At 56.1% G+C, this 57,671-nt stretch carries 57 protein-coding genes (1 of these 57 cut by a window edge); 19 read left to right on the top strand and 38 right to left on the bottom strand.

The window, feature by feature from the left end:
* Window positions 1–66: 66 nt before the first annotated feature.
* The 8 genes from cynS to CFI10_RS04710 all read right to left on the bottom strand — a co-directional run bounded on the left by cynS (window position 67) and on the right by CFI10_RS04710 (window position 8,522).
* Window positions 67–516: a cyanase gene (gene cynS, locus CFI10_RS04745; RefSeq protein WP_091828030.1), complete on the bottom strand. Its 450-nt coding sequence runs from the start codon at window positions 514–516 to the stop codon at window positions 67–69.
* Between the two features lie 33 nt (window positions 517–549).
* Window positions 550–1,905, bottom strand: coding sequence for an FAD-dependent oxidoreductase (locus tag CFI10_RS04740; RefSeq protein ID WP_206840057.1), 1,356 nt, complete (start codon window positions 1,903–1,905; stop codon window positions 550–552).
* The gene (locus tag CFI10_RS04735) at window positions 1,902–3,041 is read right to left on the bottom strand and encodes an acyl-CoA dehydrogenase family protein (RefSeq protein ID WP_206840055.1); all 1,140 of its coding nucleotides are present in this window, start codon (window positions 3,039–3,041) and stop codon (window positions 1,902–1,904) included. Before CFI10_RS04735 ends, CFI10_RS04740 begins: the two co-directional genes overlap by 4 nt.
* 28 nt (window positions 3,042–3,069) lie before the next feature.
* Window positions 3,070–3,624, bottom strand: a complete 555-nt coding sequence (locus CFI10_RS04730) for an OsmC family protein (RefSeq protein WP_206840053.1) — start codon at window positions 3,622–3,624, stop codon at window positions 3,070–3,072.
* Window positions 3,625–3,842: 218 nt separating this feature from the next.
* The gene (locus CFI10_RS04725; protein ID WP_242530112.1) at window positions 3,843–5,501 is read right to left on the bottom strand and encodes a sigma-54-dependent Fis family transcriptional regulator; all 1,659 of its coding nucleotides are present in this window, start codon (window positions 5,499–5,501) and stop codon (window positions 3,843–3,845) included.
* Window positions 5,502–5,588: 87 nt separating this feature from the next.
* Complete coding sequence (locus CFI10_RS04720; protein WP_206840051.1) at window positions 5,589–6,419, bottom strand: ABC transporter permease; 831 nt, start codon at window positions 6,417–6,419, stop codon at window positions 5,589–5,591.
* Window positions 6,416–7,678: an ABC transporter substrate-binding protein gene (locus CFI10_RS04715; protein ID WP_206840049.1), complete on the bottom strand. Its 1,263-nt coding sequence runs from the start codon at window positions 7,676–7,678 to the stop codon at window positions 6,416–6,418. Before CFI10_RS04715 ends, CFI10_RS04720 begins: the two co-directional genes overlap by 4 nt.
* A 34-nt stretch (window positions 7,679–7,712) precedes the next feature.
* Window positions 7,713–8,522, bottom strand: a complete 810-nt coding sequence (locus CFI10_RS04710; RefSeq protein WP_206840047.1) for an ABC transporter ATP-binding protein — start codon at window positions 8,520–8,522, stop codon at window positions 7,713–7,715.
* A 263-nt stretch (window positions 8,523–8,785) separates the two neighbouring features.
* On the opposite strand from CFI10_RS04710, the gene CFI10_RS04705 reads away from it, so the two are divergent.
* On the top strand, window positions 8,786–9,373 hold the full coding sequence (locus CFI10_RS04705) for a nucleoside deaminase (protein ID WP_206840045.1): 588 nt from the start codon (window positions 8,786–8,788) through the stop codon (window positions 9,371–9,373).
* Between the two features lie 79 nt (window positions 9,374–9,452).
* Here CFI10_RS04705 and CFI10_RS04700 read toward each other — a convergent pair whose 3' ends face one another.
* Window positions 9,453–10,103 carry a peroxiredoxin gene (locus CFI10_RS04700; protein ID WP_206840036.1) on the bottom strand — a complete coding sequence of 217 codons (651 nt, stop codon included), beginning with the start codon at window positions 10,101–10,103 and terminating at the stop codon, window positions 9,453–9,455.
* Between the two features lie 176 nt (window positions 10,104–10,279).
* The gene (locus tag CFI10_RS04695; protein WP_277987745.1) at window positions 10,280–10,912 is read right to left on the bottom strand and encodes a TetR/AcrR family transcriptional regulator; all 633 of its coding nucleotides are present in this window, start codon (window positions 10,910–10,912) and stop codon (window positions 10,280–10,282) included.
* 130 nt (window positions 10,913–11,042) lie between these two features.
* Between CFI10_RS04695 and CFI10_RS04690 the strand changes: the two genes are divergently transcribed.
* Entirely contained in the window at window positions 11,043–12,641 is a 1,599-nt protein-coding gene (locus CFI10_RS04690; protein WP_206840026.1) for a 4-hydroxyphenylacetate 3-hydroxylase family protein, read from the top strand.
* 148 nt (window positions 12,642–12,789) lie between these two features.
* Here the strand turns inward: CFI10_RS04690 and CFI10_RS04685 are convergent, their stop codons facing one another.
* The 12 genes from CFI10_RS04685 to CFI10_RS04630 all read right to left on the bottom strand — a co-directional run bounded on the left by CFI10_RS04685 (window position 12,790) and on the right by CFI10_RS04630 (window position 23,283).
* Window positions 12,790–13,707 carry a flavin reductase gene (locus CFI10_RS04685; protein ID WP_206840017.1) on the bottom strand — a complete coding sequence of 306 codons (918 nt, stop codon included), beginning with the start codon at window positions 13,705–13,707 and terminating at the stop codon, window positions 12,790–12,792.
* Between the two features lie 13 nt (window positions 13,708–13,720).
* Window positions 13,721–14,644: a catechol 2,3-dioxygenase gene (locus tag CFI10_RS04680; protein ID WP_206840015.1), complete on the bottom strand. Its 924-nt coding sequence runs from the start codon at window positions 14,642–14,644 to the stop codon at window positions 13,721–13,723.
* 45 nt (window positions 14,645–14,689) lie between these two features.
* Entirely contained in the window at window positions 14,690–16,006 is a 1,317-nt protein-coding gene (locus CFI10_RS04675; protein WP_206840013.1) for a TRAP transporter large permease, read from the bottom strand.
* Complete coding sequence (locus tag CFI10_RS04670) at window positions 16,007–16,528, bottom strand: TRAP transporter small permease (protein WP_206840011.1); 522 nt, start codon at window positions 16,526–16,528, stop codon at window positions 16,007–16,009.
* 11 nt (window positions 16,529–16,539) lie between these two features.
* Window positions 16,540–17,562 carry a TRAP transporter substrate-binding protein gene (locus CFI10_RS04665; RefSeq protein WP_242530111.1) on the bottom strand — a complete coding sequence of 341 codons (1,023 nt, stop codon included), beginning with the start codon at window positions 17,560–17,562 and terminating at the stop codon, window positions 16,540–16,542.
* Window positions 17,563–17,650: 88 nt separating this feature from the next.
* On the bottom strand, window positions 17,651–18,616 hold the full coding sequence (locus tag CFI10_RS04660) for a PDR/VanB family oxidoreductase (RefSeq protein ID WP_206840009.1): 966 nt from the start codon (window positions 18,614–18,616) through the stop codon (window positions 17,651–17,653).
* A gap of 10 nt (window positions 18,617–18,626) precedes the next feature.
* Window positions 18,627–19,382, bottom strand: a complete 756-nt coding sequence (locus tag CFI10_RS04655; RefSeq protein WP_206840007.1) for an SDR family NAD(P)-dependent oxidoreductase — start codon at window positions 19,380–19,382, stop codon at window positions 18,627–18,629.
* 11 nt (window positions 19,383–19,393) lie between these two features.
* Complete coding sequence (locus tag CFI10_RS04650) at window positions 19,394–19,876, bottom strand: aromatic-ring-hydroxylating dioxygenase subunit beta (protein WP_206841924.1); 483 nt, start codon at window positions 19,874–19,876, stop codon at window positions 19,394–19,396.
* A gap of 3 nt (window positions 19,877–19,879) precedes the next feature.
* The gene (locus CFI10_RS04645) at window positions 19,880–21,169 is read right to left on the bottom strand and encodes an aromatic ring-hydroxylating oxygenase subunit alpha (RefSeq protein WP_206840005.1); all 1,290 of its coding nucleotides are present in this window, start codon (window positions 21,167–21,169) and stop codon (window positions 19,880–19,882) included.
* Window positions 21,170–21,217: 48 nt separating this feature from the next.
* Complete coding sequence (locus tag CFI10_RS04640) at window positions 21,218–21,736, bottom strand: nuclear transport factor 2 family protein (RefSeq protein ID WP_206840003.1); 519 nt, start codon at window positions 21,734–21,736, stop codon at window positions 21,218–21,220.
* A 10-nt stretch (window positions 21,737–21,746) separates the two neighbouring features.
* Window positions 21,747–22,109: an IacB protein gene (locus tag CFI10_RS04635; protein ID WP_206840001.1), complete on the bottom strand. Its 363-nt coding sequence runs from the start codon at window positions 22,107–22,109 to the stop codon at window positions 21,747–21,749.
* A gap of 25 nt (window positions 22,110–22,134) precedes the next feature.
* On the bottom strand, window positions 22,135–23,283 hold the full coding sequence (locus tag CFI10_RS04630) for an acyl-CoA dehydrogenase family protein (protein ID WP_206839999.1): 1,149 nt from the start codon (window positions 23,281–23,283) through the stop codon (window positions 22,135–22,137).
* A gap of 674 nt (window positions 23,284–23,957) precedes the next feature.
* Here CFI10_RS04630 and CFI10_RS04625 point away from each other — a divergent pair.
* Window positions 23,958–24,437: a MarR family winged helix-turn-helix transcriptional regulator gene (locus CFI10_RS04625; RefSeq protein WP_091828150.1), complete on the top strand. Its 480-nt coding sequence runs from the start codon at window positions 23,958–23,960 to the stop codon at window positions 24,435–24,437.
* Between the two features lie 3 nt (window positions 24,438–24,440).
* On the opposite strand, the gene CFI10_RS19155 is transcribed toward CFI10_RS04625, so the two are convergent.
* From CFI10_RS19155 to mhpD, 7 genes are all read right to left on the bottom strand, one after another.
* Window positions 24,441–27,320, bottom strand: coding sequence for an HD domain-containing phosphohydrolase (locus CFI10_RS19155; protein WP_242530110.1), 2,880 nt, complete (start codon window positions 27,318–27,320; stop codon window positions 24,441–24,443).
* 65 nt (window positions 27,321–27,385) lie between these two features.
* On the bottom strand, window positions 27,386–28,414 hold the full coding sequence (locus tag CFI10_RS04615; RefSeq protein WP_206839990.1) for an AI-2E family transporter: 1,029 nt from the start codon (window positions 28,412–28,414) through the stop codon (window positions 27,386–27,388).
* A gap of 36 nt (window positions 28,415–28,450) precedes the next feature.
* Window positions 28,451–28,849 (bottom strand): acyl-CoA thioesterase, encoded by a 399-nt coding sequence (locus CFI10_RS04610; protein WP_206839981.1) that lies wholly within the window; start codon window positions 28,847–28,849, stop codon window positions 28,451–28,453.
* Window positions 28,850–28,988: 139 nt separating this feature from the next.
* Entirely contained in the window at window positions 28,989–30,023 is a 1,035-nt protein-coding gene (locus CFI10_RS04605; RefSeq protein WP_206839978.1) for a TRAP transporter substrate-binding protein, read from the bottom strand.
* Window positions 30,024–30,069: 46 nt separating this feature from the next.
* Window positions 30,070–31,092 (bottom strand): 4-hydroxy-2-oxovalerate aldolase, encoded by a 1,023-nt coding sequence (dmpG, locus tag CFI10_RS04600; RefSeq protein ID WP_206839976.1) that lies wholly within the window; start codon window positions 31,090–31,092, stop codon window positions 30,070–30,072.
* Window positions 31,093–31,105: 13 nt separating this feature from the next.
* Entirely contained in the window at window positions 31,106–32,041 is a 936-nt protein-coding gene (locus CFI10_RS04595) for an acetaldehyde dehydrogenase (acetylating) (RefSeq protein WP_091828144.1), read from the bottom strand.
* A 29-nt stretch (window positions 32,042–32,070) separates the two neighbouring features.
* Entirely contained in the window at window positions 32,071–32,862 is a 792-nt protein-coding gene (gene mhpD, locus CFI10_RS04590) for a 2-keto-4-pentenoate hydratase (RefSeq protein ID WP_206839967.1), read from the bottom strand.
* Window positions 32,863–33,266: 404 nt separating this feature from the next.
* Here mhpD and CFI10_RS04585 point away from each other — a divergent pair, with 404 nt between their 5' ends.
* From CFI10_RS04585 to CFI10_RS04565, 5 genes are all read left to right on the top strand, one after another.
* Window positions 33,267–34,076, top strand: coding sequence for a DNA-binding transcriptional regulator (locus tag CFI10_RS04585; RefSeq protein WP_206839965.1), 810 nt, complete (start codon window positions 33,267–33,269; stop codon window positions 34,074–34,076).
* A gap of 267 nt (window positions 34,077–34,343) precedes the next feature.
* Window positions 34,344–35,282: a 3-carboxyethylcatechol 2,3-dioxygenase gene (locus CFI10_RS04580; RefSeq protein WP_206839963.1), complete on the top strand. Its 939-nt coding sequence runs from the start codon at window positions 34,344–34,346 to the stop codon at window positions 35,280–35,282.
* A gap of 46 nt (window positions 35,283–35,328) precedes the next feature.
* Window positions 35,329–36,525, top strand: coding sequence for an acyl-CoA dehydrogenase family protein (locus tag CFI10_RS04575; protein ID WP_206839961.1), 1,197 nt, complete (start codon window positions 35,329–35,331; stop codon window positions 36,523–36,525).
* 57 nt (window positions 36,526–36,582) lie between these two features.
* Window positions 36,583–37,134: a flavin reductase family protein gene (locus CFI10_RS04570; protein WP_091828138.1), complete on the top strand. Its 552-nt coding sequence runs from the start codon at window positions 36,583–36,585 to the stop codon at window positions 37,132–37,134.
* 69 nt (window positions 37,135–37,203) lie between these two features.
* On the top strand, window positions 37,204–38,064 hold the full coding sequence (locus CFI10_RS04565) for an alpha/beta fold hydrolase (RefSeq protein WP_206839958.1): 861 nt from the start codon (window positions 37,204–37,206) through the stop codon (window positions 38,062–38,064).
* A 35-nt stretch (window positions 38,065–38,099) separates the two neighbouring features.
* On the opposite strand, the gene CFI10_RS04560 is transcribed toward CFI10_RS04565, so the two are convergent.
* The 9 genes from CFI10_RS04560 to CFI10_RS04520 all read right to left on the bottom strand — a co-directional run bounded on the left by CFI10_RS04560 (window position 38,100) and on the right by CFI10_RS04520 (window position 47,139).
* A complete protein-coding gene (locus CFI10_RS04560; protein ID WP_206839957.1) occupies window positions 38,100–39,854 on the bottom strand; it encodes a SulP family inorganic anion transporter in 1,755 nt (584 codons plus the stop codon).
* 111 nt (window positions 39,855–39,965) lie between these two features.
* The gene (locus CFI10_RS04555) at window positions 39,966–40,460 is read right to left on the bottom strand and encodes a universal stress protein (protein ID WP_206839954.1); all 495 of its coding nucleotides are present in this window, start codon (window positions 40,458–40,460) and stop codon (window positions 39,966–39,968) included.
* Between the two features lie 48 nt (window positions 40,461–40,508).
* Window positions 40,509–41,837, bottom strand: a complete 1,329-nt coding sequence (locus CFI10_RS04550; protein WP_206839952.1) for a TRAP transporter large permease — start codon at window positions 41,835–41,837, stop codon at window positions 40,509–40,511.
* Window positions 41,838–41,860: 23 nt separating this feature from the next.
* The gene (locus tag CFI10_RS04545) at window positions 41,861–42,376 is read right to left on the bottom strand and encodes a TRAP transporter small permease (RefSeq protein WP_206839951.1); all 516 of its coding nucleotides are present in this window, start codon (window positions 42,374–42,376) and stop codon (window positions 41,861–41,863) included.
* 3 nt (window positions 42,377–42,379) lie between these two features.
* Entirely contained in the window at window positions 42,380–43,423 is a 1,044-nt protein-coding gene (locus tag CFI10_RS04540) for a TRAP transporter substrate-binding protein (RefSeq protein WP_206839948.1), read from the bottom strand.
* Window positions 43,424–43,712: 289 nt separating this feature from the next.
* The gene (locus tag CFI10_RS04535; RefSeq protein ID WP_206839946.1) at window positions 43,713–45,041 is read right to left on the bottom strand and encodes a TRAP transporter large permease; all 1,329 of its coding nucleotides are present in this window, start codon (window positions 45,039–45,041) and stop codon (window positions 43,713–43,715) included.
* 23 nt (window positions 45,042–45,064) lie between these two features.
* Window positions 45,065–45,580 carry a TRAP transporter small permease gene (locus tag CFI10_RS04530; protein ID WP_091827983.1) on the bottom strand — a complete coding sequence of 172 codons (516 nt, stop codon included), beginning with the start codon at window positions 45,578–45,580 and terminating at the stop codon, window positions 45,065–45,067.
* Window positions 45,581–45,583: 3 nt separating this feature from the next.
* Window positions 45,584–46,624, bottom strand: coding sequence for a TRAP transporter substrate-binding protein (locus tag CFI10_RS04525; RefSeq protein WP_091827984.1), 1,041 nt, complete (start codon window positions 46,622–46,624; stop codon window positions 45,584–45,586).
* A gap of 125 nt (window positions 46,625–46,749) precedes the next feature.
* Window positions 46,750–47,139, bottom strand: coding sequence for a 5-carboxymethyl-2-hydroxymuconate Delta-isomerase (locus CFI10_RS04520; RefSeq protein ID WP_091827985.1), 390 nt, complete (start codon window positions 47,137–47,139; stop codon window positions 46,750–46,752).
* Between the two features lie 377 nt (window positions 47,140–47,516).
* Here CFI10_RS04520 and hpaH point away from each other — a divergent pair, with 377 nt between their 5' ends.
* The 11 genes from hpaH to CFI10_RS04465 all read left to right on the top strand — a co-directional run.
* Entirely contained in the window at window positions 47,517–48,320 is an 804-nt protein-coding gene (hpaH, locus tag CFI10_RS04515) for a 2-oxo-hept-4-ene-1,7-dioate hydratase (RefSeq protein WP_206839944.1), read from the top strand.
* A gap of 25 nt (window positions 48,321–48,345) precedes the next feature.
* On the top strand, window positions 48,346–49,152 hold the full coding sequence (hpaI, locus tag CFI10_RS04510) for a 4-hydroxy-2-oxoheptanedioate aldolase (RefSeq protein ID WP_206839942.1): 807 nt from the start codon (window positions 48,346–48,348) through the stop codon (window positions 49,150–49,152).
* Between the two features lie 29 nt (window positions 49,153–49,181).
* Entirely contained in the window at window positions 49,182–49,850 is a 669-nt protein-coding gene (locus CFI10_RS04505) for a fumarylacetoacetate hydrolase family protein (RefSeq protein ID WP_206839940.1), read from the top strand.
* A gap of 3 nt (window positions 49,851–49,853) precedes the next feature.
* A complete protein-coding gene (locus tag CFI10_RS04500; RefSeq protein ID WP_206839931.1) occupies window positions 49,854–50,636 on the top strand; it encodes a fumarylacetoacetate hydrolase family protein in 783 nt (260 codons plus the stop codon).
* A gap of 18 nt (window positions 50,637–50,654) precedes the next feature.
* The gene (hpaE, locus tag CFI10_RS04495; protein WP_206839922.1) at window positions 50,655–52,190 is read left to right on the top strand and encodes a 5-carboxymethyl-2-hydroxymuconate semialdehyde dehydrogenase; all 1,536 of its coding nucleotides are present in this window, start codon (window positions 50,655–50,657) and stop codon (window positions 52,188–52,190) included.
* A gap of 84 nt (window positions 52,191–52,274) precedes the next feature.
* Window positions 52,275–53,180, top strand: coding sequence for a 4-hydroxyphenylacetate catabolism regulatory protein HpaA (hpaA, locus tag CFI10_RS04490; RefSeq protein WP_206839920.1), 906 nt, complete (start codon window positions 52,275–52,277; stop codon window positions 53,178–53,180).
* Between the two features lie 42 nt (window positions 53,181–53,222).
* Window positions 53,223–54,548, top strand: coding sequence for a hypothetical protein (locus CFI10_RS04485; protein ID WP_206839917.1), 1,326 nt, complete (start codon window positions 53,223–53,225; stop codon window positions 54,546–54,548).
* A 41-nt stretch (window positions 54,549–54,589) separates the two neighbouring features.
* Window positions 54,590–55,012: a homoprotocatechuate degradation operon regulator HpaR gene (gene hpaR, locus CFI10_RS04480; RefSeq protein WP_206839915.1), complete on the top strand. Its 423-nt coding sequence runs from the start codon at window positions 54,590–54,592 to the stop codon at window positions 55,010–55,012.
* Window positions 55,013–55,208: 196 nt separating this feature from the next.
* Window positions 55,209–56,057, top strand: coding sequence for a 3,4-dihydroxyphenylacetate 2,3-dioxygenase (gene hpaD, locus CFI10_RS04475; protein WP_206839913.1), 849 nt, complete (start codon window positions 55,209–55,211; stop codon window positions 56,055–56,057).
* Between the two features lie 95 nt (window positions 56,058–56,152).
* On the top strand, window positions 56,153–57,583 hold the full coding sequence (locus CFI10_RS04470) for an aldehyde dehydrogenase family protein (RefSeq protein ID WP_206839911.1): 1,431 nt from the start codon (window positions 56,153–56,155) through the stop codon (window positions 57,581–57,583).
* A 57-nt stretch (window positions 57,584–57,640) separates the two neighbouring features.
* On the top strand, window positions 57,641–57,671 hold the 5' end (the start) of the coding sequence (locus CFI10_RS04465) for a multidrug effflux MFS transporter (protein ID WP_206839909.1). The gene runs 1,157 nt beyond the window's last position; only the first 31 of its 1,188 coding nucleotides appear in the window; the start codon lies at window positions 57,641–57,643; its stop codon lies beyond the right edge, outside the window.

The following is a 57,671-nucleotide window of genomic DNA, read 5'->3' as shown; positions in this document are numbered from 1 at the left end:
CCGACCCCGAGCGCGTATAACGAAGGGGCGTCACGTAGTGTGACGCCCCTTCGTATTAACGGTTGGTCAATATGACTTGTACGGCAGGAACTTGCCGGACAGCACCACGTTGACGCGGTCTCCGTTGGGGTTTTCTTCACGCTGGATATCCATGGAGAAATCGATGGCGCTCATGATGCCGTCACCGAACTCCTCATGGATCAGCTCCTTGATGGTGCTGCCGTAGACACTGACCACTTCATACCAACGATAGATCAGCGGATCGGTGGGCACAGCACTGGGCAGTGATCCCTTGTAGGGCACAACCTGCAGCCAGGCAATGGCCTCATCCGACAGACCAAATATTTCGCCAACCGTTTCAGCCTGCTGCTTGTTGAACGTCATCTGGCCCAGACAGCCTGCAGTCGTCCACTCCTTCGACAGTCCGATGGCATCAGCCACCTGTTTCCACTGAATGCCCTTGCTCACCTTGGCGGCGAGGATCATCTGAGTTACTTCTTCACGGGTACTGATCATGATGTTCACCTTTGTATGACGATAACATTGTGTTCAGGCCGCTCGACTGTGCCGAGGCTGACCAATATTCAGTGTGGCGACGACTTCCTCTCCCATGCGCTGCTGCATGATCATGCTGTCGTCACTTTTGTGGCTGATCTCCCAGTGCCCATCGGGCTGCGGTACGCCGTGCAATACCAGAGGCAGGGCTCGGGTCTTGAGCCGAATTACGGGCATCTTGTGCTGATAGGACGAGGGCTCCCGCCCAAGTACCGCGGCTGCCACTGCGCGCGCCTGGTGCTGAATCGGCTCAATGAAGCGGCAGGGTTGACCATCCAGGCTGATGCAGTCGCCCAATGCATAGATGAACGCATCACTGCTGCGCATGTTTTCATCCACCACAATCCCTGCGTTGAACGCCAATCCAGCCTGACGCGCAAGGCGGCTGTCGGTTTTCAGGCCCGTCGCGGCAATTACGTGATCGACTTCCAGCGTTTCTCCACTCTCAAGTCGGATCTGCTTGCGGCCGTTTTCAGCACTGACACCCGCAACCTGAACCGAGGGCCGATAGATCACGCCCTGTGCCGAAAGGCTGTGTTGCAATGCCTCACCCGCCTCGGACGGAATCAGACCGCTCAGCGGCAGAGACTGACGGTCCAGCAACGTGACCCGATGCCCGGCACGGGTGAGGTCTTCGGCCAGTTCACAGCCCACCATTCCGGCTCCAACGATGGCAACCTGCTGCGGTCCGCTGGCAAGCTGCTGCTGCAGTCCACTCCATCCTGCCAGGTCGTTGATACGCCAGCAGAGAGAAGCCGGCAGCTCATCAGGCAAGGCGGGCTTGGCACCTTGCGCCAGTACCAGATGGGTATAGGTCAGAGTGCCACGTGTGGTACGCAGCTCCCGCCGCGCCGCACTGATGCCAACGACAAAAGTCTCGCTGAGCAAACGCACGCCCAAACGGTGGGCTGCATCCGCTGCGGTTTCCTTGATCAGCGCTTCGGTTTGCAGGCCACGGCTGAGCGCCACTGAAAGCTCCGGCTTGTGATAGCGATTGGCGCTGCAGGCACTGACCATAGTGATCGGCGTCTCCCCATCCAGACTGCGAATCGCTTCAACAACGGACCAGCCTGCAATACCGCCACCGACAACCACAATCCCGGGGCGATCGCTGCTGACTGCACCAACCGGCGCAGCAGCCGTTATCACCTGAGCCTCCAGCAGCTCAAAATCGGTTTTGGTCACGCCGCACAGCGGGCATTCCCAGTCATCGGGTATATCTTCAAAGCGGGTACCCGGTGCCAGCCCACTGTCCGGATCACCCAGCTCTTCATCGTAAATCAGGCCACAGGCCAGGCAGATATACTGCTGCCAGGGGCGCTCTTCGGGGTTGAATACATCTGTGCTCATGCCGGCACCTCCTCCTGCATCAACTTGGCCATCTCCCAGCGCAGATGCTTGATCGCCGGAGTGACAATGGCCACAAAGTGCGCTTCCCGGATGCGTCGCTGCGGCGCCGAGTTCATCAGGTAACCACGAGCCCCCTGATGCAGAAGCGCTGACTGTGACGCCTTCAGTGACAGCTCTGCGCCGTGTGCGCGCAGCTCCAGCACATCAAGCAGATAATCCTTGCTGCCATCGAAGGGGGTTTGAGCCAGTACACCGGCGCGTGCGGCCACTTCATCGAACTCGGCCTGCAGCTCATCCGGACGGTTATGCAGGTACTGATTGACGTGACCCAGTTGATTTTCCACATCTCGAATGGAGTCGATGGACCCCTGAATCACACCGGCGGCAATACCAACCTGCAGCAGAACAAATGCCGCTCGGATACGCTGGATAAACGGCCTTGCCGGATCAGCGATGATTTGATCTTCGCTGACAAAGTAGTTATCCAGAGGCACGGCCCAGGTACTGGTGCCCTCCATGCCGGAAAACTCCGGACAGGGCCTTAACGGCACCCGATCATCAATATCCAGCAGGAACATCACTTCATGTGAACGACTGCCATCGGCACGATCAACAGCAGCAATGGCACCACAATACTGTCCCTGGCCGATATGACTGACCCAAGGCAACGTGCCACTCACGCTGTAGCCACCTGGCACCTTTTTCGCCTTAAGCGCCATTTTTTCGATGCCGGTCAGCGCTTTCATCGGGTTGGAGAGCCCGGTACCGCCGAATGTGCGGCCTGCAACATGATCGTCCAGACGCGCCAGCAGTGCCGGATTGCCGGACTGCTCCATGTACAGGCCGCAGACATCATGGCACCAGGTCATGAAGCCGGTGGAACCACAGTGGCGACTGACCTCCTGCATGGTGGCAAGCGCAAGACCAAAGCGACCGCCATGCTGATTCAGATGCGCGGCAAAGGCTCCTGCCTGACCGAGGTCTGCCATGATGTCGGTCGGGTAATAACCCTCATGGTCGATACGGTAGGCGGCGGGAGCCAGCTGTTCCCGAGCGACTTTGGCTACATCAGCCAGCACCTGGGCATCATCGGCCCAAGGGGTGAAAAGCGGGGTGGATACGGCGACGTTATTCATGGCATTCCTCTCCTGTCAGGTATTGGGCTCAGTCCATCAAGCTGATGCTGAACGGGATCGGGTTACGCATGGTGTTGGCGACCGGAGAGAAGTAGTTTGCATGCTGCACAATCTCATCCAGCTCCTCACGCGTGGCGTCACCCTCGACCAGAACCTTGACGCGAATTTCCTGAAAGCCCATCTGCTCAGGTTTCATTTCGGCACCGCCCGCACCCCAGGCCGCAGGGTTGCCAATATCCCCCTCCATGAAGATTTCCAGCTTGCTGAGCTTGACCTGCTTCCAGGTAGCCACGGCCGTGATCCCCACCGCGAGGCAGCCCCCGAGACCCGACAGTACGATTTCACCCGGTGCCGGCGCAGTGTCTTCCCCGAACAGGTGCAGCGGCTCGTCCACAACCACTTCGTGCTGATTGACGTGGCTGGTGGTGCGATACTGCCCATCGGTAACGGTGTGAACCTTGTTGGTACCGCGCGTACCGGGGTTGTTGCGTCCCTTTTCCGCAAACGCCATCAGGCCATCTCGATCAATCGGGCGCAGGTAGGTAGTAACGGTTTCAGGCTTGGTTGCTGTTGCAGTTGTCATTGGCATATCTCCAGTCGTTTTGATGACACTGTTCAGTCCGGATCGGACGTTTCCAGTGGCTTGTCATATACAAAGCAGGAGCCGTGCCAATATTGAAAAATAATTATTTTTACTTATACAACAACAACTTAAACAAAGAACGATGTAACTTTAGAAAATAGCGCTGCGGAGTGTCAGACATTGTCAGCATTACATTGTCTGACAATGTCCAACCCTGATCAGAGACTGTCCGTAAGGGACAGCTTTTCCAGACGATAGCGAAACTGGCGTGCCGTCATTCCCAGCAGGGCGGCCGCGCGCGTTTTGTTGCCACCGGTTTGCTGCAGGGCTTCCAGCAATGTCTGTTCCTCATCCTCCCGTACCCAGCTGTAGGGACGAGCGCTGGACTGAATGGAACCTGCGGAGCTGACCGGGACGATCGTTGCGGCGGATTCAGGCGGTGGTAACGGGGATGGCTGAGCAAGGGCCGACTGGCCGGCTTCAAGATGACTGTTGATCACCGACTCCTGGCGCAGAATGCTTTCAATGTCACCAATGGTGATATTGCCGTCCAGTGCAATCAGTACCGCTCGCTTGATCACATTTTCCAGCTGGCGGATATTACCTGGCCAGTTGTAGCTCTCCAGCCGTTCCATCACCCCCTTGCCAAACAACGTGTAGCGCCCGTATTCGCGGTTGGCGTTAAGCAGGAAATGACGCGCCAGAATACGTACATCACCGGTGCGCTCGCGCAAGGGTGGCAAATGTATGGGAAACACGTTGAGACGGTAGAACAGATCCAGTCGGAAGGTGCCTCGATTCACGGCTTCCTGCAGGTTCTTGTGTGTTGCCGTGACGATGCGGACATCCACAGGAATATCGCGGATGCCACCAACACGTTGAATCACTTGACTTTCAAGCACACGCAGCAGTTTGGACTGCAGCTCCATATTGAGATCACCGATCTCATCCAGAAACAGGGTCCCCCCATTGGCCAGTTCGATCTTGCCATGCTTGCTGGACGTTGCGCCGGTAAATGCCCCCTTTTCATGACCGAAAAGCTCAGATTCAAGCAGCTGCTCGGGAATCGCGGCGCAGTTGATGGCCAGAAAGGGTAGATCTCGCCGTTTGCTGTTCAAGTGAAGAATCTGTGAGAAGCGCTCCTTCCCCGTGCCCGACTCCCCTGTCAGCAGAACGGTAACCGGTGTGTCCGCCACACGGGTAATCTGCAGCAATGCATCCCGTACAGCGGCACTCTCTCCCAGAATGCCGTAGTTGTTTTGCTGCTGCTCCAGGGCTTCCTTCAACTCCTGGTTTTCCTCACGCAGGTGACTGGTACGCTCATCGATCAGGCCATTGATCTTGATGATTTGAGCGATGAATGTCGCCAGAATGCGCAGGATCACCAGATCCGCGTTAATGGCTCGTGGTCTCATGCGGAGCCGGTGAGCCGCCAGAACGCCAACGGTCAGGTTGCCATCCATGATCGGGACGGCCAGATAGGACACCACGCCTTCAGGCAAGGTGGCCCGGTCAACGGCGCGGAACAGAAACCCCGGTTCCTGATCCACGTCCTGTACCACCACCTGCTGGCCACTTTGCATCACCTTCCCGGTAATTCCCTCTTCAAAGCTGTACAGGCCTCGCTTTCGCTCAGCCTCGGTCAGGCCATAGCTGTAACGGATGCGCAACAGTCCGTCCGCGGTGGATGGCAGCAATACTCGTCCCCGGTTAAGCCCCAGCATCTGGGACATCAACCGAAGGGTTCCGGTAATGGCAATCTCCGGGGTGCCCGAATGGCCGATCAGTTTGGCGGCCTCATGCAGTACCGTGAGGTCGGCAGCACCACGATCATTGGCACTGGCTGCGCTCATGGGGGAAGTCAGTTCCTTGTCCATGCCAGTCATGCTCCTGTATGGAAACGCGATACAACGACAAAAGCCCGCTCAGAGAGCAGGCCGTTGCGGGCGAAGATGAGACAGTGTCTATTCGACATGCCAGTTAAAGCGCTTGATCAACACGCTGCAGATCGTATCCAGTCCGTAACCAATCACCCCAATCACGACCACGATTGCAGCCAGGGTGTCATAGGCCAGCGTATCGCGGGCATCATTGATGGCGTACCCAAGACCACTGGTTACCCCCAGATATTCGGCCGGAACCAGCACAACCCAGGCAACACCCACCGCCAGACGAATACCGGCCATGACATCGGTCATGATCGCGGGCAGGATGATCCGCCGCAGCATCTGCGGGCCGGATGCCCCCAGATTTTTGGCCACCTTGAACCAGTTGGGATCGATGCGTCGCACACCATGAGCGGTGGAGAACATGATCGGCCAGACGGTGGCCATCACGATCAGGAAGATGATCGCCGCATCCCAGCTGGCAAACGCCAGTACCGCGATTGGCATCCACGCCAGCGGGCTGATCATGCGCAGGAACTGGAACGGCACGTTGGCAATCTTCATGGCCGTACCGATGTAGCCAATCAGAACGCCCACCGGCACCCCAATGATGACGCCCCAGAACAGGCCCACCAGCACGCGGTACAGGCTCGACTGTATGGTTGGCCAGATCGACCCACTGGCGACCAGATCATAGAGCGCATGGAAAGTGGGAGCCGGCGCGAAGTTGGCAAATGCCCACATGTCCGGATCATTGGCAACGATATAGCCACCGGCCCACCACACAGCCAGCAATGCCGTAATACCAATGGCCGGGTAACGCAGCCGAGCCAGCCAGCCCAGCCATGGCACAAGGCCATTGCTGGAACTGCTTATGCTCTGCAGAGCATGGGACGTCTGGATACTCATAGCTTGATCACCTCTTCACGCTCAAACGGGTTATCGGCGTTGAAGCCCGGTCCCTGCTGCCAGCCGGTGTGTTTTTCCATGGCCGCCTTGACGAAGCGATAGTCAACCAGATCCTCTGCCACGAAATCCGCGTCCAGCTGCTGCAGGAAGGTGGTATCGCCACCCACAAGGGTATTCTTCAACTCATTCACGATCAGCTTGGTCGCTGAAGGATAGGGCCAGGGCTGGAAGTCGATGCGACCACTGCCCCAGCCCGGATTCTGAATCGCATCGGGCGTTGCATAGCTGTCTTCGTCATACAGCGTCATGGCTCGTTCAATGATGTCCGCTTTCATCGGCAGGTAGCCCTTGCCATCCTTGGACAGCATGTGAGCGACCTCTTTCTTGTTCTGCTGCGCGTAAATCTGGGCGCGGACGATGGCGTTCATCACCTTCTGGCTCCACTCCGGATTGGCGTTGATCTGATTTTCGTTCATGCAGACCACACAGCAGGGGTGGTTTTTCCACATGTCACCGGTGAAACGCAACATCTTGCCGCCGGCCAGCATCTCGCCTACCGCATTGAAGGGTTCGGCCACAATGAACGCGTCGATTTTGCGTGCAGCCAGTGCCGGCGGCATGTCCGGGGGTGGCATGATCTGAAGGTTGACCTCATTGGCAGCCAGCGGCTCGCCCTGAGACTTGATCACCGGTGTCAGTCCTGCATGACGCAACCCCATCTGCAGCACGATATTGTGCATGGAGTACCAGTACGGAACGGCAACCTGCTTGCCGCCGAGATCAGCAAAACTTTCGACACCAGTGTGACGCCCGACGACCAGCCCGGAGCCATTCAGGTGGGCCCAGGACATGATCTTGACCGGAAAACCGTTGTTGTAACGCATCCAGATGGGAATGGGCTTGAGCAAATGCACCAGATTGAATTTGGCGGCGGCAAAACCTTCCACCAGTGGTGACCAGCCGCGCATCAACACAGGGGGCTCGGTTTTCAGTCCTTCATCCTCGAAATAGCCTTTGGCATGGGCTACCAGCAGTACGGTGGCATCAGTGATCGGTAAATAGCCGATCCGCACAACCTCATCAGCCGGTGGCTGGATGGTGCCCCAGGCCGCGCCGCTGGCCGCCAGGCCAAAGGTGGCCGCCAGACCGCCAACGGCGAGACTGTCGAGCATAAAGTCACGGCGGCTCATCTCATGTTCCTGCAGATATTCCAGTTCGGACGTAGAGATCGGGCCAAGTTCACTGTTGGGTTTTTTCATGGTTGGGTCCTCAATAGATCAGGCAGGCTGAGTATTACGCCGCATGCTCGGCGTCGTTTTTACTCGGCTCGGTGTGAGACTGGCGGCCAGCGAGACCGTTATCCGTTCCTTTGAACAGATCCATCAGCTGGTCGCGCAAGGATTGAAAACCGGCGTCCATATGACGGCGTGGCCAAGGCAGCGCTACGTTAAGCTCATCAACAACGCGACCCGGATTCTGTGACATGATCAGCACGCGATCGGCCATGGTGATCGCTTCATCGATATCGTGCGTGACGATCACCATGGTGATGCCGCGCGCACGACAAATGGCAGGCACCTCTTCCTGCAGGGCGGTACGCGTAAACGCGTCCAACGCCGAGAACGGCTCATCCAGCAACAGCACCTCAGGATCGGTCGCCAGCGATCGCGCCAGTGCGACCCGCTGCTGCTGACCACCCGAAAGACTCTGTACATTGACATCTTTTTTATCGTGCAAGCCCACCATGTCGAGCAGTTCATCAACACGCTGATAGGCTTCTGTCTTGCTGACACCGGCAAACAGCAGACCCAGTGCCGCATTTTCTTTCACACTCATCCACGGATAGAGGGATGCTTTCTGAAACATCATGTTCCATTTGGCACTGGGCCTTGAAACCTGATGACCGTTAATGCGTACACACCCTTCAGAAGGAATCAGAAGCCCCGCCAGCATGTGCAGCAACGTGGATTTGCCACAGCCACTACGACCAATCAGTGCGACCATCTCGCCGGGCTCGATGCGGTTTTCGATCTCTTTCAGGGTTGGTGCCGAGGATGGAGTGAAACGGTGTGTGATGTAATCCAGCGAAATAGTGGCGCCCATGGTGATGCTCCGGTCAAAGGGTGTCTAACCAGTAAAAGCATGTAACGTGCCACTTATTGAAAGGTTTTATATTTCAATCAGTTAAGATAAAAACTGGCAGTTTGTCTGCCATTGTCCTTCGATGACATTGTTCGACAATGTCGCATTGTCAGCCCGCCGCACCTTAATGGCACCAGCTTGGCAGCAAATCCTTCTGCTATTGATAACACGAAAAAAGACAGCTGTAGGGCTACAATGCATTCTGTGCCGCAAGAGGAGCTCATATGAACACCACGCTGTTTGACAAGGATACTGCCATCACCGAGTCGGTTCTGAACACAATCGCGCACATGCCTACTACAAGCCTGCCTGTATTGATGGCTGACGACTTTGCACACAGGCTGTCGGACCGAGATTTTATGCGGATCGCGGTACTGCTTGCCCATAAAGGTTATAACGAGGGTGGCTGCCCTATCGGGGCCGTCATCATCGATAACAGCACACGCCGTATTCTGGGCAAGGGGCACAATACGCTGGTGCAGGAAAGCCACCCCTACAATCACGGCGAAACCTCAGCCATCCGAGATGCCGGCAGGATCGACTTCAGCCATACGACGCTGTTCACCTCGCTCAGCCCTTGCGATGTCTGCGCCACGCTGCTGTACATGCGTGGTTTCAGCCGCGTCGTCGTCGGTGACATCACCAGCGCCAGTGGCAATGAAGCTTTGCTGCGCAGCAAAGGCATTCAGGTCGACATTCTGGAAGACCTGAACGGTATCGAGCTCTATGCGCGCTTCAGAGCGGAGCAGCCACAGCTGGAGCTTGAAGACTGGCGGGGCGTTGCCGCAACAGACACAAAGCAAGATAGCTGATCCCCATCCAATAAAAACGCCCCGCCGAGCGTGTCAGTCTCGACGAGGCGTTAAGATCCTACAGGCCGCTAATTGATGCTTACGGCTGCTTGGTGGTACGCAGGTAAGGCAACTTGATATCGATTTCACCGAATTTGGCTTTCGCATCTTCATCATTCAGTGACAGCGCCACAATCACGTCCTGACCTACAACCCAGTTCGCAGGTGTAGCAATCGGCACCTGATAGGTCGCCTGCAAAGCATCCAGCGCACGCAGGACTTCAGCGAAGTTACGGCCGACGGACATCGGGTAGGTCATCGCCAGCTGCAACTTTTTGTCCGGGCTGAAGATGAACACGACACGCACGCTGGCAGAGTCGGCAGCGGTACGGCCATCCGGCAGGTAGGCATCAGCCGGCAGCATATCGAGCGCCTTGGAAACGGCCAGATCATCGTCTGCAATGATCGGGAATTTGGCCGGTGCACCACAAAACTTTTCGATATCGGCTTTCCATTCAACATGTTCGTCCACGCCGTCAACAGACAGACCGATAACCTTGGTGCCACGCTTTTCCCATTCAGCAGACAGCTGAGCAACCGCACCAAACTCGGTGGTGCACACCGGTGTAAAATCTTTCGGATGACTGAACAGAATCGCCCAGTTGTCACCGATGAAGTCATGCAGTTTGAAATCGCCCAGATCGGTTTTCAGATCAAGGTTGGGTACGGTGTCATTAATGCGAAGTGCCATTTTGAATTTCTCCAGTTGTCTTCCGTTTAGCGCACCCTGGCGCCCACTGATAACATAATAGAATAAGCTTATAATTTTATTAAATTTGGCTTTTCAATCGAAATGATAGTAAAGCCTTATGGCGTTGTCGTTGGAATCCTACGCGATAGCTCACCATCAATACCAGCCCAAACAGCCTATTGAGCATCACACGCCACTACGGCACGACTGACCAGTTGTTTCAGATAGCGGGCAAACAGGTCGCCCGAGTCCTGCCGGAACATACGAATACGCCCTGTGTGGCTCAGCACCAGAAGGCCAACACTGTGTGCAAACAGGGCCGTTACCTCTTCCAGCGCCTGCTCTTGCGGCATGCCAAGTTGCTGTAATCGATCCTGTATCGGCTGGAGGGCATCACGCAGCCGGGCATTGAGCGTTTCGTTCAGCTCGGGGGTGAGCCCGCGGGGCTTCATGCCCTGGAACAGATAAAAACCAAGGTCCAGATCGTGTGGATTTTCCCGATAAAATTCGAAAAACGCCCAGGCGGATGCCTGCAGGCACTCCACTGCCTGCTCGGTTTCTGCCGTGGCAGCTTCGACCTGCTGGTTCAGCCGCTCAAGCGATTCACCCAGCAAGGCTCCATACAACTCCTCCTTGCTGGCAAAGTAACTGTAGATCGCACCGGGTGAGTAGCCTGCACGGTGCGCAATTTCCCGCATGCTGGCCTTGTCCATTCCAAGCTCAAAAAAAGCGGACCTGGCGGCATTTAATATGAGCTCTCGGCGCGCATCTGTCAGGCTTTGATGTCGAAGTTGGCGTGGATTTGCCACTGCACAGGCCCCCCTTGTTAACGCAGTAAAAGTTGCGTCGTATTTGACACAATCTGGGCAATAGTATAAACAGTGAGAAGTTTATTGAACACTGTTCAATATAATCATCATGCGTTTAACGGAGGTCAGCATGGCGTCGAACAACACAAACCCACCAGTGAAAGCTGCATTGATGTCAGGGGCCGAATACCGGGAGTCCTTGCGCAGGTACAACCCCAGGGTGTTTGTTAACGGTCACGAAGTCAGCAGTGTGGCTGATGAGCCGGCCTTTCAGCCCGGTATCAACGCACTGGCCTACACCTATGATTACGCACTCAAGCCTGAACTGGCGCCCATTGCACTGGCCACGCAATCCAGCCGGAACCGAATTGTGAGCCGGATGCTGCATGTGAACGAATCCGCCGGCGACCTCCTGAACAAGCTGGAAGCAGTCAGAGTACTGTGTCAGGAAACCGGCTGCGCTCAGCGCTACCTTGCCCATGACGCACTGAACGGCATTGCTCAGGCTGTGGCCCGCATTGATGACGCCAGAGGCACAACTGAGCACAGTGCCCGTTTTGAAGCCTATCTGGCTCATGTTCAGGATGAAGATCTGTCGCTGGGCGTGGCGATGACCGATGCCAAAGGTGATCGAAGCCAAAAACCGCACCAGCAGTCCAACCCGGACACCTACGTGCATGTGGTTGAGCAAAACGGCAAGGGCATTGTCATCAGTGGCACCAAGGCGATCGTCACCGGCGCCCCTTACATGCATGAACTGCTGGTGATGCCCTGTCGCGATATGGGACCTGAAGATGCAGATTTTGCCGTCTGCTGTGCCGTACGCGTGGATGCTCCGGGAATCACGATGGTGTCACGACCCGCCGGTCGCCCCGGCGAAAAGCTGGAACACGGTGACGCCCTTTTCTCGCGCAAGTATGGACAGGCGACGGCGGTGGTGATATTTGACCGAGTATTTGTGCCTTGGGAGCGGGTGTTCTATGCCGGTGACTGGGAGCACAGTCATGTACTGACCTACAGTTATGCAACCCATCACCGACACAGCTGCATTGCGGCCCGTGCAGGCTTTGGTGACCTGCTGATCGGTGCCGGCGCCCTGATGTGTGAGGCCAATGGCCTTGATCCTGAGCGCAAAAGCAACCTGCGCGACCCGATGGTGGAGCTGATCAAAATCACCGAGGGCTTCTACGCCTGTGGTGTCGCTGCCAGCGTCTATGCCACACAGGACAGATACAGTGGCACTTTCATGCCGGACCCGGTTTTCAGCAATATCGGCAAGCTGCTGCTGGCGACACAGATCTATGACATGCACCGCCTCGCCCATGAAGTCTCGGGCGGGCTTATTGTCGCACTGCCCGGCCCAGACGAAGACCATAACCCGGCCACGGCGGCCAGCCTGGCCGAGGTACTTCAGGCCAACGCCGACATCCCCTACGACAAGCGTATTCAAACTGCCCGCTTCATTGAGGATTTGACCGCTTCTCACCAGGGCGGCTGGTACTCCATCATCAGCCTGCACGGTGGCGGCTCACCCGCTGCCATGAAGCAGGAGATCTGGCGCAACTACCCGGTAGGCTCGAAGGTGGAACTGGTGGAACGCCTGCTTGAACGTGGGGTACTGCATGACGAGAAACGCTCGATCACCAAAAACCGTCAACCCGGTCGCTGCTGTGATACCGGCTGTACCACACCGGGCCAGCCGATGATGGTTCCGTTGAAAGAGGTTTGACAGCTGTCGGTGGGGCATTAGCGAGATCACCGGGATTGTACCCGGTGATCCTGAACGCCAGCGGCTACAGCAGATGCTGGCCGAGGGGGATCCGATCAACGCCCTGAATCACACTAAGCGGCATTGGATCTGATACGGGGCTGGCCCCCTAGCCAAGCCCCTTTTGCAGCAACCGCAGACTTTCCTTCAATGTTTGCTGCTGCTCCTCACTGAGGCAGGACATCACCTGCCGCTCGTGCTCAATCGCCTTGTCCAGCAGCTGGGTTGCCAGCTGCTGCCCTTTCTCGGTCAACCGGAAGCAGCTACCCTCCACCTGCAATAGCCCCTTGTCCTGCAGCCATTCGCCGGTAAACATCAGCTCTTTGAGTGGCTGGGAAACATAGCGGCAAATCTGCTCTTGCTCCATCGCTTCGCCATCGGCCAGCAGCGTCAATACACGCCATTCTTCGGCGGTCACCCCAAAATGGCTCAACCTCGGATAGAAGTCAGAGGCATAGGCATTGAGTGTCTGACGTAACTGGAACAACAAGTAATCACCCAGAAACCCCCTGGCTTCCAGCGGCCCGGTCGGGGCCTGAACCGCGGGGTGGGTTTCGGGCACCGCATAGCGCCCGTTGTGGAACACCAATGAGCTGACGTTTTCCTCATAGGAGTAATCGATCACCTCGCCCACAATAATGAAGTGATCTCCCCCCTCGTAGACGTTCCAGGTCTTGCAACCGAACCAGGCTGCCGTGCCGTGCAGCAGTGGAGAGCCATGCTGGTCGTCGCGGGTGTGGATATCGGCAAACTTGTCCTCGCCCCGGCGCGCGAACCGATTGGAAATTTCAATCTGGTCATTACGCAGCACATTGATGGCAAAGGATTTCCCACGGGTGAATGCCGCCAGACTCCAAGCCCCCTTGTCAATGCTCCACAGCACCAGCGCAGGCTCGATCGACAGGGTGTTAAAGCTGCTGGCGGTCATACCGATGGGATTACCCTCAGCATCTCGCGTAGTAATTACGGTTACGCCGGTGGGGAACTTGCCCAGCGCCCGGCGAAAATCTTTCGGATCAAATGACATGATTGTCTCCGATTCAGGTCAGCACGCTCAGGAAACGCTCGTTCAACTGACGGTCGTGATAGAAAATTGCTTTACCCAGCTCGCCCGCATCCCAGGTCACCGGCTCGTGGTCCGGGTAGTGGTAGTCGCCACCGCAGAAAACTTCATTACGATTGCCGGAAGGATCAAAGAAATAGATGGTCTGACCATGAGTCAGCCCATGACGTGTCGGGCCAATATCGATTGAGGTATCGGTCATGGAGATCAAGTCCGCCGCCTTGAGCACATCGTTCCAGGTCTCCAGGAAGAAGGAAGCATGGTGAAACTTGCCTGGTTCCGGATGATCGATAAACGCCACATCATGTGCCTTCATGCTGGCAGTCAGGAACTGGCCGACACGCTTGCCGTCCGGTGTCATAACCTGCTCAGCCAGATCGAAGCCGAGCACATCACGGAACAGCTCTAAAGTGCGGTCCAGGTTGGGGCCGTACAACAGGCAGTGGTCGAAACGGGTCGCCTGCATGCCTTTGAGGCCACGTGGCCAGGCTTCCGGGTTGTGATTACCCACACCCCACTTGCCGGTCTGCTCCTTGGTGGCAAAAAGCTCGAACGCGTGCCCGGTGGGGGCAACAAAACGGACGCGGCGTCCACAGTCTTTAAGATCACCGGCGGGAATGTCTTCCACTTCACAGCCGAACGCAACCAACTCTGTGCGCAGGCTGTCCACAACCTCTTCGCTCAAGCACTTGAAGCCCATGAAATCCATACCGGCTTCGTCCGCTTCACGCAGCACCACCGAGAATTTGTCCACTTCGGTCCAGCCCTTGAGATAGACACGGCCCTGATCGTCACGGTCCATTTCAATCAGACCGAGCAGGTCTACGTAGTGCTTGACGGCTTCATCCATATCCAGCACGCGAATCTGTACGTGCCCGGGACGCATTACACCTTTTTTCATTGGGTTACCTCAGCTTTTATTGTTATGTCAGTTTCGGTGTGTCATTTAACCCAGCGAGTTGGGCAGTAACAGTGACAATGATGGAATTGATGCGATCATTACCAGTCGCAGGATGTCTGCCAACCAGAAAGGAACGACTCCACGGAAAATGGTTGAGAGTTTGACGTCCGGAACCACACCGCGCAGTACGAACACATTCATACCCACCGGTGGTGTGATTAGACTGATTTCGGTCACGACCACGACAAGAATGCCAAACCAGATCAGATCCATGCCCATGGCCTGTACCATCGGATAGAACACCGGCACCGTGAGCAGGATCATCGACATGCTTTCCAGCGCACAGCCCAGCAGCAGGTAAATTGCAATCAGTATTACCAGCACCATAAACAGGCTGAACCCCTGCTCCACCACCCAATCGCGCAGCATCATCGGCATGCCGGTCATGTTGATGAAATTGGAGAAAATCAGCGCACCAATCACAAGGAAAAACAGCATTGCGGTTGTCCGTGCCGCATTACTGAGTGAACGGTACATCATCTTTGCACTGAGTTTGCCGCTGAACATGGCAATCAGGAAGGCCCCTGAGGCGCCGATCCCGGCCGCTTCAGTCGGGGTAAAAATGCCGGCATAGATGCCGCCCATCACAATGATGAAAATAAGGTTGATGCCCCATACCCCCTTCAGAGAGATCAGCCTCTCTTTCCAACTGGAGCGAGCACCGGCAGGGCCACTTTCAGGCTTAAGCCTGACAGTGACAATCACTGCAACCATATAGAGCAGAATACCGATGATGCCCGGAATCAGGCCAGCAATGAACAGCTTGCCAATATCCGTTTCGGTCATCAGGCCGTATACCACCAGAATTACACTGGGGGGGATCAGAATGCCAAGACTTCCGCCGGCGGCAATGGCACCGGTAGCAAGCCCATCTGAATATTTATATTCACGCATGGAAGGCATCGCCACTTTGGCCATGGTGGCGGATGTCGCCATGGAACTGCCACACACGGCAGAAAAGGCACCGCAGGAAACAACGGTCGCCAGTGCCAGGCCACCCTTGAAGTGCCCCAGAAAAGCGTTGGCCGCACGGTAGAGCTGTTTTGACATCCCCGACTCGGTAATCAGGTTGCCCATCAGCAAAAACAGCGGTACAACCGACAGGCCGTATGCAAGGCCAGTATCAAAGGCGGTCGATGCCACCATATTAAGCGAGATGCTCCAGCCACGTGGGTTACCATAGGTAACCTGCTGCACAAGTGCAAAACCCACCACGCCGACAATCGCCATGGCTATGCCCAACGGCACACGGGCCAGAATCAGCACCATTAAGGCCGCAAAGCCGATCAGACTTGCTTCCATTTACTGCTCTCCTTGTGCAAAGAGACGACTGCTGCCAAATATCAATCGAAGGACCAGAGCCAAGGTGGCAAGACCTGTGGTAATTGCCATCATGAAAGCCAGCCAGGACAGCGGAATCTGCAGTACGGCAGTAGTATCGGCGTAACGCTGCACCTTGAGGGCATGCTCCCACAGCACCCAGGTAAAGGTACCAAAGGCCAATACGTTGATTACCTCAATCAACGCATTCTGAATACGCTGCCCCCAGCTGCCGAAGAAAGAGTCCAGCAGGTCCACCGCAATATGCCCACCTTCTGCCGTAATCAGTGGCAGTCCCAAAAAGATCACCGCCGCCAGCATCAACTCGGTCAGCTCATAGGCTCCATTCAAAGGAGACGAGAACAGATAGCGTCCCAGTACATCGATCAGTGTCACCAACATCATCATGAACATGACGATGGCGGCCGTACCGCTGAGCAGGTGGCGGTACAACAGTACCACCACCTCTCGGCTGCCGGCTGAAGCTCTGAGAGAAGCTTTCATCGGCTCACCTGTCAGTCTTTGGCCAGTTCACGGCTCAGTTCGCGGAATTCCGCCAGCGCTGCAGCACCGTCAACGCCGGCAGCTTCAGCCTGCTTCAACCACTCCTGCACCATCGGCTCGCTGGCTGTACGAATTTCGTTCATGAACGCTTCGTCTGCGGTCAACACTTCATTGCCATTGGCCTTGATCGCTTCCAGCCCCTTGGCATCCTGGGTATCCCACATGCGACCAGCCAAGCGTGCCAGCGTTTCACCGGACACCTTCTCGATAGCTGCCTGATCTTCCTCCGGCAGGCTTTCGAAGCGATCTTTATTCATCACGACAAAGAAGCTGAAGTTATACAGCCCACCCGGCACCAGCGTGGTGTAGGTGGTTTTGTCCTGAATATTGAAAGCCGGTACGGATTCCAGCGGAAACAGAGTGCCATCAGCTACGCCGCTGGACACCATCTCGTAGGTGCTGGAAGAGGGCTGCTGCAATGACACAGCACCAAGAGCAGTGGACAGTTCATTCATGATGCCACCACCCACGCGAAGCTTGAGGCCCTGCATGTCGGCTGCACTTTTCACACTGCGACGGCTGTTGTGGATATGACCCGGACCATGCGTGAACAGACCCAGCAATTTAACATCCTTATGCTCGTCAGCCTTGCTCAGATACTTGTTGTATACCTGCCAGTAGGCAGCAGACGTGGCTTCCGCACTGTCACCACCGAAGGGGAACTCGACCATTTTATAAAGACTGAAACGGCCCGGGGTGTAACCGTGTGCACTATAGGTGATATCCGCCTGGCCTTCTGCAGCCAGATCATAATGCACCCGTGGGTGACCAAGCGCAGATGGCAGCATAACTACCTTGACACGACCTTCAGTTGCTTCTTCCACGCTATTGGCCCAGGGTACCATCACTTCACGTACCAGAGGATGACCTGACGGCAGCCAGGACGACATGGTCAGGCGCGTTTCCGCCTGCGCACCTGAAGCCAGAAGTGCGATTGTTGCAGTTGCAGCGACTCGAAACATCATCTTCTTCATCGTTATTCTCCGTTTCTGGTTTTAGTCCGGTCCGAACCGGCGTCCAACCGGAGCATAGTGCGCCGGTCGGCCTATACAGCGAACTGTTTCAGATATCGACCACCAGGCGCGCGCTTTTGGCTCGTGAGCAACAGAGCGCGATCTGGTCGTTGTCTTCCTTTTCCTCGTCTGTGAGGAAGTGGTCTCGGTGATCAGGAATACCCTCGATCACATCACAGATACAGGTCCCGCATACACCCTCTTCGCAGGACATCTGTACCTTTACCCCGGCTGCCTTCAGGGCAGTGGCGATACTTTCGTTGGGACCGACCTGTACGGTCACATCACTGGCTTCGGCATAAACTTCAAACGCTTCACCACTGATATCCACCTCTGCGTTGAAATACTCGAAGTGAATCTGCTTGTCTGGCAACCCTGCCGCTTTGGCCTGCTCGATCACCCAGTCCATGAACCCGCCAGGGCCACAGACATACAGATGGGTACCGGGCTGGGCTTCTGCACAAAGCTGTTTTGGATTGATCCGACCGGTGTCACCGGCGTCGTCAAAGTGCAGCACAAGTTGCTCACCAAACTCGCGCTTGAGTTCTTCAAGGAACGCCGCCTTGGCTTCACTGCGACTGCAGTAGTGCAGTTCGAAAGACTTGTTTGCCGCCTTCAAAGCGTATGCCATGGCGATCATCGGCGTAATACCGATACCGCCACCGATCAACAGGCTGTGCTCTGCATCCATTTCCAGTGGGAAATGGTTGCGCGGGGCACTGATCTGTACCTCGGCACCGGCTTTCAACTCGGCATGAATCTGCCTGGAACCACCACGTGAATTGGGGTCATTCAGAATCCCCAACCGGTAGCTGCTGCTGCCCGGCGCATTGCTCAGGGAATACTGCCGAATCAGTTCCGGACCCAATACTACATCGATATGGGCGCCGGCCTCAAAAACCGGCAGTGCGTTGCCATCAGCTGCGCTCAGATAAAACACGGCGATCTCGTCGGTCTGGTCTTCACGCCGCGTGACGGTCACATGAATGAGAGTGTTATCAATATTGCTCGTCATAGGTCTCGCCTCAGCGCATGAACAGGCCGCCGTTGATGTCCAGGGTCGTACCGGTAGTGAAGTAGGCTTCCGGCCGTGCCAACTGCACCACCATTTCGCCGATAAAGTCGGCATCGCCCAATTGCCCCACCGGAATGGCGCCCAACAGCGTTGGCAGGCGCTCTTCAGGTACAAGTGCCTTGACCATCGGTGACTCGATCGGTCCCGGCGCGATGGCATTTACCGTCACGCCTTGGCTGGCCAGTTCTTTGGCAAACACCTTGGTCAACGTAATGATGGCGCCCTTGGAGGCAGCATAGTGAGCACCGGTCGAGGTGCCCCCATTCTGTCCAGCCAGCGAGGCCATGTTGATGATGCGGCCATAACCCTTGTCAGCCATATGCCGACCCATCACCTGACAGCCGGAGAAAGTGCCACCGAGATTGATGTTCACCACATCGGCAAACTCTTCTGGGCTGATCTCCATCACCGGTGTCGCACGGGTGACGGCTGCGTTGTTTACCAGAACATGCAGATCACCCCAGCGCTCCAGTACAGCCGCCAGTGCAGCTTCAAAATCCGCCTTGCTGGCCACATCCAGCGCCAGCGGCATGACCCGCTCACCACTGCTGTCCATGGCCGTTGCGGCAGCCTTGGCCGCGTCCAGTGAACGGTCTGACAGGGCGACCCGGTAACCGGCGGCCTGCAGACGGGCTGCAATGTTATTGCCAAGGCCCTGTGCTGCACCGGTGACCAGCGCAATATGAGACTGTGTTGGGTTACTCATGCGGCCACTCCTTAGAAGATGAAGCTAACAGTGCGCAAGAAGCCGTCCGCATGCAGCAGTTTCACGACCTTTTGCTCCAGTTTGAAACCGTCCGCGCTCGGTTTCAGGCTGTACTCCACGTTGGCCGGGTAGGTCACCAGCTTGCCGTGGCGCAGCTCGTTCAGTGTCATGGCGCAGCGTGCAATTACCAGATCATCACCCGCTTCAAGCACACGTACACGGGACATCATGCGTACGGTATCGCCAACCGAGATGGCAGAAACGGATTCACCGTTTTCCAGACGCGCCACGCGCATGCGCCGCATGTCAGCATCGTCCATCGCCAGGTTCAGCGTGTTCAGATAATCCATTTCATTCAGATCAGCCGGCACGATATAGAGGCCTGATTCGGTCCACAGCGAAAGCCATTCCTGATAGCCCTTGTGGTCCAGCAGATCCGCTTCATAACCAATGAATTCGATCACCTGCGCCAGCAGTTGGGTATTGGATTTCATCACTTATTTCTCCTCTCCAGCAGCCATCATTTTCTTATACTGGCGATAGGCACCGCGCATGCCGGTTTCGGAACAGACCGATCCAGCCACATTACCGTCTTTGGACTGGTGCAGGTTGTTCATGCCGCGGTTGACCAGAATCCAGCCATCATTGCCTGCCATAGAGCCTTTCTGGACCCGTTCCCAGGCTTCACCATCATCCGGCGTACCGAAGCCCATCGGCCCCTGGAAGTGCTCGTGCAGACGCATGCGCTTGCGGTTAAATGGAGCCGGGGCGCCTTCACCGCCCAACGCTACGTGCTGAATCTCGGTCTCACCTACGCTGACCGGCCGCAACACTCGGAAAAACGCCATGGAGCAGGAGACATTCGGGAACAGGTTGAGGTTGAAACCCGTGCCGTGGGCAGCACGGACCAGTTTCTTCACTTCGTCTTCCGTTTTGCCTTCATTGCGCAACTCCTGCGCCAGCTTTTCGAAGCGGGCCGGAATCGGCTGATCCAGATCTTCTTCCAGATCCACCAGCTGCGGAATCATCACCATTACGCTGTGGCCGTTACCCAGGTCTTCAACGAAGCCTTCACCATCGAGGAAGTCAAAAATATCGGCAGTCGCATCATCCAGAGAGGTCACAAATGATTTGTGCACAATCGGGAAATGGTAGGCATCGGTAGTGTTTTCCAGCTGGATTTTCCAGTTGCCCGGGAAGTTGAAACGATGCTCGCCCAGTACCTTGACCGGATAACCACCGCCCTGCTTCATGAACAGGTCGATCCACTTCTTCGCACCACCGAGGAAGTCTTCCAGTGGTTCGATGTCATCTCTAAAAGTAGCAAATACCATGCCCTGATAGGTTTCCACCCGCAGGCTTTCCAGCGGCAGTTCACTCTTGTCGAACACGCCGTCGTACTCTTCCGGCTTGGGCAACGCGCGCAGGCTACCGTCAAGACCATAGCCCCAGCCGTGATAAGGGCAGGTGAACGCCTTGGTCTTGCCTTTGCGTGCTTCGCACACGGTGGCGCCACGGTGGCGGCAGCGGTTCTGCAGTACATGCAAATTCATCTTGCGGTCGCGACTCAGGATGACCGGCTGACGACCGATGTAAGCGGTCTTGAAGCTGCCTGCTTCCGGTACTTCGCTCGCGTGGCCAACAAAGACCCAGGTGTTGTTGAACACCTTGTCCAGCTCTTCCTCGAAGATGGCCGGATCAGAGTAGAGATCCTTGTGTACCCGGCCCTCTTCTACCATTTCAGCCGCTTTCAGGCTGATGTTTTGCATATCGATCAGTTCACTCATGGTCTTGCTCTCTTCATTCGTTGCCTTGCTGGCGCTGCCGCCGAGCACTTATTCCTCAGGGACCGGCAGTGGCTGGGGGTTGTCCCAGGGGGTCTGCACGGGCCGATTGAACCGACTGGTGGTACAGAAATGAGCGATCTTCCAGCGCCCGTCCTCCCAGCGAAAACGCACATTCAACAGTGCACTGCTGAGCTGTGAACGGCCATCGGTAAAGGTAGCGGTCTGCAACAGCACCCAGGTGCCTTCAGCTTCGGTTTCGCTCTGCACGTTCACCTTTTCAGAGGTCAGAAAATGCACGTTCAGAGCAAAGTGCGCCGGCGGCAGGGTGTATTTCACGAACATATCCCTGATCGCTTCACGTCCTTCACGGCGGCCGAAAGTGGCGGCGTAGCGCTTGCCCTTGCCTTCCCAGATGGCGTCTTCGGTAAACAGCGCCATGAGCGGGTCGAGGTCAAACCCCTCGTTGAGGTAATCGCACAGTTGCATGTATTCATGCAGGCAGGCGCTCACATCCCGTGCCGCCTCCAGTGCAAACACCCGCTGACGCAGCTGTTCCAGTTCGCTCATCAGTCAGCCCTCACGCACGCTGGACGATCAGTTCACGACCGGTGCGCGCCTCAACCTTGGCATAACGCCACAGTTTGTAGGGGCCACTGCCCACTTCTGTGCTGCGAAACAGGTTGCAGCAGGCAACAACTGTGTCGTAATCCGCCACGTCCGCCAGCAGGTAGGTTGTCCAGGGATAGCCGCTTGAAGGCCCGACCATACTCTGGTCGTCATCCATGTTGCCGATCACTTCAACGCCATCCATATCGTGAATGCCGTTCCACATTGCACCGAAGGCCGCCCATACATCGAGCTGCTCTTCACGCGGAGCATCCATGAAGTTCTGGTTGATGCCCATGCAGAACAGGACGCGCAAAGGTTTCTTATCACTCATGGTGTATCTCCTTGTTTTTGTTCAATTACAGGTAGCCCGGCAGGGGATCATGGCCAAAGAACATGGCACCTGCATTTTTCAGGGTGACCGCCCCCATGAAGGCGTGCTGAGTGCACATCATGGAGTCACGCACAATGCGCGACAGCGGATGATCATTGTAGGTGCCGGTCATGCCGGTCACTTCGTAGGTACTGCGAATCGCATCGGCACACTCGTGTGCCAAATTGGTGGTCGCAAGGCGGATCAGGTTGATCTGATCTCGGTTCGGTTCATCACCGGCCAGAATGCTGTTCCAGGCGTCTTCGGTGGCTTCATAGAAGAAGGCGCGAGATGACCGCACCTTGGCTTCCGCCTTGGCGATTTCGATCTGCACATACTCGCGCTCGCCCAGATTGGGCGCTCCGGTCACTGATGCACGGCCGGCCGCCATTGCCTGTACGACATCGAGCGCTTCACGGGCTAGACCTGCGGTAGTGACCGACAATACCTGAGCGGCAAAAGCCAATGTTGGGTAACGGAAAAAGGGCGCATCAATATTGGGCTTGCCGCCACGTACGAAGGTCCACTCTTCCGGCACAAACACATCTTCCACCACAAGGTCATGGCTACCGGTACCGACCATACCGATCACGTCCCAGTTGGGTTCGATCTTCACCTTTTCGGCCGGCATTACCGCCATGCGTGGCAGCGGCTCACCGTTATCCGGCTGCACACCAACACCGATCAAAGAAGCGCCCATGCAACCACTGCCGAACTTCCAGCGACCGTTGACGATATAGCCACCATCAACCTTTTTCGCTGGCTGGGTCGGGAAGATGCCGCCTGCGAACACAATGTTGGGCGTTTCGGCCCAAACCTTGTCGATAGTCTGCGGTGGCAGTGCCGACAAGTACGCGGGGTTCATGCCAAAGCTTGCGACCCAGCCGGCAGAACCGTCAGCGGCGGCCATGGCCTCGACCATCTGCAGGAACTCCATCGGGCTGCGCTCATCGCCACCCAACGCCTTTGGTACCATCGCCCGATACACACCGACATCCTTGAAGGACTCGATAATGTCGTGGGAAATGTACTGTTGATCCTCGAACTCCTGTCGGCGCTTGCGCACTTCATCCAGCAGGGCATCAAACACGGTCTCCCCGCCCCAGAGGGATTTGTCGATCTGATAACCAGGCATTCGCTAGGCTCCCTAGTTGTTGTCTTTATTGCAGATACACGTACCGGTAAACCGCATTCGGCGCCTGGTACATCATTGGTAAACCCGGCTGCATGGTTGCATTCGGGCTGCAGGAGGAACCGCCGGGTATGTGGCCCGGACAGGTTGTGTTGACGGCGCGAGGCCCTTCGAGGGCACTCCGCTCACAGCAGGTGATCAGTATGTTCATAGCGGCTCTCTAGTTGGGTCTAGTTGTTATTGTGTGGCAAATCCGACTGGTCGAATGTTGCTTAAGAGCTGCATAAAGAATTTCACTTATCACTTGAATCGTCAACTAATTATCCCGCATTAAATTCATGACCACGGTCAGACCGCAGCACCTGAAAAACAACAAGCAATAGTCGGGCCACTTTTTAAATAACCATGAAAAATAAAACAAAAAACGCTAAAAATAGCGTTAAAATCTGTTAAAGTTGATTCAAACCACCGTCAAAAAACAAGTAATATGAGTTATTACCATAAATGAATTTTCAAGATCCCACATGATCCGACCGCTCTAACCCGCTCTAAAAGAGAGCAAAAACAAACACTGCGCACCAAAGGTTTTCACTCAATTTATAATCCCTATATACTTTCCAGATCAACTTTCAACCGACCCCCTGCCGGTCGGATGTAGCCGGAGACATCGCTGTCCAATGAGCAGTAACCGTAAAGCCGACATGTACGACCCACTGAGTGACGATTTCAAGCGTCGTGAATTTCCTTTCTACTGGATTGCACAGCTCAATGCGCTTTACAGCCAGGAGATGGAGCGGTTGCTGAAACGGGTGGATATGGATGTCCCGCGCTGGCGCATCATTATGATTCTCAAGGAGCACTCGGAACTGAGCATCTCCGAGATTGCCAGCCATGCGGTGGCCAAGCTGCCAACCACCACCAAAATTGTATATCGCATGCGGGATGAAGGACTGGTCAACCTGATCACGTCCAGTGAGGATGGCCGGGTGACTCTGGTGTCACTGACCGACAAGGGACTGGATAGCCTGGAGCTGATTCGCAGCTCTGTCAGTCAACTGTTCCGCAAGAGTTTCAAGGGGCTCAGCTCAGCTCAGATACACCGCACAAACGTGCTGTTGGCAAAGCTGTATGACAACCTTAAAACTCTCTCGGATTAACCATCAGCCGTGTTTGGCGGACCGCGATAGCAATATCAACTGTCGCAGATCGACTTTGTCGATCTGTTCTGGTTTGAGAAAGCGACGGGCATACTCAAGGTAAACCCCCGATTCAAGAAAGAGACAAAACACCTCTGGGTCCAGATGCCCGTCACGAGACATGAAGGCCAATATCCGCAATGATTCCGACAGCGTTTTGGCCGTTTTATAGGGGCGATCGGCAGCGGTCAGCGCTTCGAAAACATCTGCCAGCGCCATGATACGCTCCGGTACTGTGAGTGACTCAGCATCCAGCCTCCGCGGGTAACCATCACCATCCATTCTTTCATGATGATTACCGGCAATATCCGGAATACGGCGCAGTGACGGAGGCAGTGGCAGCATGCTCAGCATGCGGATGGTTTGCACGATGTGGTTGTTGATGCTGAAACGCTCCTCCGCCGTCAAGGTCCCATAGACCTGCGTCAGGTTGTACAGCTCACCCTGATTGGCCTCATATTCCGGCAAGGGCATGTCAAAGCCCCAGATGTTATCCGGGTTGCTGGCCTCTACCGGGGGCCTGCGATCGCCCCAGGGAATAATATGCTCAACTCGATCAGCCAGCAGCATTTCACGGGCAGGCAGGCGCTCATCATCATTCGGCAGTCGATCCAGTTCAGCCTGTGACAAACCCAGCCGACGATCAAAATGACGCGCCCAGCTGCGAGATGCAATTTTATGCAACCTGGCGATATCGTCATCAGGCAGCTTCTCGCTGCCCACATTGGAGCGAGCCACGATTTCAAACTCCTGCTGCAACTGACGGCGCTGCCGGTCACGACGCTCACGCAGCTGGGGTTCCGCTCCACTCTCAATAACCCCCTTGAGATAGGCAATCTCCACATCGCGCCACAATACTTCAAACCGAGTTCGGATTTCATGAATTCGGTTGTAAAGGGTTTCAAGCTTGGTGGACTTATCCATCACATATTCAGGTGTGGTGATCTTGCCACAGTCATGCAGCCAGGCCGCCAAGCGAAATTCATACCGCTCCTGCTCATCCATGCGAAACGCATTGAAGCGCCCACTCTCACTTTTGCAGGCGGCATCCACCAGCATTTCGGCCAGAATGGGAACTCGCTCGCAGTGAGCGCTGGTATAGGGTGACTTGGCATCTATCGCATCCGCCAGCAACCGAATGATCGCATCGAGCAACTTCTCCTGCGCCTCAAGCAGCTGCCGAGTTTCGATGGCCGTGGCTGCAGAGCCAGCCAGCTCTTCCAGGAAGCCAGAGACAGAGTCACCATCCACACGGGCGTCGCCATTCATTCGAAGCACCATCACACCGGCCGGATATTTGTAGCGCCCCTTAAGCGGCGTCACCATAACGCCGTCAGCTTCGGCCAAGGCATCTCTGACGGCTGCCACCTGGTACGACGTTCGCGGCTCGTCGACAGCGATAATCTCGGGAAAACAATGAGTTATACTCCGCGGCTGATGAACAGTAGACAGTACCAGTGCGTGCCGGTCGTAGTCGTACAGATAGATGGCACAGCTGTCCGCCTCCATGCTGGCCTTCAGATCCCCCGCAACGTCCGGCAGCATTAGCTCCAGACGACGCTCACGGGCCAATGTCTTGCTGATCGACTGGAAATGCTGCACAACCGTCACCAGCCGCTGGATAATACCACTGAGGTCACGCACCTCCTTGATCCGGGAGCGCACCTGTACCGACCCGCTGAAGTCGAATTGCGTCAGCGCAAGCACCTTTTCGGACAGCTGATCCAGCGGCTTCACTACCCAGTGTGCCAGCCAGTAGCCGATCAGCAGCAACAACAGAGTAAACGCCAGTGACCAAAGCAGCATCCGCTGCCCATGCCTGTGAGCATTGGCCAACAACTGCTCAGCAGGCACCGCCATCAACAGCTCCAGCGATTCATCGGCCAGCGCCAGCATGGGAACGCGCACGCCGTACCACTCGCGCCCCTCCGCCGTGTAGCCGATCAACTCGCCGGGCTTACTTGATTGACTCATCAACTGGTCAAGTGCGGGCACCTGAAGCTCATCCAGTGTTGCCAGGCGAATACCGCCCGCCTGACGTACAATCATTTTTTCAACTTCAGGGTATGCCAACGTACGTCCGAGCCGGTCAACTACGACCAGCTCATAGCCTTGTTCAGGCCTCATGCGTGCCAGCTCCGACGATATATCCTGAACTGAGGCATCTATACCGACTACCGCACCCGATGCCCCCTTAAAAGCCAGAGTCACTCCGGTTTCTCGCGTGGTGTAGAACAAATAGGGGGCGGTCAGGATTGGGGCTTGTGCATTCAGCGCCGACTGATACCAGGGGCGAGTATGAGGATCAAAAATATAATCCGGTCTGTCATTTTGACTGATCACCTCAAGCTGATCAGTCACAAACAGCCAACGGGCTCTCTGGGGCCTGTCAGTCGTGGCTGCTTCAACACTCTGTACCAGATATGCCGCCCCCTCAGGCGCGGATACAGAACGACGAAACGCAGACTGTCGCAACGACCGTACCAACCAGAAGCTATGGTCAGGATAACCAATATACACAGCACTGATCACAGGATTGGCGCGCAGTGCTTCAACCAAAACCGGTAGCCGCTGCAGGCGCTGCTCCAGCTGCTCGGCAGTGGTCAAAGGGTCATGCACCAGTAGTCGAAGCGTACTTTGCAGTGGCTGAATCAGCCGCAGGGTCTCGGAATCAAGCTTGCTGGCAAACTGCTGGGCGGAGCTGCGACTGGCTTCCAGCAGCACATCCCGCTGCCCCATATAGGCGTTGATCACGAGAATCGCACTCAATGCCAACATGCTCAGCATGATGGTAAAGCTGATAACCCATCGCAAGCGCAATCCGCAGCTCTGTTTCCTTTCCATGATCCACCGCCACCTGTCTGTCAGCAGTAGAAGATTAGCTCAGAATCATGATAACGACAGTGTTTTCAGTTACCCAACATGATGGCGATCCAGCGAGTCGAAGGGTTCTGCTCCAGTGCTATCTTGGCGATCATCGTCAGCGGTATTGACAGAAACATTCCTGCCGGACCAAACATCCAGCCCCAGATCATCAAGGAAAGAAACACCACCAGCGGTGACAATCCAAGCCCACTACCCATAAAGCGTGGCTCCAGAATATTCCCCATAAGCACATTCACGGCGATGTAACCTGCAGCAACCAGGGCGGCATCGGGTACGCCCAGCTGCACGATAGCCAGCAGTACAGCCGGAATGGCGGCCAGGATGGAACCCACATTCGGTATGAAGTTCATCAAGGCAGCGATGAGCCCCCACAGCGGGGCGAAGTCCACACCCAGAATCCATAACCACAAACTGATCAGCAGGCCAGTTGCAATACTGATGGTCGTCTTGATCACCAGATAGGTATTCACCTGACGCACGAAGTTGCCGGCCTGATCCAGCGACTTTTCAGCACTGGGCAACGCCTTGTGCAACTTGTCTGTCAGCAGTGTTGCTTCCAGCAGCAGGAAAATCACGATAAACACGATCAGCAGCAGATTGGTCAGCAGGCTCCCAAGATTGGTCAGAGCATTGCCTGCCAACCGCATCAAGGATGCCGGGTTGAAGTGATTCAGCATCTGGTCACGGGTTACGGGCAGTCCCAGCCGTTCAAAATAGGGCACCAATTTGACCGCTTCTTCCTGTAGGCGCGTCTGATAGGTAGGCAACCGCAAAGTAAAGGTATCGATGGCTGATCCCACAAACAACACCAGCACAGAGCCAAACACTACAAGCCCGACCACCAACAGCACAATCGCCAACCAGGGGGGCACTCGGTGAGAGGTCATCCAGGCCAGTGGCGGTGTACATATGATGGCAACAAAGAACGCCAACAAGACGGGAATGACAATGGCCTCAGCCTGTTTCAATGCGCCCAGTATAACCATCAAGGCGGCAATACCCAGCAGCCACTTGAAGCCCTGAGAAACGGTAAACGGATCCGATGAGGACATGATCACTCCCTGTTAAGTGGATAGCTGCCTGTTGACTCAGTCAACCTCTTTGAAATGCACCTGCAGCATCGCTTTCTGTTCATCAGTCAGCGATTGTGCTCGCCCGTTGGCGAAGTCGTAACGTACCATAAATGACTTGCCCTTGGCGCCAACCTTGTCATCCTGCCAGGCTTCCTGATACACGGTGAAAGAGCTGTTGCCGATCTTGCAGACGTAGGTCCGAATTTCGACATCGCGACCGTAAAACAGCTCACCCACATAGTCGACCTCAATCCGCGCCATGATGAGCTGCCACTTTTTCATATCCAGATCGGGTGTAAAAATACGAAACAATTCATTGCGCGCACCCTCGAACCATTGGGGCACGCGGGTATTGTTGATATGACCAAGACCATCTGTATCGTAGAAGGCTGGCGTTGCGATTTGTGTAAACACGGCTCACTCTCTCATGGTTGGGTTTTCCCGAGTATATTAAGAGCCGGGTCGAATGTAACCCAAATTACGGTATTGAGTGCCGTCCACTTACGCAAAAAGCCGGCCACAAGGCCGGCTTTGGTACCGTGTAAGTAATTGCTTACTTGTCCAGTTCAGCCTGATAGGCACGGGCTACTGCACGCAGCTCGTCCAGCGCTGCACGGGCATCCACTTTCAGATCCGCCACGCTCTCGATCCAGGCATCGTCGATGCCTTCTGCCAACTGTGCGTATTCCTGCGCCAGAGGAGCTCCTTCAGCGACGACGTTGATATTAACGCCTGCAGCCTTGGCAGCCTCAAGACCAGCCACATCGGACTCATCCTGAGCACGACCACCCAGCGCCGACAGCTGCTCACCGGACACGCTCATGATCGCTTCGCGGTCTTTCGGGTCCAGATCGGCGAGGAAGTCCGGGTTGATGAAGAAGGAGAAACTGCCCAGGTACATGCCACCCGGCAACTGGGTAGAGTGAGTGATCACTTCGTCCAGACGCAGATTTTTGACATCACACACCGGCAAGAACACCCCATCGATGACTCCCTGCTGCAGCATTTCGTAAACCTTGGGCGCAGGACCGGCCACCGGCACCAGACCGGCACGCTCACCGATCACGGCCTGTACCCCGCCGCCGATGCGGATCTTCTTGTTCTGCAGGTCACTCATGCTGTTGACCGGGAAAGTACTGTGTACCTGACCCGGGCCATGCGTGACCAACGCCACCAGTTCAAGACCGTCAAACTCCGGCGCACCCTGGAAATACTTGTTGTGAACGCGCCAGTGCGCCACCGAAGCCGCTTCGGCAGACACACCCAATAGCGGCTGTTCAACAATCTGAGTCAGACGGAAACGGCCCGGCACATAACCATGGTAACCCCAGCTCGCATCGGCAACACCGTCTTCCACAAGGTTGAACATGGTTTTCGGGTGACCCATGTTGTACTCCACCGCCAGTGTCACCCGGTTATCGGTAGCGTCTTCGATCCACTTTTTCCAGGTTGGCAGAACAACTTCGTTCACCGGGTGCGTCGGCGGCATCCAGCTGGCAAAACGCATGACGGTCTGGCTCATGGCAGAAGTGCTGTAGAGGGCACCCAGCGTGGCAACCAAGGCCACGGTAGTCTTCAGTTTTTTCATTGCTATACCTGTTTTAGTTATGTTTATCAGAGTGTTGTCTGTTGTTTCAGCGCTGATTAAGTAGATCCAGCGCCACATCCACGATCATGTCCTCCTGACCACCGACCATCCGGCGCTTGCCCAGCTCCACCAGAATATCGACTGTCTTGAGACCATATTTTTGCGCCGCTACTTCGGAGTGACGCAGGAAGCTGGAGTAAACGCCCGCATACCCCAGCGCCAGCGTTTCACGGTCGACACGTACCGGACGATCCTGCAGCGGCCGTACCAACTCATCGGCAGCATCCATCAAGGTATAAAGATCGGTACCGTGCTCCCAGCCCATCCGCTCGGCAGCAGCGATGAACACTTCCAGCGGCGCATTACCGGCCCCGGCTCCCATTCCGGCAAGCGATGCGTCGATACGATCACAACCCTCTTCCACCGCAACGATGGAGTTGGCAACGCCCAGTGACAGGTTGTGGTGAGCATGAATGCCGGTAGTCGTTGCCGGGTCCAGTACATCTTTGACAGCACGGAAGCGATCACGGATATCCTGCATACCCATGGCGCCACCGGAGTCCACCACATAGATACAGGTGGCGCCGTAGCCTTCCATCAGTTTCGCCTGCTGCGCCAGGCCCTGAGGCGTGGTCATGTGACTCATCATCAGGAAGCCAACGGTATCCATGCCCAGTTCACGCGCGCACTCGATGTGCTGCTTCGATACATCCGCTTCGGTACAATGCGTAGCAACACGCACCACCCTGGCTCCGGCATTGTAGGCCGCTTTCAAATCATGAATGGTACCGATCCCGGGCAGCAGCAGCGTAGCGACCTGAGCATGCTCGACCACATCCGCCACCGCCTCGATCCATTCCAGATCGGTATGGGCGCCGAAGCCGTAGTTGAAGCTGGAACCCTGCAGGCCATCGCCATGAGCCACTTCAATACTGTCTACTTTCGCCTTGTCCAGCGCACGAGCAATGTCGCGAACGTTATCGAGCGAGTACTGGTGTCGAATTGCGTGGCTGCCGTCACGCAGGGTCACGTCGGAGATATAGAGTTTCTTGCCTGGATTGAATGACATGTTTCCGCTCCTGTTACTGCGCTTGCATGGAAACAGCCATCCGCTCGGCGGTGGCCATGGCTGCTGAAGTCATGATGTCGAGGTTGCCGGCATAGGCAGGCAGATAATGAGCCGCGCCCTCAACCTCAAGGAAAACTGAGGTTTTCAGTCCCGAATAACGCCCCACACCCGGAATATTGAGCGGTTGGTCCTCAGGAATAAGATCAAACTGGACCTTCTGCTTGAGCCGGTAGCCCGGCACATAGGCCTGAACGGCCGCGGCCATCTCTTCGATGGATGCTTCCACCTGTGCCTGATCCGCTGCTTCAGACAGGACGTATACCGTATCGCGCATAATCAGCGGTGGCTCAGCCGGATTCAAAACAATAATGGCCTTGCCCTTGGCCGCACCACCCACCGCACTGATCGCTTCCGATGTGGTTTCGGTAAATTCATCGATGTTGGCACGGGTACCGGGCCCGGCCGACTTGCTGGAGATCGAGGCAATGATTTCGGCGTAGTGCACCTTGGCTACACGGGATACCGCGGCCACCATAGGAATGGTCGCCTGGCCACCACAGGTCACCATGTTGACGTTCTTGGCATCCAGATTCTGCTCCAGATTCACCACCGGGACACAATACGGGCCAATTGCCGCCGGAGTCAGGTCGATCAAACGGATATCTGACTTGTACTGCCTTAGAAAAGCATCATTTTTCACATGCGCACCGGCAGACGTGGCATCAAACACAAAGTCGATATCGGCAAACACCGGCATCTGAACCAGCCCCTCAACGCCCTCGTGTGTGGTGGCCACCCCCATGCGAGCGGCACGGGCCAAGCCATCAGAGGCAGGGTCGATGCCAACCATGGCGCCCATTTCCAGGTACCGGCTGTTGCGCATGATCTTGATCATCAGGTCGGTACCGATATTGCCGGAACCGATGATGGCGACTTTCAATTTCTTCATTCTGACTCCCAAGACACCCGAGAACTGGCTCAGGCCTGTGCAAAGGTGACGGCCACCTGGCCAATGCCACTGATTTCGGTTTCAAACTGATCGCCAGGAGCACAGGCCACCATCGGCCCAAGTGCACCTGTCAATACCAGATCGCCGGCACGCAGCGGCGTACCCATTTGACTCATGGTACGTGCCAGCCAAAGCGCGGCGTTAAGCGGATTGCCCAGGCATTCGGCCCCACTGCCTTCTGATGCCACTTCACCGTTGCGGGTCATCCGCATGCGAGCCCCGCGCAGATCGACATCATCAATGCGACGGGCCGGAGTCCCCAGCACAAAACAGCCACTGGATGCATTGTCGGCTACCGTATCCACGAAGCGGATATCCCAGTCGGCAACGCGGCTGCCGACTATTTCCAGCGCCGGCAATACCCAACCAATTGCCTGGATCAACTCGGCGTGAGTACAGTCCTGCTGTGGCAGGTCACGCTCCATGATGAAAGCGATTTCGGCTTCGATCTTCGGCTGCATCACGCGGTCGCAAGGAATCAAGTCGTTGTCGCCGTAGCTCATATCGGCAAACAGGGTGCCGAAATCCGGTTGATCCACCCCCAGCTGAACCTGTACTCGCGGGTTGGTGAGACCGATCTTGCGCCCTACGATGCGCCGCCCCTGCGACACGGCATGCTCGGTATTGATCTGCTGAATACGATAAGCCGATGCGGCATCCTGAGACTGCAGCTGCTCACGAATCGGAGAGGTCACACTGCCCTCTTGCTCTGCTGCTCGCAGACGCAAGGCCAGTGTCTGTAACTGTTGTTCATCTGTCATTGAAACTGTAACCCTGAATGACACCACAGGTGGGCGATGAGTTGATATCCGGGGGCAAACTTTCGGAAAGACCAGACGGGATACCAGCGATAGTGGCTGTGAGATATGAAAAACAGCAAAACTGAGCAGGCAGCAGCATATTTATATCCGGGGCCATACCTGAAACGGCAGCTTGATTGATATACTGTTCACAGTTTTTTGATATATACAGATCAACAATAATATCTTTTGCCGACGTATATAAATGCTGAACACAGTTGAGCAAGCTGGTTATTAACACCGTGGACTCCGTTATTGCATATTTTTATTATGCAACGGAGTATAGAAACTGCTGTTCCAACGCAGCAACATAAATCGCACCCAAGGTGCACTATGTGCACAACGTATCAACAGGAGATATGAGCATGACCGAGCAACAGAACGAGCCTGCCCGCGGGGAATACAAACGGGTTCAGGGCCTGATTCGCGGCCTGCAGTTGCTCAATTGTCTCAACCGCTGTGATGGCGGTGCTCGTATCACCGAGCTGGCACAACAGACCGGGTTGCATCGCACCACAGTGAGGCGGCTGCTTGAAACTCTGCAGCATGAAGGATACGTGCGCCGCAGCGAATCGGATGACAGTTATCTGCTGACACTCAAGGTGCGTGAGCTGAGCGAGGGTTTCAGGGACGAACAGTGGGTGTCCCAATGTGCTGCTCCCCTCTTGGGCGAGCTGATGCAGCAGGTTGTCTGGCCAACGGATATCTCAACACTGGATGTGGATGCGATGGTAATTCGTGAAACCACCCACCGCTTCAGCCGACTGTCTTTCCACCGCTCTATGGTAGGTCGCCGACTGCCCATGTTGCTGACTGCAGCAGGTCGTGCCTACATTGCCAACTGCCCTGAGCAGGAACGTCAACATATTCTGCAGCTGCTGGCCAATCGCAACGACAGCCAGAGTGGCCTGGCGCAGGATCAGAATTACATCGACAAACTGGTGCGCAAGACACGCCAGGATGGCTACGGCTCAAACTACCGGGACTGGGGTGAAGAGGGTCGCATTGCCGCGATTGCACTACCTATCCGCCATGATGATCGTGTATTGGGCTGCCTGAACCTGGTCTATATAGCTGACGCCATGACCATTGAAGAAGCAGCCCGTCGATACCTTGAAGCGATGCAGTCCGTGATCGGTCGAATAGAAGCCCGCTTGAACCCCGTCATTGATTAATCTTGTCCACACCTATGTTCACTATGTGCACATAGGGTGTGTTTTCGCTTGATGTTGCCTCCCTCCCTGTACAAAATCCATTTCAACACAGCGGGTAAATCGGCTCGGCCGTTTGTATTCAAATATTAACATGCCACTTTAGTCTTATTACCCTGCCTGTTATTCACATAGCTTTAAATGCAGACCGACTTTGTTTCGGTTTCATTTCTTTCAATACCGGACAGACTATTAAATATCTGCATCCGATAACAAAAACAGGAAGAGATTATGAGTATCATGCTTAAATGCCTGTCGCATACTCCACTGCGCGGTCGCAACGACCCCGGTGCTGATGTTGTGGCTGAAGTGGATGCAGTCCTGACTAAAGCCCGGACAGAAGTGGAAGCCTTCGATCCCGAGCTGATACTGATTTTCGCCCCTGATCACTACAACGGTCTGTTCTACGACCTGATGCCTCCCTTCGTAGTGGCTACTGCAGCCGAATCGGTCGGTGACTACTCCACCCTGCCAGGCACGTTGTCGGTGGATGCCGAACTGGCTCTGGAGCTGACCAAACACCTTATGGACAATGATCTGGATATTTCTCTGTCCCATCGCCTGCAGGTGGATCACGGCTGCACCCAGACCCTGGAAGAGATGACCGGCAGCCTGACCCGCTACCCGGTGATTCCGATCATCATCAACTCGGTGGCACCACCCTTTGTGCCCTATCGTCGCATTCGCAAACTGGGTGAAGCCGTTGGCCAATTCCTTGCCGGGCTGAACAAGCGCGTCCTGATTCTGGGCACTGGCGGCCTGTCGCATGAACCGCCTGTTCCTCTTCTTGCCGAGTCCCCTGCCGAGGTTCAGGAGTTCTTGATCTGTGGCCGCAACCCGACACCAGAAGCCCGCGCTGCCCGTGAGGCACGCACCATTGCTGCCGGCAAGATCTACGGCTCCGAGCTGTGTCAGCAGACTCCGCTGAATGCGGCCTGGGATGAAGCGTTCATCGAACTCCTGCTCAGCGGTGAGCTGGATCAGGTGGATGAGTTCGATATCCAGCAGATCTCGGCAGAGGCAGGGCGCTCAACACACGAAGTTCGCACTTGGGTAGCCGCCTTTGCAGCACTTGCCGCTGTAGGCCCTTACCAGGCACGCAAGGACTACTACCGACCGATCAATGAATGGATTGCGGGCTACGGCGTGGTCAGCGCCACTCCCGCCTGAGCTGACCACAGCTGAACAATAAAATATATTTTCAGGAGAGACCGATATGAACGCTATCGTCACCCAGATTCCGACCGAAGAAGAGATCGTACAACGCGCCCGCGACATGATCCCCATGCTGCGCGAACGTGCCGATGCCTGTGAGCAGGCCCGCATGGTCCCGAAAGAAACCATTCAGGCATTCCAGGAAGCCGGATTCTTCAAAATTCTGCAGCCCAAGCGCTGGGGCGGCTATGAAATGAACCCCAACACGCTTAACCGCGTTCTGATCGAACTGGCGCGCGGCTGCCCGTCCAGCGCCTGGAACGTGATGGTGCTGGGTGTCCACCCCTTTGAGGTAGGTTTGTTGCCTGAGCAGGTGGGCGACGAACTGTGGAGCGATGACAATACGCGCCTGGTTTCCTCTTCCTACGCACCGTTTGGTACTGTGGATGCGGTTGAAGGCGGTTATCGCCTGAACGGCGAGTGGCTGACTTCCAGCGGCTGCGACCATGCCGAAGGTGGTGCTTTTGTAGGTGGTCGGGTACAGGAGAACGGCGAGATGGTATTCCGCTCCTTCTGGATCCAGCGCGAACAGATCGAAGAGATCGTTGATGACTGGCACGTGGTCGGGCTGGCCGGCACTGGCAGCAAAAAGCTGGTGATCAAGGACGTTTTCGTACCAGCTTACCGCAGCCACGTGATCGGCGCCTACGACCAGGAATCCCACGGCCATGTGGAAAACCTGTATAAGGTCCCCTTCTTCTTCGTGTTCTACGCAGCCGTATCGTCCGTCATCATCGGCATGGCCCGTGGCATGGTCGATCTGTATGTGGAACATATGGTGCCGCGCCAGAACCTCAATCAGGCAGTGGGAGCTGCGGTCAACGATCCGTTCATCAAGGGCAAACTGGGCGAAGCCTTCGCCAAGATCACGGCGGCCGAAGCCCGCGTGCTTTCCAACACCGATGAGGCCTGGAGCTACGCTTCCCGTGGCGAACTGGTGCCGACCGATGTGCGTGTACGCCACTTCGCTACCAACCAGTTTACCGGTGGTGACTGCTTCGATGCGGCACATATGATCTTCAAAAAGACATCCACCCGCGGTGTCTGGCTCAACAATCCGATGCAGCGTCAGATGCGCGACATCCTGGTGGGTGCCAACCATATCACCCAGAACCAGGACAACATCGGTGACCTGCTCGGCGGTCAGCTGCTGGGCAACCCGCTACCCCAGCCCAACCCGTTTGGCGTCAAGGCCTGATGCTGTTGCCCCCGGCAGAAAGCCGGGGGCTTCTGATCCATAACAAGAGATAGCGCCATGAATCAGCACATCAACCAGTTGCTCGACTGGACACCCAACACCGAGCTGAATGAGAAACCGATGGTCAGCGCCGAAGAACACTGCCGGGGCATGCGACACTTCGCCATGGGCGTAAGTACCATTACCAGCGGTGACGACAAGGCACGCGCCGGTTTGACTGCTACGGCGGTCTGCTCAGTAACCGCCGACCCTCCTCGCCTGGTTGTCTTCGTCAACAAGGGCGTTTATGCCAGCGAACTGATCCTGAAAACCGGTGCCCTCTGCGTCAACGTCTTGGCTGGTGAGCAGGAAGACGTTGCCAAGGCCTTCGCCGGCATGATCAAGGACGTACAGGGTGAAGCCCGCTTTGAATATGGCCAATGGGATACACTGGCTACTGGCGCACCAACACTGCAGAGTGCACTGGCCAATTTTGATTGCCGCGTGGTCAAGGTATTTGACGAAAGCACCCATCATGCCTTCCTGTGTGAGGTGCTTGGGATGCGCGAGCGCGAAGATGGCGAAGCGCTGATCTACCTCAACGGCGGCTTCCGGCAGATTCCGCAGTAACACGGACCTCGTTTTACACTCACCCTGGCCCATGCCGGGGTGTACTGCTTTAAGAGACTGGAGAATTAAATGAGCATCAACATCACTGAAGCCGACAGCAGCCACTTCATCGACATTACTCTGGATGGCCAGCCGCTCAAGCTGCACTACAACGACTGCGGCGAAGGCAGCGAAACGGTAGTCATGCTGCACGGCTCCGGCCCCGGTGCCAGCGGTTGGGCCAACTTCAACCGTAATATTGAACCGCTGGTCAACGCCGGTTACCGTGTCATTCTGCTCGACTGCCCCGGCTGGAGCAAAAGTGACTCCATCGTCTGCACCAGCTCACGTTCCGATTTGAACGCCCGTGCCCTTAAAGAAGTCGTCGATGCACTGGGGCTGGACAAAATCCATATCCTCGGTAACTCCATGGGGGGCCACAGCGCCGTGGCCTTTACCCTGGAAAATCCCGAGCGTGTGGGCAAGCTGGTCCTGATGGGCGGTGGCACCGGTGGTGCCAGCCTGTTCACACCAATGCCGGCAGAGGGGATCAAGCTGCTGCAGGGTCTATACCGTGACCCGACCATCGAGAACCTGAAGAAGATGATGTCGGTGTTTGTGTTTGACACCGGCGACCTGACCGAAGAGCTGTTCCAAGCCCGTCTGGACAACATGCTCAAGCGCCGCGACCATCTGGAAAACTTCGTCAAGAGTCTTGAAGCCAACCCGAAACAGTTCCCGGACTTCAGCCCGCGCCTACCCGAAATCAAGCAGCAAACATTGGTCATCTGGGGCCGCAACGATCGCTTTGTACCGATGGACACGGGCCTGCGCCTGATTGCCGGCATTCCCAACTCCGAGCTGCATATTTTCAACCAGTGTGGTCACTGGGCTCAATGGGAACATGCCGACAAGTTCAACCGCATGGTGCTGGACTTCCTTCAGCACTGAGTCACAGTACTGACAAGCAGCAACGCCCGCCTCGCTCACACCTTTTCGGGTGGCGGTGGTGGGCAGTCTGAGAAAATACGTACCGTACAACTGTCACAGCGATCCCGGTCCAACATTGGGATCAGATCGGCCAGCGCCGTTTTGGGCGTTTCATAGAAATGATCGTCGCCCAACGACTTCAGTGCCCCTGTGCGCTCCAGCTCATCCATTACCGTGCCCTTCAGTGAGCAGATCATCAGTTTTCCACCCAACCGCTCCAGCCGGTTGATCTCCTGATGCAGCATCTCGACACCGGCCACATCAATGAAGTTGATTCCCTTACCCACCAGCAAGATATGGCGCACTCCACTGCCTGGAGCCGTCAACTGCCGAATCTGCTGCTGCACATGGTCCACCGCACCAAAAAACAGCGATCCATCCACCCGGATGATCTTAAGCTGTGGGCACTCTTCAAGATTGTAGCGCTGAATATTGCGCATATGCCGACGCTCACTTTGCTGCAATGGAGCTACACGCACGATCCGTGGCTGAGACGTGCGCCGCAGGTAGATCGCCAGCGACAGCAGCACACCAATATAGATGGCGAATTCCAGCTCAACCAACAAGGTAGAAAACAGAGTCACCAGCAGGATCGCCGCTTCGGAGCGGCTGCTGGAGAGAATATGACGGATACTGCCAAAATCGATCAGATTCCAGGAAATCAGCAGAATGGAACCCGCCATGACCGACAGTGGCAGACGCTCGGTAATCGCCGGGGCCATCACCACAACCAGTGCCAGCATTACTGAGGCAAAGACAGTTGCCAATGGCGTACGCGCTCCTGCATCGTAGTTGGCACCGGAGCGGGTGAAAGAGCCGGTGCTGGCAAAGCAACTGAAGAAACTGCCTACCAGATTCGACATCCCCTGCCCGATCAACTCCTGATTGCCGTGAATATGCTGCTGAGAACGCACCGCTATCGCACGAGCGATCGACACCGCTTCGATCAACCCAAGCAAAGCTACCGCCAGCGCCCCCGAAGCCAGTGATTTTAGGCTGGCAAAGGAAAACTCGGGCAGCGATGGTACCGGTAGCTGCCCCGGCAATGCCCCCACATACCCCACCCTGCTGCCATCACTGTCCAGCAGAAAGCAGGCCAGACTGCCAGCGGCCATGCCGAGCAACAAATAAGGTAAACGGCGATTGATGCTGCGAACCACTACCGCAACAAGTATGGTAATCACCCCGGCCTGCACCGCGACCAGGTTGACCGACTCCCAGTGCGCCCAAAGTTGTTCAATGGTTTGCCAAAGAGATAGCCCTGAACCAAGCTCTACCCCCAACAGGTGCTTGAGCTGACTGGCGGCAATCAGAACCGCCGCCCCAGCAGTAAAACCGATCACCACCGTATGTGATATGAAATTGACCAGCGTACCAAGCCTGAATACACCCAGTGCCAACTGAATCACCCCCGTCAGCAGGGTCAGACTGATCATCAGTGCGATGTACTGCTCAGGCGTGTGGCTGCCCAACCCATTGATCACGCTCATCACAACAATTGCGAGTGCGGCCGTCGGACCCGAGACGAGATGCCAGGATGAACCGAACAACACGGCAACGGAGCAAGAGACAATAGCCGTATAGATGCCATACTCAGGCGGCAGCCCGGCAATGAAGGCATAGGCCACCGCCTGCGGCAGCACCAGCACCAGCCCGGTCAGGCCAGCCATGAAGTCGGCCTTTAAGCTGTCCGGTGTAATTTGGCCACGCCAGCGCAGAAACGGCAAAAACTTCAGGATCAAGGGGGACATAACACCATCCCGTCAGGAAAATTCGGATGCGTATAGTGGCAGCTTAGGGCGGAAGAGACAAAAATGGGGCAATAAGCCCCATTTTTTAATTAACTGCAATCGCGTAACTGTTCACTTAGTACCCAAAGGCACAACCAGTACTGGACGTTTTGAATGCCCAAGCGTTTTGGTTGCCGTAGAGCCCAGCAGCATCTGCCCGATGGAGCTGTGCTTGCGCGTACCCATCACGATCACATCCGCATTGATTTCATCGGCAACCTTCAGAATGGTTCTCCAGGGTGTACCTTCCTCAACACGGGCGTTAATGTTCTTGAGACTCAGGACTTCATGCTCTTCCAGCTCATCCGCACAGAAACGCTCAATACGCTCCTGAATCTTCTCACTGAACTGTTCCACACCCTTTTTCAGCAGCTCATCCATCTCTTCCTTTTCCATCATGTTGCTCAGCACGCTGCGGGTGGTGCCCGACAGCGACTCGATAACATGCAGATAGGTGATCTGGGAATCGGAGTAATGACCACACAGGCTTACCGCAGCGCGGAATGCCGGACGGGAGCCACTTTCAAGATCGGATACGTACAGAATCTTTTTTACATCTGGCAACATTGTTGAACTCCTTATCGGTACAAAGACCCGTTCGGACGCTGCACCGCCTTAGCGGTACAGCACCTCTGGCAGGATAAGCGCAATGGACGGGATGAAGATAATCAGCATCAGGCGCACGATATCCGCCATCCAGAAGGGTGTCACGCCCTTGAATATAGTCCCTGTTTTGATATCCCGCAGCACTGCACTGAGCACAAATACGTTCATGCCCACCGGAGGCGTGATAAGACTGATCTCGGTCACAACTACCACGACGATACCGAACCACACCAGGTCATAGCCAAGCGAAGCAACAACCGGATAGAACACCGGCACCGTCAGCAGCATCATCGACAGGCTCTCGAACACCATGCCCAGCACGATGTAGATCCCCATGATGGCAAAGATCACCACGATTGGCGCAACGTCCATGGAGGTCACGAAGTTCAGCAACATGTCCGGCAGACCCGCACGGTTGATGAAGTCGGAGAAGATCAATGCACCGATCACCACCGCGAACAGCATCGCCGAGGTGCGGGCTGTATCCGCCAGAGTGTCGAACAGGGTCGACAGTGTCAGACGGCCTCGGAACAGAGTGATCAGGAAGGCACCACCGGCACCAATGCCAGCCGCTTCGGTCGGGGTGAACACACCCAGATAAATGCCGCCCATCACCACAGTGAACAGAATCAGAACACCCCAGACGCCTCTCAGCGCGACCAGTCGTTCAGACCACGGGGTCTTTTCACCGGCAGGGCCGGCTTTGGGGTTGCGCCAGACTACATAGCGTACCGCTGCCAAGTACAGCAGAATACCCAGGAAGCCGGGAATAAAGCCGGCCGCAAACAGTTCACGGATGGAGGACTCCGTCAGCAGGCCGTAGATCACCAGAATTACGCTGGGCGGAATCAAAATACCCAGTGTGCCACCTGCCGCAATGGAGGCCGCCGCCAGCGAGTCTGCATAGCCATACTTGCGCATCGGCGGCATCGCCACCTTGGACATGGTGGCCGAGGTGGCCAGACTGGAACCACAGATGGCAGAGAAACCACCGCAGGCAACGATGGTCGCCATCGACAAACCACCCTTGCGATGCCCCAGAAACGCATGGGAAACCCGATACAACTCATGCGACAAACCAGAACGTGTTACCAGGTTGCCCATCAGAATGAACAGCGGAATCACCGACAGGCTGTATTCCTGTACGGTGTCGACAACACGGTTGGAGGCCATCGACAGCGGACCAGTCCAGCGGAAGCTGTCCAGATTTCCAAATTCCAGCCCCATCAAGGCCGAAAAACCAAAAAAACCGACCAGACCCATGGCGAATGCGATCGGCATCCGCACCACAATGATCAGAAAAAGCAGAACGGCAAAGCCGATCAAGATAACTGACATAATTCTACCCGTACCGGTTCTGGTTAGTGTTTATCCTGGAACAGGATGCGATACACGCCATAGGTGATCATGCCGAACGCGGTGGCCCAGCTCATCACGGCGATGTACATCACCACGTAACCGCTGGGCATCCCCAGAAACTCGGTCACGACTCCACGCCCAATCGAACGCTCACCCAGTTCGAAAATGCGCCAGGCCAGAAAATACAGTGAAGAGGACATCACCAACGCGGCAAACAGCGCCAGCACCTTTACAATCACCGATCCCAGAAAGCGATCCAGCAGATCGACCACAATGTGGCCCCCGCGCCAGGTCACTACCGGCATGGCCGCAAACACCATCACGGCCAGACCAATCTCGGTCAGCTCTGTACCTCCATGTAACGGGCTGTTGAATACATAACGGCCGACCACGTCAACACAGGTCAGTCCCATTAGAATAAACAGTACAGCAGACGACACCAGTTCAAGAAAAAAGGCCAGCCATTTGGCCGGCCCCTTCTCGTCATAGTGCGTATTCAACCAAGCACCGAATGACATGGATCACTCCTGTTTTTGAGCTTCGTACTCACGTGCGATTTTGCGCATCTCAGCCAGAGCCGCTGCGGCATCAACATCACGGTCGGAAACACTGTCGATCCAGACCTGATCCATGCCGTCAGCCAGCTTGTTGAACTGCTGTACGAATGCAGAAGACTCATCATGCTCAACTACGTTTACACCCTGTTCACGTGCAAAGGCCAGACCATCGATATCGGCCTGTTCCCACGCCTGGCCTGCCAGTACAGACAGTTTTTCACCGGACACGCTCATGATCGCTTCGCGATCTTTCGGGTCCAGATCAGCCAGGAAGTCCGGGTTGATGAACATGGAGAAAGTACCTAGGTACATGCCGCCCGGGATCACATTCAGGGTATTGGTCACTTCAGCAAGACGCTGGGCCTTCTGCTCGCCCAGGGGCAGCAGTGCTCCATCGATAACACCCTGCTGCATCATCTCGTACACTTTGGTGGCCGGAGCTGCAACCGGGGCAATGCCCATGCGCTCACCGATCTCGGCTTGAACGCCACCACCGATGCGGATTTTCTTGCCCTTAAGTTCACCGATGCTATTGATCGGAGAAGTGGTCATCAGCTGGCCCGGACCATGAGTAAACATGCCCAGCAGCTCAAGACCTTCAAATTCATTCGCTTTGTCGAAGTATTTCTGTTGTACGTTCCACAGGGCAACAGAGGCAGCTTCGGCGCCTACGCCCATGCCCGGCTGTTCAGCCGCGATTGGCAGCTTGAAGCGGCCCGGTACATAACCGTGATAGCTGAAGCCAGCATCGATTACGCCGTCTTCAACCAGCTGGAAATAGGTTTTCGGGTGACCTACATCATATTCAATCTTGACTTCGACACGACCTTCAGTGGCTTCTTCAACCCACTTCGCCCAGGTCGGCCATACGACAGCGTTCTGTACCGCTGTCGGCGGCAGCCAGGTACCAACGATCAGTGTGGTGTCAGCTGCCAGCACATTGGCTGATGCAGACAGACCCACAGCCAGCGCTGCAGCTTTGGTGGCAAATTTTATTGTTTTAATCATGGTATTGCTCCTGCTTGTTGTGGTTATACGCGTTGTGATACTTATAAGTATAGTTGGTTCACAATTATTGTATCATTTTATCGTTTTAAGCAAATAGCTGTTGCCACTTTCGTTACAAAAGTTGCTCAACGCTTCTGCTTCAGTCCCAGTAGCAGTCAACGGAAGTGCTGCTGCAGACCCGACTCCGTTTAGTGGAGTTCCAAGTCTGAAACTACAGACAGTTTGACAACCAGACAAGTGTAATCTTCGTAACACTTTCGCCCACCCGTCCCTGGGTGAGCAGCAGCTTCTAGCGGTACAGCACCTCTGGCAGGATAAGCGCAATGGACGGGATGAAGATGATCAGCATCAGGCGCACAATATCCGCCATCCAGAAGGGTGTCACGCCCTTGAATATAGTCCCTGTTTTGATATCACGCAGCACCGCACTGAGCACAAACACGTTCATGCCCACCGGCGGCGTGATAAGACTGATCTCGGTCACAACCACCACCACGATGCCAAACCACACCAGGTCATAGCCAAGCGAAGCGACCACCGGGTAGAACACCGGCACTGTCAGCAGCATCATCGACAGGCTCTCGAACACCATGCCCAGCACGATGTAGATCCCCATGATCGCGAAGATCACCACGATCGGCGCCACATCCATGGAGGTCACGAACTCCAGCAGCATGTCCGGCAGACCGGCACGGTTGATGAAGTCGGAGAAGATCAGCGCACCGATCACCACTGCAAACAGCATCGCCGAGGTGCGCGCCGTATCCGCCAGGGTGTCGAACAGGGTCGCCAACGTCAGGCGGCCGCGGAACAGCGTGATCAGGAAGGCACCACCGGCGCCAATGCCGGCCGCTTCGGTCGGGGTGAATACACCCAGGTAGATGCCGCCCATCACCACGGTGAACAGGATCAGTACACCCCACACACCCTTCAGCGCATCCAGACGCTCGGGCCAGGAGGTCTTCTCACCGGCCGGGCCCGCCTTCGGATTGCGCCAGACCACATAGCGTACTGCCACCAGATACAGCAGGATGCCGAGAAAACCGGGAATGAAGCCGGCCGCAAACAGCTCACGGATGGAGGACTCGGTCAGCAGACCGTAAATCACCAGAATCACGCTCGGCGGAATCAAGATACCCAGCGTGCCACCGGCCGCAATGGAGGCCGCCGCCAGCGAGTCGGCGTAGCCGTACTTGCGCATCGGCGGCATTGCCACCTTGGACATGGTAGCCGAGGTGGCCAGACTGGAACCACAGATGGCGGAGAAGCCGCCACAGGCCACGATGGTGGCCATGGACAGACCGCCCTTGCGGTGTCCCAGAAACGCATGGGAAACCCGATACAACTCATGCGACAAACCAGAACGTGTTACCAGGTTGCCCATCAGAATGAACAGCGGAATCACCGACAGGCTGTATTCCTGTACGGTGTCGATCACGCGGTTGGAGGCCATCGACAGCGGGCCAGTCCAGCGGAAGCTGTCCAGATTTCCAAATTCCAGCCCCATCAAGGCCGAAAAACCAAAAAAACCGACCAGACCCATGGCGAATGCGATCGGCATCCGCACCACAATGATCAGAAAAAGCAGAACGGCAAAGCCGATCAAGATAACTGACATAATTCTACCCGTACCGGTTCTGGTTAGTGTTTATCCTGAAACAGGATGCGATACACGCCATAGGTGATCATGCCGAACGCGGTGGCCCAGCTCATCACGGCGATGTACATCACCACGTAACCGCTGGGCATCCCCAGAAACTCGGTCACGACTCCACGCCCAATCGAACGCTCACCCAGTTCGAAAATGCGCCAGGCCAGAAAATACAGTGAAGAGGACATCACCAACGCGGCAAACAGCGCCAGCACCTTTACAATCACCGATCCCAGAAAGCGATCCAGCAGATCGACCACAATGTGGCCCCCGCGCCAGGTCACTACCGGCATGGCCGCAAACACCATCACGGCCAGACCGATCTCGGTCAGCTCGGTACCGCCGTGCAGCGGGCTGTTGAACAGGTAACGGCCTATGACATCGACACAGGTCAATGCCATTAGAATGAACAGAACGAGGGAAGCCACTGCTTCGAGGAAAAAGGCCAACCACAAGGCTGGCCCCTTCTCGTCGTAGTGCTCCTTAATCCAGGCACTTACGGACATGGATCACTCCTGCTTCTGAGCTTCGTACTCGCGTGCGATACTGCGCAACTCTTCCAGAGCGGCACGGGCATCAACACCACGGTCGGAAACACTCTCGATCCAGGCGTCGTCCATACCCTTGATCAACTCATTGAACTCTTGTACCAATGCAGAGTCGGCTGTCAGATCATTGATCGTTACACCGGCTGCACGGGCCGCCTCAAAGCCCTCTTTATCTGCCTCATCCCAGGCACGACCGGCCAAAGCAGACAGTTTTTCACCGGATACGCTCATAATGGCTTCGGCATCTTTCGGGTCCAGCTCTTCCAGGAAGTAAGGGTCGATGAACATGGAGAAGCTGCCCAAATACATGCCACCCGGCAGCACGGTCAGGTTCGGTGCCACTTCAGTCAAACGCAGCGCTTTCTGCTCGGTTACCGGCATGAACACACCATCGATAACACCCTGCTGCATCATTTCATAGACCTTGGAGCCAGGGGCTGCAACAGGGGTGATGCCGATGCGCTCACCGATTTCGGTCTGCACACCGCCACCGATGCGGATTTTTTTGCCCTTCAGGTCAGCCAGGCTGTTGATCGGGTCGATGGAGTGAATCTGACCAGGACCATGCGTCAGCATGGCCAGCAGCGTCAGGCCTTCAAACTCGCCTGCATCGGCGAAATATTTTTCCTGCACACGCCACAGCGCAACAGATGCCGCCTCGGCGCTGACACCCAGCCCCGGCTGTTCAACGGCGATTGGCAGTTTGAAGCGACCCGGCACATAGCCGTGATAACTCCAGCCCGCATTGATGACGCCATCTTCAACCAGCTGGAAGTAGGTCTTGGGATGCCCGACATCCTGCTCGATCTTGACCTTGACACGCCCTTCGGTCGCCTCCTCAACCCACTCGGCCCAAGTCGGCCACACAATGGTGTTCATCGGGTTACCAGGCGGCTGCCAGGTACCGACTACCAGTGTCGTTTCTGCGGATGCGCTCGCTGATGCAGCCATCCCCAGTGTCAGGGCAGCAGCGCCCACCAGCGACTTGAAAAAGGTTTTCATGGTCTGTCTCCTGAATCTAAAGTCTGTTGCTCGGAAGTGGTTTAAAGGCCGTTTATCCAGCCAATATCGGGCCTGATACGGTGCTCCGCTCTGGCCACGCTTGTTATGTATTCGCCGGCTGCCGCTCAGGATTTGGCGGCAAACAGGGCGTGAATATTGTTCTTATTGAACTTGAGCACAGGGTCAAGCTCAGTCATTTCAAACGAAATCTGGCAGTAACTGTTGTCGGTGATCGGTTTCATCCAATCGCACAAAATACGAAAGACGTTTTCCGCAACCTCCTGCTTCAGCGCCATATCTCGGCCATGTCCGATCTTCAGGTTCAGGTTCAGGAACGCAAAGTCCTCACGACCGTCAGCCACCCGAAAATCGTTACAGCGAATGGCACGGCTGCGCACGCCACCCAGCGGAAAGTGTCCGGTGGACACCACATATTCATGCAGCGCCTTGAACAGTTCCTGGAATTCCAGTCGATCGTGCAGGTTGCCAGAATACTCAACGATAAAATGGGGCATGGCTCCACTCCTCCAGATGATGGATGCGCCTGCAGAACCGGACCACATGGAAGTCCCGGCACTACGGCCAAACAGGCCGAATCTAATTAACATATTAACTTTTGTCAATACGATGACAGCGACACCTGCACAGCTTTTGGGCGCGCCGTGCACAAGAATAGATCCGCCAAAAATCGGCCTGACATTGTCGCAGATAGCGTTATGCCTGTGTGGACAAGTTGCCATGAGGTTCACTCTGTGCACCGCACAATGGCACGAATCAGCGTGAGGTATTGACTTACTTAACATCTTAACTAAAATGAATTTCAGATAACCTGTGCAGGAAAACATGGCACAGAGCGCGAACAAACCGGACAACAAGAAAGGTGCATCCGAGCATGTTGAATAAAGAGCAGATCCAGGCCGCGGCCGATCGTCTGTATGAAGCCGAAGTCAACCGCAAGCAGATTCCGGCGCTCACACTGGACCACCCCGATATGAACATGGCTGACGCCTATGCCGTGCAGAAAGCCTGGGTTGATCGCAAGATCAGTGAAGGACGCAAGGTGATCGGTTACAAAATCGGCCTGACTTCTCGCGCCATGCAGATGTCCTCCAACATCGACGAGCCAGACTATGGCGTGTTGCTGGACGACATGTTGTTTGATGACGGCGCTACCATCAAGGCATCCGACTTCCTCGACCCGCGTATCGAAGTGGAGCTCGCTTTTGTTCTGAACAAGCCGTTGTTTGGCGAGAACGTCACCATTTTTGATGTCATCAACGCCACTGACTACGTCATCCCGTCGCTGGAGCTGATTGCCGCTCGCTGCCTGCGTACTGATCCGGAAACCGGCTACACTCGAAAGGTGTATGACACCATTTCCGACAACGCAGCCAACGCCGGCATCGTTATGGGCGGACGCCCGATCAAGCCGATGGACATCGATCTGCGCTGGGCCGGTTGCATGCTATACCTGAATGGTCAGATCGAAGAAACCGGCCTTGCCGGCGGCGTACTGGGCAACCCGCTGAAAGGGATCACCTGGGTATGCAAGCGTTTTGCACCACACGGTATTGGCCTGGAGCCTGGTCAGGTGATTCTGTCCGGTTCCTTTACCCGTCCGGTACCGGTCAAGGCCGGCGATACCGTTCACGCCGATTTCGGCTCTTTGGGCGGTGTGACACTGCACTTCGAATAAGCTTGTGCCGACAGGAGATCGCAGTATGGAACTGCCGAAAAACCGCTTCAAGCAAGGTCTAGCCACCGGCGAAACCCAGTACGGCCTGTGGCTGGGTCTGCCGGACAACAGCGCGGCTGAAATCGCCGCCGTTGCCGGTTTCGACTGGCTGCTGATCGATGGTGAGCATGCACCTTTCGATCTGCGCACCATCATGAGCCACCTGCAGGCGATCGCACCTTATGACACCGCACCGATCGTGCGCTGCGTTGAAGGCGATACCGCTCTGATCAAGCAGCTGCTCGACATCGGCGTACAGACACTGCTGGTTCCCATGGTGGAAACCGCCGAGCAGGCGGCTCAGCTGGTACAAGCGGTACGATACCCGCCACAGGGCATTCGTGGCCTGGGCACTTCCCTGGCCCGCGCCGCACGCTGGAACCAGGTGCCGGGTTACCTGAAAAAGGCCAACGATGAAATCTGCCTGATCGTTCAGGTGGAGACCGCAAGCGCCATGCAGAATCTGGACGCTATCCTGGCGGTGGAAGGTGTCGATGGCGTATTCATCGGACCGTCCGACCTGTCTGCCTCCATGGGCTATATCGGTGATGCCGGCAACCCGGTGGTGGTCGAGACCATCAACAAGGGGCTGAACAAGATTCGCGATGCCGGCAAGTATGCCGGCCTGCTCTGCCTGGACCCGTCCCTGGCAGAGACCTATGTCCAGCAGGGTGCCAACTTCGTGGGTGTCGGTGTCGACACCATGATTCTGGCCAACGAAACCCGCAAGCTGGCACAGCGCTTCAAACAGGGCGCTCCGGTTGAAGACGAAAAACCTCAGGCCGGCTATTAATTGCCGGTCATAACACGAGAAGGTTAATCATGACTGCAAACACTCTGGTCAACAGCAAGCTGGTCTGTGTCGCCCTGAACGACAAGGCGCAGCTGGCTGCTCTGGACGCCACATTCAACGACGCCCCCTACAAAAAGCCCCCGACTCAGCCGGTTCTGTATTACAAGCCGCGCAACACCTGGAGTGTTGACGGTGCTGAAGTCGAGTGGGCCAAGGACTTCGACGGCAACGACGTTGCCGAAATGGTTGTCGGCGCCAGCCTCGGCGTGGTGATCGGCAAGGAAACCTGCCGTGTATCCGCTGAAGACGCCCTGCAATACGTCGGCGGCTACACTGTCGTGGCCGACTACTCCCTGCCGGAACAGAGCTATTACCGCCCCGACATCAAGGGCAAGTGCCTGGACGCATCTGCACCTGTAGGTCCTGAAATCGTTGCCGTTGACAAGATCGCCAACCCGGACGCCCTGACTGTGACTGTCAGCGTTAACGGCGAGCAGAAAAGCAGCTTCGAGCTGGCCAACATGGAGCGCAGTGTTGCCGAGCTGATCAGCATCATTTCACGCATCATGACCCTGCAGGCAGGCGAAATCATCGCGGTCGGCTTCGCCGGTGATCGCGTTGCCGTTGCCAAGGGTGACAAGGTAGAAGCAAGCATCGAGGGTGTCGGCACCCTGAACAACACGCTGGGAGGTGCCTGAGTCATGAGACACGCACGTATCGTATTTGACGGCCGCGAGCTGGACATCGACATTGACGCCAATGATCGTATCACCACATCAGAAGGTGAAGTGCTGAACGTGGCGCTGGATTCTGACCAGATCACTTGGCTGCCGCCGGTAAAAGAACCGGGTACCATTTTCGCGCTGGGCATCAACTATGCCGATCACGCGACTGAACTGGCGTTCGAGCCGCCGAAAGAGCCGCTGATCTTCATCAAGCATGCCAACACGCTGACCGGCCACAAGCAGGCGAGCTACCGTCCCGACGGTATCGAATACCAGCACTACGAGTGTGAGCTGGTAGCGGTGATCGGCAAGAGCGGCAAGAATATCAAGCGTGAAGACGCACTGGACTACGTTGCCGGCTACACTGTCTGCAATGACTTCGCGATCCGCGACTATCTGGAAAACTACTACCGTCCGAACCTGCGCGTGAAGAGCCGTGACTCTCTGTTGCCGATGGGTCCCTGGATTGTCGATACCGCTGACATCCCTGATGCCAACGCGCTGAAACTGACCACCACGGTCAACGGCAAGTTGACTCAGGACGGCTCCACCAAGGACATGATCTTTGACGTGCCCTTCGTGATCGAATACCTGAGCAAGGTCATGACTCTGAACCCGGGCGACATGATCTGCACCGGCACACCGCACGGTATCGTTGACTGCCAGCCGGGCGACACCATCGTCTGCAGCATCGAAAATGTCTGCTCCCTCGAGACCCGCATGGTCAGCGAGCAGGAATACTACGGCGACAAATACTAAGAGCTTCAGGAGACTAGAATGAGCGATACACTGGCAACCAATCTGGAACGCGCCCAAAAATACCTGGAGCGCTTCAAGAACAACACCACCGGCCACTACATCAACGGTGAATTCACCTTGGGTAACGGCGGCAAGGAATACGACAACTACACGCCGACCGACAACAGCTCCATCGGCAAGATCATGGCCGGCTCAGTTGCCGACATGGATGCCGCCTGTCAGGCCGCTGAAGACGCATTCGAAACCTGGTCCAACACTCCTGGTGCCGAACGCAAGCGTTTGCTGAACAAGTTTGCCGACCGCCTGGTTGAACGTGCCGACGAGATCGCGCTGGTCGAGTCCATGGACTGCGGTCAGGCGATCCGTTTCATGAAGCAGGCCGCCCTGCGTGGTGCCGCCAACTTCCGTTTCTTCGCCGACAAGGCACCGGAAGCACAGAACGGACTGGCGCTGCATCAGGACGAGCACACCAACTACACCATTCGCAAGGCGATCGGTCCGGTCGGTATCATCACGCCGTGGAACACGCCGTTTATGCTGTCTACCTGGAAAATCGCACCAGCACTGGCTGCAGGCTGTACCGTGGTACACAAGCCGGCTGAACTGACCCCGCTGAGCGCCTACATCCTGGCTGAAATCGCCGATGAAGTTCTGCCCAAGGGCGTCTGGAACATGGTAAACGGCTTCGGTGAAGGCGTTGGCAAACGCATGACCGAACACCCGGCAATCAAGGCCGTGGCTCTGGTGGGCGAGTCCGCTACAGGTTCACACATCATGCGCCAGGGTGCTGACACGCTGAAACGCATGCACTTCGAACTGGGCGGCAAAAACCCGGTTATCGTATTTGACGATGCCGACTTCGAACGCGCCCTGGACGCTGTTGTGTTCATGATCTACAGCCTGAACGGTCAGCGTTGTACCTCTTCCAGCCGCCTGCTGATTCAGAGCGGCATCCGCGACAAGTTCATCGCGGCGCTGGAGCAGCGTGTACGCAACCTGCGCGTAGGTCACTCGCTTGACCCTGAAACCGAAGTGGGCCCGCTGGTCGCCACCGAACACTTCAACAAGGTGCTGAGCTACTTCGATATCGCCAAGGAAGATGGTGCCAACATCGCTGTGGGCGGCAAACGCATCACCGATGCCAAGGCTGAACTGGACCCGGCCGGCAACTATGTTGAACCGACCCTGTTCACTGGCGCTGACAACAAGATGCGCATCGCCCAGGAAGAGATCTTTGGCCCGGTACTGACCGCCATCACCTTCGATACCGAAGAGGAAGCGATCGCCATTGCCAACGATACCCAGTACGGCTTGTCCGGCTATATCTGGACCGAGAACACCGGTCGCGCCATGCGCATGGCCAAGCACGTCGAAGCCGGCATGCTGTGGGTGAACTCCGAAAACAACCGTAACCTGCCGTCTCCGTTCGGTGGTATCAAGATGTCCGGTATCGGCCGTGACGGCGGTGACTGGAGCTTCGACTTCTATATGGAAACCAAGAACGTCTGCATCGCGCACGGTACTCACCGCGTACCGACGCTTGGCAAGCGCTAAGCCCTTGCCCCATCAGTTGTGTCCACACCTTCGGGTGTGGTCACAACTGACTTTCCCCTGCTTCCTATCTGCTATAGTCGGTCCATGAGCGCCCGCGATCACAGTGAATGGATTCCCAACATCATCCTGGGACAGGATTACGACCGTCGATATATCGACGCGCCGATCCATTACGACGTACTGGAAAACCTGGCCGACTTCTATGGTCGCGACATGCCAGTGCATCGGCATGCCCAGTATTTGCAGATCCACTATATCGACCGTGGCGAAGTCAGCTTCCACATTGATGACAAGATCTACCACGGCTGTGGCCCAAGCCTGATTCTGACACCACCGTCGGTGCCCCACTCCTTTCTGACAGAACCCGAAGCCTGCGGCCATGTACTGACCATCCATCAGTCCATTGTCTGGCAGTTGCTCAAGGATGGTCTGCAGCAGGAGATGGATACCGAGCTGAACCATGGTATCTGCATTGTGCGTGCCGAACTGGAACCCGAGCAGCGTACCCAGTGGCCATTGATTACTCAGACCTTCCGCAACCTCAAGGTGGAATGGTTCAGAGAGCGCCCGGCCAAGCGACTGGCGTTGCATACTCTGGTAAGGCTTTTACTGATTCAAATCAGTCGTCTGTCAGCCAAGGAGGCGGAAAGCACCACCGTCAACAACGATGATCTGCAGATCTTTCGACGCTTCTCAGACCTGATCGAAGGACACTACCGTGAGCACTGGCACCTGCCGGAGTACACCGACCGGTTGGGTATTTCAGAAAGTCGGCTGCACCAGATCTGTCAACGTGTCTCCAACCGCTCCCCCAAAAAGCTGATCCACGACCGCATAATTCAGGAAACCAAACGGCTGCTTACCTTCAGCAATCTATCCAGCAGTGACATCTGCTATCAACTGGGATTTTCTGACCCTGCCTATTTTTCCCGCTTTTTCAAGCGCCATACCGGCGTCACCGCTCAGCGTTATCGGAGCGAACAGCAGTAACACCCGCTGGACTGTTAGTTAATACATTAATAAAATGCTGCCATGCAACAGAACCCAACAGCCGGTGAACGCTCCGGAATCGCCATAGACACCCTTTCAGGCCTGCTGATCTTTGCCACTTTGGTCATGGCATTGATCGACACGTTCGACCTGGCCGTGCTGGCCCTGCCGGCAACACTCACGGCCTGGGCCTTTGTGCTGCTCGAATACCTGCGCCTGAACCGCAAGCAACGCATTCAGATCAGCGTACTCTGTGCCATTGGAGCGGCCTTTACCGGCTGGGCGTGGAGCCAGGGCTCTGATGCACAATTGATTGACTTGCTGGGCGAGCACCTCAAACTTGCGATGCTGCTGGCGGCCGTGAACTTCATCCGCCTCAGTACACAACTGGCACCGGCCACCGACTCTCCCGGTCCGCGAAGCTTTCTGCTCACGCTCGGTGGGATGCACCTGTTTTCGTCCGTCGCCAACTTCTCATCCATGCTGCTGGTGGGCGAGCAGATCAAGCGCAAAGGAACACTTAGCCCGTTATCACAGATCATTCTGGCACGCGGCTTCAGCCTTGCGATCATGTGGTCACCCTTTTTGAGCATACTTCCGCTGGTGCTTGAGCAGGTGCCCGGTGCCGAACTCTACAGCATCTATCCGTTCTCGGCCGCACTGGCGGTGATCGGCCTGTTGCTCACTCTCCTGGACGTGCGCCATCGTCATAACGACGAATACCACCACTATTCAGGCTTTCCCATGACACTGGGCACCCTGTTGCTCCCATTGTGCCTGATCAGTACAATCCTGCTCGCTGCATGGATTTGGCCAAAGTTGCCAACCGTGGGTGCTGTGTCATTGCTGGCGATACTTACACCACTGATGCTGTTGACGCTACGCCGCGGCCCGTTACAGGCGACATCCCGGGTGATTGAGCATATCACCCAACGCTTGGCTGACACTCGCGCCGAAATATCACTCTTTCTAAGTGCAGGCTTTCTTGCGGCCGGGGTCAAGGCATGCATTGCTGTCGGGCTGATCGATCTGCCATTCACCCACACCGATGCGACGGTGGCATCGATGGTGATGATCTCGATCGTGGTGCTTGCCTACCTGGGCATTCACCAGTTCGCTCTGGTGGCGATCTGTGCCGGTCTGCTGGCTGACGTCACCACGGCCCCGACACTGATGGCGATCGCCTATATAGTGGCAACATCGGTTTCCATGTCTGGCAGCACTTTCAGCGGCGTGAATTTTATACTGCAGGCACGTTTTGCCTGTCCGGCAAGTACCCTGCTGAAGAACAACCTTAACTATTCAGTGATGATGCTGGCTGCCGCCAGCCTGCTGATGTACTTAATGCAGTATATGGGGGTCCGGTGACCATTCTGCAGCCGATACGAACAACAGGTAATGAGACACTGATGCGCAAATACGAAGACTCCATCCCCCTGAAACTGCTGAAGGCGCGTGAAGTGACCATGAGCTTCTTCCGCCCTGTGTTGCAGGAGATTCCGCTTACCGAACAGCAGTGGCGCGTGATTCGTGCCCTGGATGAACACGGAGAACTTGAGTCCAAACAGTTGGCGGACCTGTGCTGCATACTCAGCCCCAGCCTTACCGGCATCATTAGCCGGCTGGAGCAGCAGGATTACATTCAGCGCCGCCGCTCGCCGGAAGATCAACGCCGCGTGCTGATCAGCCTGACCGACAAGGCCAAGCAGATGTTCGACAGCATCAGTCCCTCATTGGAAGCCTGCTACCAGCAGATCACAGATCAGTTTTCCAAGGAAAACATGGAGCAGCTGGACAAGCTGCTGAATCAGCTCTGCCAGATCAAACCCTGACACCCGTCAATAATCCTCGAAGTTGAACGCGCCGCCCCTTTTGGACGGCCGTTGACTTTAGATAATATGTTAACTAGCATTACTTAACATGTTAACGAAAGACAGCCCGGGTTTTCGCACCTGCAAAAACCTTGATCGCGGCGCAAAAAAACCTCGATCATGCCGGGCATGTCCCACAATAAAGAAGGTGTTAACCATGGGCGAAATCGTATTAGCTGCAAAAGTGACTCACGTACCGACCATGCTGCTGTCAGAGCAGCCGGGCAAACTTCAGGGCTGCCGCCAGCAGGCCATCGACGGTCACCGTGAGATCATGCGCCGTGCGCGTGAAATGGGTGCCGACACGGTTGTGGTGCTGGATACCCACTGGCTGATCAACGCCGGTTATCACATCAACAGCAACCCGGTATTCAAGGGCAAGTTCACCAGCCACGAGTTCCCGCACTTCATCCAGAACCTGGAGTATGAGTACAAGGGTAACCCGGCGCTGGGCGATGCGATTGCGGCCAAGGCCACCGAAAAAGGTGTTTTCACCCTCTCCCACCAGGTTGAAACGCTGGACCTTGAGTACGGCACACTGGTGCCCATGCACTTCATGGAGCCCGGTGATATGCCGATCGTATCTGTTGCGGCCTTCTGTACCGTTCACAACCTGCAGGACTCTCGCAAGCTGGGTGAGGCGATCGCCGAAGCGGTCAAGGAAAGCGACTGCAAGGTCCTGCTGCTGGCTTCCGGCTCCCTGTCACACAAGATCTGGGAAAACGAGCTCTACGAAGCGAACAATGGCACCTTCACCATTTCACGCGAATTCAACCGTCAGGTCGATCTGCGCGTGCTGGAGCTGTGGCAGAACGGGGAAATCGATACCTTCCTGAAGATGCTGCCCGAGTATGCCCAACACTGCTCAGGTGAAGGCGGCATGCACGATACTGCCATGCTGTTCGGTGCCCTCGGCTGGGACAAGTACACCGGCAAGGGCGAGTTGATCGGCGAGTACTTCCCAAGCTCCGGTACCGGCCAAGCCAACGTTATTTTCCCGGTATAGTAAGTTACACATCCGCCGGGGTTTCACCTCCCCGGCGGTCGATTCAGCCAGTTCTCACTCATAACCCAACACTATAAGCAGGCGGAGACCCATCCATGCTGCAGACATCCTACCCCTACTACCTGGCCAACGAAGCCCTGGCTCCGAACCAGGATCTGGTAGTCTATGACAAGTTCACCGGCGAAGCGGCCACCCGTGTCGCCATGGCTGATGCGGCTGCCATCGACAAGGCGATCGCAGCGGCTGACGCTGCCACCGAGCCGATGCGCAAGCTGCCGGCCTACAAGCGTCAGGCCATTCTGAACCACTGCGTGAAGCGTTTTGAAGAGCGTGCCGAAGAGCTGGCCGTAGCCCTCTGCATCGAAGCTGGCAAGCCGATCAAGGACGCCCGCGGTGAAGTCACCCGCCTGATTGATACCTTCCGCATTGCCGCTGAAGAAGCCGTTCGCATCGGCGGTGAAGTGGTACCGATGGATATCAGCCCCCGTGCCGAAGGTTACACCGGCATGTGGAAACGCGTCCCCATCGGCGCCTGCTCCTTCATTTCACCGTTCAACTTCCCGCTGAACCTGGCGGCTCACAAGGTGGCTCCGGCGATCGCAGCGGGCTGTCCGTTCATCCTGAAGCCGGCCAGCCTGACGCCGATCGGCGCGATCATCATCGGTGAAGTACTGGCCGAAACCGATCTGCCCAAGGGCGCATTCTCCATTCTGCCCTGCCACCGCGACGGTGCCGACCTATTCACCACCGACGACCGCCTGAAACTGCTCAGCTTTACCGGTTCTCCGGACGTGGGCTGGCAGCTGAAGGCCAAGGCCGGCAAAAAGCCTGTCGTACTGGAGCTGGGCGGCAATGCGGCCTGCATCGTTGACGAAGGCACCGACCTTGATGACGCCGTTGCCCGTATCGTCTTCGGCGCCTACTACCAGTCCGGCCAGAGCTGCATCAGCGTTCAGCGCATCATGGTGCACGAAGCGCACTATGATGAAGTCCGCGACAAGCTGTCCAAGGCGGTCAATGCACTGGTACACGGCGATCCTAAAGACGAGAACACCTTCATCGGACCGATGATCTCTGAGAAGGAAGCCACCCGTCTGCACAACTGGGTGCTGGAAGCGAAGGAAGCCGGTGCGACCGTTCTGGCCGGTGGCGAGCGCGAAGGCGCCATGCTGCAGGCAACCCTGCTGGAAAACGTGGATGCGGATCAGAACGTCAACACCCAGGAAGCCTTTGGCCCGGTGGCGATCCTGTCCAAATTCAACGACTTTGATGCTGCGCTGAAAGAGGTCAACAACTCTGACTTCGGTCTGCAGGCCGGCATTTTCACCCGCGACATCTACAAAATCCAGAAAGCCTGGGATGAGCTGGAAGTCGGCGGCGTGGTGATCGGTGATGTGCCGTCCTGGCGTGTGGATCACATGCCGTACGGCGGCGTGAAGGACAGCGGTCTGGGTCGTGAAGGCGTTCGCTATGCGATCGAGGACATGACCGAGCTGCGCCTGCTGGTAATCCGCGATCCCAAGTAAGTGCTGTCCGGTGCAGTCCTACAGGGCTGCACCGGTTGCCTGACCGGCCGAGATATCGTGAAACTGAATCCACCTGTTGCCCTGCTGA

This window comes from Marinobacterium iners, assembly GCF_017310015.1.
In the GTDB taxonomy this organism is placed as follows: Bacteria; Pseudomonadota; Gammaproteobacteria; order Pseudomonadales; family Balneatricaceae; genus Marinobacterium; species Marinobacterium iners.
The sequence above is the reverse complement of the archived record's forward strand: the minus strand, read 5'-3'. Positions and strand labels throughout refer to the sequence as shown.

Coding starts and splice junctions, on each gene's coding strand:
- CFI10_RS04535 (WP_206839946.1), bottom strand. CDS start 45,041: ATGTCAGTTATCTTGATCGGCTTTGCCGTTCTGCTTTTTCTGATCATT.
- CFI10_RS04520 (WP_091827985.1), bottom strand. CDS start 47,139: ATGCCCCATTTTATCGTTGAGTATTCTGGCAACCTGCACGATCGACTG.
- hpaI (WP_206839942.1), top strand. CDS start 48,346: ATGGAACTGCCGAAAAACCGCTTCAAGCAAGGTCTAGCCACCGGCGAA.
- CFI10_RS04740 (WP_206840057.1), bottom strand. CDS start 1,905: ATGAGCACAGATGTATTCAACCCCGAAGAGCGCCCCTGGCAGCAGTAT.
- cynS (WP_091828030.1), bottom strand. CDS start 516: ATGATCAGTACCCGTGAAGAAGTAACTCAGATGATCCTCGCCGCCAAG.
- CFI10_RS04565 (WP_206839958.1), top strand. CDS start 37,204: ATGAGCATCAACATCACTGAAGCCGACAGCAGCCACTTCATCGACATT.
- CFI10_RS04645 (WP_206840005.1), bottom strand. CDS start 21,169: ATGAGTGAACTGATCGATATGCAAAACATCAGCCTGAAAGCGGCTGAA.
- CFI10_RS04540 (WP_206839948.1), bottom strand. CDS start 43,423: ATGATTAAAACAATAAAATTTGCCACCAAAGCTGCAGCGCTGGCTGTG.
- CFI10_RS04715 (WP_206840049.1), bottom strand. CDS start 7,678: ATGAAAAAACCCAACAGTGAACTTGGCCCGATCTCTACGTCCGAACTG.
- mhpD (WP_206839967.1), bottom strand. CDS start 32,862: ATGACAGATGAACAACAGTTACAGACACTGGCCTTGCGTCTGCGAGCA.
- CFI10_RS04640 (WP_206840003.1), bottom strand. CDS start 21,736: ATGAGCGAACTGGAACAGCTGCGTCAGCGGGTGTTTGCACTGGAGGCG.
- CFI10_RS04735 (WP_206840055.1), bottom strand. CDS start 3,041: ATGAATAACGTCGCCGTATCCACCCCGCTTTTCACCCCTTGGGCCGAT.
- CFI10_RS04710 (WP_206840047.1), bottom strand. CDS start 8,522: ATGGGCGCCACTATTTCGCTGGATTACATCACACACCGTTTCACTCCA.
- CFI10_RS04660 (WP_206840009.1), bottom strand. CDS start 18,616: ATGACGAGCAATATTGATAACACTCTCATTCATGTGACCGTCACGCGG.
- CFI10_RS04560 (WP_206839957.1), bottom strand. CDS start 39,854: ATGTCCCCCTTGATCCTGAAGTTTTTGCCGTTTCTGCGCTGGCGTGGC.
- CFI10_RS04720 (WP_206840051.1), bottom strand. CDS start 6,419: ATGAGTATCCAGACGTCCCATGCTCTGCAGAGCATAAGCAGTTCCAGC.
- CFI10_RS04690 (WP_206840026.1), top strand. CDS start 11,043: ATGGCGTCGAACAACACAAACCCACCAGTGAAAGCTGCATTGATGTCA.
- CFI10_RS04630 (WP_206839999.1), bottom strand. CDS start 23,283: ATGCCTGGTTATCAGATCGACAAATCCCTCTGGGGCGGGGAGACCGTG.
- CFI10_RS04665 (WP_242530111.1), bottom strand. CDS start 17,562: ATGAAGAAGATGATGTTTCGAGTCGCTGCAACTGCAACAATCGCACTT.
- CFI10_RS04615 (WP_206839990.1), bottom strand. CDS start 28,414: ATGTCCTCATCGGATCCGTTTACCGTTTCTCAGGGCTTCAAGTGGCTG.
- hpaE (WP_206839922.1), top strand. CDS start 50,655: ATGAGCGATACACTGGCAACCAATCTGGAACGCGCCCAAAAATACCTG.
- CFI10_RS04575 (WP_206839961.1), top strand. CDS start 35,329: ATGAACGCTATCGTCACCCAGATTCCGACCGAAGAAGAGATCGTACAA.
- CFI10_RS04680 (WP_206840015.1), bottom strand. CDS start 14,644: ATGAAAAAAGGTGTAATGCGTCCCGGGCACGTACAGATTCGCGTGCTG.
- CFI10_RS04550 (WP_206839952.1), bottom strand. CDS start 41,837: ATGTCAGTTATCTTGATCGGCTTTGCCGTTCTGCTTTTTCTGATCATT.
- CFI10_RS04485 (WP_206839917.1), top strand. CDS start 53,223: ATGCAACAGAACCCAACAGCCGGTGAACGCTCCGGAATCGCCATAGAC.
- CFI10_RS04655 (WP_206840007.1), bottom strand. CDS start 19,382: ATGAGTAACCCAACACAGTCTCATATTGCGCTGGTCACCGGTGCAGCA.
- dmpG (WP_206839976.1), bottom strand. CDS start 31,092: ATGTCATTCAATCCAGGCAAGAAACTCTATATCTCCGACGTGACCCTG.
- CFI10_RS04555 (WP_206839954.1), bottom strand. CDS start 40,460: ATGTTGCCAGATGTAAAAAAGATTCTGTACGTATCCGATCTTGAAAGT.
- CFI10_RS04675 (WP_206840013.1), bottom strand. CDS start 16,006: ATGGAAGCAAGTCTGATCGGCTTTGCGGCCTTAATGGTGCTGATTCTG.
- CFI10_RS04580 (WP_206839963.1), top strand. CDS start 34,344: ATGAGTATCATGCTTAAATGCCTGTCGCATACTCCACTGCGCGGTCGC.
- CFI10_RS04595 (WP_091828144.1), bottom strand. CDS start 32,041: ATGAAGAAATTGAAAGTCGCCATCATCGGTTCCGGCAATATCGGTACC.
- CFI10_RS04730 (WP_206840053.1), bottom strand. CDS start 3,624: ATGACAACTGCAACAGCAACCAAGCCTGAAACCGTTACTACCTACCTG.
- CFI10_RS04650 (WP_206841924.1), bottom strand. CDS start 19,876: ATGAAATCCAATACCCAACTGCTGGCGCAGGTGATCGAATTCATTGGT.
- CFI10_RS04670 (WP_206840011.1), bottom strand. CDS start 16,528: ATGAAAGCTTCTCTCAGAGCTTCAGCCGGCAGCCGAGAGGTGGTGGTA.
- CFI10_RS04470 (WP_206839911.1), top strand. CDS start 56,153: ATGCTGCAGACATCCTACCCCTACTACCTGGCCAACGAAGCCCTGGCT.
- CFI10_RS04625 (WP_091828150.1), top strand. CDS start 23,958: ATGAGCAGTAACCGTAAAGCCGACATGTACGACCCACTGAGTGACGAT.
- CFI10_RS04635 (WP_206840001.1), bottom strand. CDS start 22,109: ATGAGTGATAAGAAACCTTTGCGCGTCCTGTTCTGCATGGGCATCAAC.
- CFI10_RS04505 (WP_206839940.1), top strand. CDS start 49,182: ATGACTGCAAACACTCTGGTCAACAGCAAGCTGGTCTGTGTCGCCCTG.
- CFI10_RS04500 (WP_206839931.1), top strand. CDS start 49,854: ATGAGACACGCACGTATCGTATTTGACGGCCGCGAGCTGGACATCGAC.
- CFI10_RS19155 (WP_242530110.1), bottom strand. CDS start 27,320: ATGGAAAGGAAACAGAGCTGCGGATTGCGCTTGCGATGGGTTATCAGC.
- hpaD (WP_206839913.1), top strand. CDS start 55,209: ATGGGCGAAATCGTATTAGCTGCAAAAGTGACTCACGTACCGACCATG.
- CFI10_RS04545 (WP_206839951.1), bottom strand. CDS start 42,376: ATGTCATTCGGTGCTTGGTTGAATACGCACTATGACGAGAAGGGGCCG.
- CFI10_RS04585 (WP_206839965.1), top strand. CDS start 33,267: ATGACCGAGCAACAGAACGAGCCTGCCCGCGGGGAATACAAACGGGTT.
- CFI10_RS04685 (WP_206840017.1), bottom strand. CDS start 13,707: ATGTCATTTGATCCGAAAGATTTTCGCCGGGCGCTGGGCAAGTTCCCC.
- CFI10_RS04570 (WP_091828138.1), top strand. CDS start 36,583: ATGAATCAGCACATCAACCAGTTGCTCGACTGGACACCCAACACCGAG.
- CFI10_RS04525 (WP_091827984.1), bottom strand. CDS start 46,624: ATGAAAACCTTTTTCAAGTCGCTGGTGGGCGCTGCTGCCCTGACACTG.
- CFI10_RS04725 (WP_242530112.1), bottom strand. CDS start 5,501: ATGGACAAGGAACTGACTTCCCCCATGAGCGCAGCCAGTGCCAATGAT.
- hpaA (WP_206839920.1), top strand. CDS start 52,275: ATGAGCGCCCGCGATCACAGTGAATGGATTCCCAACATCATCCTGGGA.
- CFI10_RS04700 (WP_206840036.1), bottom strand. CDS start 10,103: ATGGCACTTCGCATTAATGACACCGTACCCAACCTTGATCTGAAAACC.
- CFI10_RS04705 (WP_206840045.1), top strand. CDS start 8,786: ATGAACACCACGCTGTTTGACAAGGATACTGCCATCACCGAGTCGGTT.
- hpaR (WP_206839915.1), top strand. CDS start 54,590: ATGCGCAAATACGAAGACTCCATCCCCCTGAAACTGCTGAAGGCGCGT.
- CFI10_RS04605 (WP_206839978.1), bottom strand. CDS start 30,023: ATGAAAAAACTGAAGACTACCGTGGCCTTGGTTGCCACGCTGGGTGCC.
- hpaH (WP_206839944.1), top strand. CDS start 47,517: ATGTTGAATAAAGAGCAGATCCAGGCCGCGGCCGATCGTCTGTATGAA.
- CFI10_RS04530 (WP_091827983.1), bottom strand. CDS start 45,580: ATGTCCGTAAGTGCCTGGATTAAGGAGCACTACGACGAGAAGGGGCCA.